52 protein-coding genes (2 of these 52 cut by a window edge) are annotated in these 57,671 nt (G+C 38.4%); 32 read left to right on the top strand and 20 right to left on the bottom strand.

All coding sequences use genetic code 11. The annotated features are described in order from the left end of the window. From OK344_RS09750 to OK344_RS09730, 5 genes are all read left to right on the top strand, one after another. On the top strand, positions 1-579 hold the 3' end of the coding sequence (locus OK344_RS09750; RefSeq protein ID WP_265144614.1) for an aminopeptidase P family protein. The gene continues 1,194 nt to the left of window position 1, outside the view; 579 of the gene's 1,773 nt are visible here — the last part of the coding sequence; the start codon falls outside the window, past its left edge; its stop codon occupies positions 577-579. Between the two features lie 258 nt (positions 580-837). After that, entirely contained in the window at positions 838-2,220 is a 1,383-nt protein-coding gene (gene mnmE, locus OK344_RS09745) for a tRNA uridine-5-carboxymethylaminomethyl(34) synthesis GTPase MnmE (RefSeq protein WP_265144613.1), read from the top strand. Between the two features lie 168 nt (positions 2,221-2,388). Next, positions 2,389-2,799 (top strand): Rrf2 family transcriptional regulator, encoded by a 411-nt coding sequence (locus OK344_RS09740; protein ID WP_265144612.1) that lies wholly within the window; start codon positions 2,389-2,391, stop codon positions 2,797-2,799. A gap of 54 nt (positions 2,800-2,853) precedes the next feature. Continuing rightward, a complete protein-coding gene (locus OK344_RS09735) occupies positions 2,854-3,501 on the top strand; it encodes an NAD(P)-dependent oxidoreductase (RefSeq protein ID WP_265144611.1) in 648 nt (215 codons plus the stop codon). A gap of 18 nt (positions 3,502-3,519) precedes the next feature. Then, positions 3,520-4,467 (top strand): aldo/keto reductase, encoded by a 948-nt coding sequence (locus OK344_RS09730; RefSeq protein WP_265144610.1) that lies wholly within the window; start codon positions 3,520-3,522, stop codon positions 4,465-4,467. A 58-nt stretch (positions 4,468-4,525) separates the two neighbouring features. Here the strand turns inward: OK344_RS09730 and OK344_RS09725 are convergent, their stop codons facing one another. Continuing rightward, positions 4,526-4,744, bottom strand: coding sequence for a hypothetical protein (locus tag OK344_RS09725; RefSeq protein ID WP_265144609.1), 219 nt, complete (start codon positions 4,742-4,744; stop codon positions 4,526-4,528). Between the two features lie 229 nt (positions 4,745-4,973). On the opposite strand from OK344_RS09725, the gene OK344_RS09720 reads away from it, so the two are divergent. The 9 genes from OK344_RS09720 (at position 4,974) to OK344_RS09680 (ending at position 11,032) form a co-directional block, all read left to right on the top strand. Then, positions 4,974-5,318 carry a universal stress protein gene (locus OK344_RS09720; RefSeq protein ID WP_265144608.1) on the top strand — a complete coding sequence of 115 codons (345 nt, stop codon included), beginning with the start codon at positions 4,974-4,976 and terminating at the stop codon, positions 5,316-5,318. A gap of 120 nt (positions 5,319-5,438) precedes the next feature. Further along, positions 5,439-5,879: a universal stress protein gene (locus tag OK344_RS09715; protein ID WP_265144607.1), complete on the top strand. Its 441-nt coding sequence runs from the start codon at positions 5,439-5,441 to the stop codon at positions 5,877-5,879. A 14-nt stretch (positions 5,880-5,893) separates the two neighbouring features. After that, positions 5,894-6,328, top strand: a complete 435-nt coding sequence (locus OK344_RS09710; protein WP_265144606.1) for a GNAT family N-acetyltransferase — start codon at positions 5,894-5,896, stop codon at positions 6,326-6,328. A 5-nt stretch (positions 6,329-6,333) separates the two neighbouring features. Beyond that, complete coding sequence (locus OK344_RS09705) at positions 6,334-7,434, top strand: alanine racemase (RefSeq protein WP_265144605.1); 1,101 nt, start codon at positions 6,334-6,336, stop codon at positions 7,432-7,434. A gap of 131 nt (positions 7,435-7,565) precedes the next feature. Further along, on the top strand, positions 7,566-8,450 hold the full coding sequence (locus OK344_RS09700) for a helix-turn-helix domain-containing protein (RefSeq protein ID WP_265144604.1): 885 nt from the start codon (positions 7,566-7,568) through the stop codon (positions 8,448-8,450). Between the two features lie 11 nt (positions 8,451-8,461). Next, positions 8,462-8,668, top strand: coding sequence for a hypothetical protein (locus OK344_RS09695; protein WP_088469023.1), 207 nt, complete (start codon positions 8,462-8,464; stop codon positions 8,666-8,668). 202 nt (positions 8,669-8,870) lie between these two features. Then, positions 8,871-8,996 carry a mechanosensitive ion channel family protein gene (locus OK344_RS09690; RefSeq protein WP_265144603.1) on the top strand — a complete coding sequence of 42 codons (126 nt, stop codon included), beginning with the start codon at positions 8,871-8,873 and terminating at the stop codon, positions 8,994-8,996. Between the two features lie 45 nt (positions 8,997-9,041). Then, entirely contained in the window at positions 9,042-9,716 is a 675-nt protein-coding gene (locus tag OK344_RS09685; protein WP_265144602.1) for a mechanosensitive ion channel family protein, read from the top strand. Between the two features lie 32 nt (positions 9,717-9,748). Continuing rightward, positions 9,749-11,032 carry a TIGR00341 family protein gene (locus tag OK344_RS09680; RefSeq protein WP_265144601.1) on the top strand — a complete coding sequence of 428 codons (1,284 nt, stop codon included), beginning with the start codon at positions 9,749-9,751 and terminating at the stop codon, positions 11,030-11,032. A 96-nt stretch (positions 11,033-11,128) separates the two neighbouring features. Here the strand turns inward: OK344_RS09680 and OK344_RS13445 are convergent, their stop codons facing one another. The 4 genes from OK344_RS13445 to OK344_RS09665 all read right to left on the bottom strand — a co-directional run bounded on the left by OK344_RS13445 (position 11,129) and on the right by OK344_RS09665 (position 12,990). After that, positions 11,129-11,221 (bottom strand): helix-turn-helix domain-containing protein, encoded by a 93-nt coding sequence (locus tag OK344_RS13445; RefSeq protein WP_407936710.1) that lies wholly within the window; start codon positions 11,219-11,221, stop codon positions 11,129-11,131. A gap of 25 nt (positions 11,222-11,246) precedes the next feature. Further along, on the bottom strand, positions 11,247-11,591 hold the full coding sequence (locus tag OK344_RS09675) for a hypothetical protein (RefSeq protein ID WP_265144600.1): 345 nt from the start codon (positions 11,589-11,591) through the stop codon (positions 11,247-11,249). Between the two features lie 23 nt (positions 11,592-11,614). Then, on the bottom strand, positions 11,615-11,854 hold the full coding sequence (locus OK344_RS09670; RefSeq protein WP_265144599.1) for a hypothetical protein: 240 nt from the start codon (positions 11,852-11,854) through the stop codon (positions 11,615-11,617). An 893-nt stretch (positions 11,855-12,747) separates the two neighbouring features. Then, positions 12,748-12,990 carry a hypothetical protein gene (locus tag OK344_RS09665; protein WP_265144598.1) on the bottom strand — a complete coding sequence of 81 codons (243 nt, stop codon included), beginning with the start codon at positions 12,988-12,990 and terminating at the stop codon, positions 12,748-12,750. 735 nt (positions 12,991-13,725) lie between these two features. Between OK344_RS09665 and OK344_RS09660 the strand changes: the two genes are divergently transcribed. Further along, positions 13,726-14,478, top strand: coding sequence for a hypothetical protein (locus tag OK344_RS09660; protein WP_265144597.1), 753 nt, complete (start codon positions 13,726-13,728; stop codon positions 14,476-14,478). A gap of 819 nt (positions 14,479-15,297) precedes the next feature. Beyond that, entirely contained in the window at positions 15,298-15,720 is a 423-nt protein-coding gene (locus OK344_RS09655) for an META domain-containing protein (RefSeq protein ID WP_265144596.1), read from the top strand. A 1,035-nt stretch (positions 15,721-16,755) separates the two neighbouring features. Here the strand turns inward: OK344_RS09655 and OK344_RS09650 are convergent. From OK344_RS09650 to OK344_RS09635, 4 genes are all read right to left on the bottom strand, one after another. Beyond that, on the bottom strand, positions 16,756-18,054 hold the full coding sequence (locus OK344_RS09650) for a Fic family protein (RefSeq protein WP_265144595.1): 1,299 nt from the start codon (positions 18,052-18,054) through the stop codon (positions 16,756-16,758). A gap of 189 nt (positions 18,055-18,243) precedes the next feature. Then, the gene (locus tag OK344_RS09645; RefSeq protein ID WP_265144594.1) at positions 18,244-18,411 is read right to left on the bottom strand and encodes a hypothetical protein; all 168 of its coding nucleotides are present in this window, start codon (positions 18,409-18,411) and stop codon (positions 18,244-18,246) included. Between the two features lie 37 nt (positions 18,412-18,448). Next, the gene (locus OK344_RS09640) at positions 18,449-19,216 is read right to left on the bottom strand and encodes a nucleotidyl transferase AbiEii/AbiGii toxin family protein (RefSeq protein ID WP_265144593.1); all 768 of its coding nucleotides are present in this window, start codon (positions 19,214-19,216) and stop codon (positions 18,449-18,451) included. Next, positions 19,213-19,503: a DUF6922 domain-containing protein gene (locus OK344_RS09635; RefSeq protein WP_265144592.1), complete on the bottom strand. Its 291-nt coding sequence runs from the start codon at positions 19,501-19,503 to the stop codon at positions 19,213-19,215. The genes OK344_RS09640 and OK344_RS09635 overlap by 4 nt, the downstream gene beginning before the upstream one ends. A gap of 550 nt (positions 19,504-20,053) precedes the next feature. On the opposite strand from OK344_RS09635, the gene OK344_RS09630 reads away from it, so the two are divergent. Then, positions 20,054-20,296, top strand: a complete 243-nt coding sequence (locus OK344_RS09630; protein ID WP_265144591.1) for a hypothetical protein — start codon at positions 20,054-20,056, stop codon at positions 20,294-20,296. A gap of 873 nt (positions 20,297-21,169) precedes the next feature. Beyond that, on the top strand, positions 21,170-21,412 hold the full coding sequence (locus tag OK344_RS09625) for a hypothetical protein (protein WP_265144590.1): 243 nt from the start codon (positions 21,170-21,172) through the stop codon (positions 21,410-21,412). 71 nt (positions 21,413-21,483) lie between these two features. Here the strand turns inward: OK344_RS09625 and OK344_RS09620 are convergent, their stop codons facing one another. Continuing rightward, on the bottom strand, positions 21,484-21,912 hold the full coding sequence (locus tag OK344_RS09620; RefSeq protein ID WP_265144589.1) for a very short patch repair endonuclease: 429 nt from the start codon (positions 21,910-21,912) through the stop codon (positions 21,484-21,486). 201 nt (positions 21,913-22,113) lie between these two features. Between OK344_RS09620 and OK344_RS09615 the strand changes: the two genes are divergently transcribed. From OK344_RS09615 to OK344_RS09595, 5 genes are read left to right on the top strand one after another with little or no spacing between them, the layout of a single operon-like run. Further along, positions 22,114-23,340: a DNA cytosine methyltransferase gene (locus OK344_RS09615; RefSeq protein WP_265144588.1), complete on the top strand. Its 1,227-nt coding sequence runs from the start codon at positions 22,114-22,116 to the stop codon at positions 23,338-23,340. Then, a complete protein-coding gene (locus tag OK344_RS09610) occupies positions 23,340-24,797 on the top strand; it encodes an ATP-binding protein (protein WP_265144587.1) in 1,458 nt (485 codons plus the stop codon). Before OK344_RS09615 ends, OK344_RS09610 begins: the two co-directional genes overlap by 1 nt. Next, complete coding sequence (locus OK344_RS09605; protein ID WP_265144586.1) at positions 24,794-27,667, top strand: Z1 domain-containing protein; 2,874 nt, start codon at positions 24,794-24,796, stop codon at positions 27,665-27,667. Before OK344_RS09610 ends, OK344_RS09605 begins: the two co-directional genes overlap by 4 nt. 2 nt (positions 27,668-27,669) lie before the next feature. Then, positions 27,670-28,638 carry a PD-(D/E)XK motif protein gene (locus OK344_RS09600; protein WP_265144585.1) on the top strand — a complete coding sequence of 323 codons (969 nt, stop codon included), beginning with the start codon at positions 27,670-27,672 and terminating at the stop codon, positions 28,636-28,638. A gap of 3 nt (positions 28,639-28,641) precedes the next feature. Then, positions 28,642-31,026: an AIPR family protein gene (locus OK344_RS09595; protein ID WP_265144584.1), complete on the top strand. Its 2,385-nt coding sequence runs from the start codon at positions 28,642-28,644 to the stop codon at positions 31,024-31,026. A gap of 159 nt (positions 31,027-31,185) precedes the next feature. Here the strand turns inward: OK344_RS09595 and OK344_RS09590 are convergent, their stop codons facing one another. The 5 genes from OK344_RS09590 to OK344_RS09570 all read right to left on the bottom strand — a co-directional run bounded on the left by OK344_RS09590 (position 31,186) and on the right by OK344_RS09570 (position 39,390). Then, a complete protein-coding gene (locus tag OK344_RS09590; protein ID WP_265144583.1) occupies positions 31,186-32,256 on the bottom strand; it encodes an AlbA family DNA-binding domain-containing protein in 1,071 nt (356 codons plus the stop codon). Positions 32,257-32,258: 2 nt separating this feature from the next. Continuing rightward, complete coding sequence (locus OK344_RS09585) at positions 32,259-34,811, bottom strand: sacsin N-terminal ATP-binding-like domain-containing protein (protein ID WP_265144582.1); 2,553 nt, start codon at positions 34,809-34,811, stop codon at positions 32,259-32,261. 6 nt (positions 34,812-34,817) lie between these two features. Further along, positions 34,818-35,858, bottom strand: coding sequence for a nucleoid-associated protein (locus OK344_RS09580; protein ID WP_265144581.1), 1,041 nt, complete (start codon positions 35,856-35,858; stop codon positions 34,818-34,820). Then, positions 35,855-38,542: a PD-(D/E)XK nuclease domain-containing protein gene (locus OK344_RS09575; RefSeq protein WP_265144580.1), complete on the bottom strand. Its 2,688-nt coding sequence runs from the start codon at positions 38,540-38,542 to the stop codon at positions 35,855-35,857. The genes OK344_RS09580 and OK344_RS09575 overlap by 4 nt, the downstream gene beginning before the upstream one ends. 386 nt (positions 38,543-38,928) lie before the next feature. Beyond that, positions 38,929-39,390, bottom strand: a complete 462-nt coding sequence (locus OK344_RS09570; protein WP_265144579.1) for a transcriptional regulator — start codon at positions 39,388-39,390, stop codon at positions 38,929-38,931. A 296-nt stretch (positions 39,391-39,686) separates the two neighbouring features. Here OK344_RS09570 and OK344_RS09565 point away from each other — a divergent pair, with 296 nt between their 5' ends. The 5 genes from OK344_RS09565 to OK344_RS09545 all read left to right on the top strand — a co-directional run bounded on the left by OK344_RS09565 (position 39,687) and on the right by OK344_RS09545 (position 47,606). Continuing rightward, entirely contained in the window at positions 39,687-39,878 is a 192-nt protein-coding gene (locus OK344_RS09565) for a hypothetical protein (RefSeq protein ID WP_265144578.1), read from the top strand. Between the two features lie 1,829 nt (positions 39,879-41,707). Further along, entirely contained in the window at positions 41,708-43,006 is a 1,299-nt protein-coding gene (locus tag OK344_RS09560) for a thioredoxin domain-containing protein (protein ID WP_265144577.1), read from the top strand. A gap of 50 nt (positions 43,007-43,056) precedes the next feature. Then, positions 43,057-44,082, top strand: a complete 1,026-nt coding sequence (locus OK344_RS09555; protein WP_265144576.1) for a TonB-dependent receptor plug domain-containing protein — start codon at positions 43,057-43,059, stop codon at positions 44,080-44,082. A 75-nt stretch (positions 44,083-44,157) separates the two neighbouring features. Further along, positions 44,158-46,245, top strand: a complete 2,088-nt coding sequence (locus OK344_RS09550) for a SusC/RagA family TonB-linked outer membrane protein (RefSeq protein ID WP_265144575.1) — start codon at positions 44,158-44,160, stop codon at positions 46,243-46,245. 20 nt (positions 46,246-46,265) lie between these two features. Next, positions 46,266-47,606: a RagB/SusD family nutrient uptake outer membrane protein gene (locus tag OK344_RS09545; protein ID WP_265144574.1), complete on the top strand. Its 1,341-nt coding sequence runs from the start codon at positions 46,266-46,268 to the stop codon at positions 47,604-47,606. Between the two features lie 61 nt (positions 47,607-47,667). On the opposite strand, the gene OK344_RS09540 is transcribed toward OK344_RS09545, so the two are convergent. Then, on the bottom strand, positions 47,668-47,982 hold the full coding sequence (locus OK344_RS09540) for a hypothetical protein (RefSeq protein WP_265144573.1): 315 nt from the start codon (positions 47,980-47,982) through the stop codon (positions 47,668-47,670). Positions 47,983-48,196: 214 nt separating this feature from the next. Further along, complete coding sequence (locus OK344_RS09535; RefSeq protein WP_265144572.1) at positions 48,197-48,619, bottom strand: MauE/DoxX family redox-associated membrane protein; 423 nt, start codon at positions 48,617-48,619, stop codon at positions 48,197-48,199. Positions 48,620-49,011: 392 nt separating this feature from the next. On the opposite strand from OK344_RS09535, the gene OK344_RS09530 reads away from it, so the two are divergent. The 3 genes from OK344_RS09530 (at position 49,012) to OK344_RS09520 (ending at position 52,685) form a co-directional block, all read left to right on the top strand. Further along, a complete protein-coding gene (locus OK344_RS09530; protein WP_265144571.1) occupies positions 49,012-49,980 on the top strand; it encodes a hypothetical protein in 969 nt (322 codons plus the stop codon). Beyond that, positions 49,980-50,702 (top strand): helix-turn-helix domain-containing protein, encoded by a 723-nt coding sequence (locus OK344_RS09525; RefSeq protein ID WP_265144570.1) that lies wholly within the window; start codon positions 49,980-49,982, stop codon positions 50,700-50,702. Before OK344_RS09530 ends, OK344_RS09525 begins: the two co-directional genes overlap by 1 nt. 189 nt (positions 50,703-50,891) lie before the next feature. Further along, on the top strand, positions 50,892-52,685 hold the full coding sequence (locus OK344_RS09520) for an AAA family ATPase (protein ID WP_265144569.1): 1,794 nt from the start codon (positions 50,892-50,894) through the stop codon (positions 52,683-52,685). Positions 52,686-54,036: 1,351 nt separating this feature from the next. Here OK344_RS09520 and OK344_RS09515 read toward each other — a convergent pair. The 3 genes from OK344_RS09515 to OK344_RS09505 form a co-directional block, all read right to left on the bottom strand. Next, positions 54,037-55,752 (bottom strand): T9SS-dependent choice-of-anchor J family protein, encoded by a 1,716-nt coding sequence (locus tag OK344_RS09515; protein ID WP_265144568.1) that lies wholly within the window; start codon positions 55,750-55,752, stop codon positions 54,037-54,039. 331 nt (positions 55,753-56,083) lie between these two features. Continuing rightward, positions 56,084-56,677, bottom strand: coding sequence for a T9SS type A sorting domain-containing protein (locus OK344_RS09510; protein WP_265144567.1), 594 nt, complete (start codon positions 56,675-56,677; stop codon positions 56,084-56,086). After that, complete coding sequence (locus tag OK344_RS09505) at positions 56,667-57,098, bottom strand: hypothetical protein (RefSeq protein WP_265144566.1); 432 nt, start codon at positions 57,096-57,098, stop codon at positions 56,667-56,669. The genes OK344_RS09510 and OK344_RS09505 overlap by 11 nt, the downstream gene beginning before the upstream one ends. A 430-nt stretch (positions 57,099-57,528) precedes the next feature. On the opposite strand from OK344_RS09505, the gene OK344_RS09500 reads away from it, so the two are divergent. Then, positions 57,529-57,671 carry the 5' end (the start) of a dihydrofolate reductase family protein gene (locus OK344_RS09500; RefSeq protein WP_265144565.1) on the top strand. 424 nt of this gene lie beyond the right edge of the window, so the window shows 143 of its 567 coding nt (coding positions 1-143); its start codon is at positions 57,529-57,531; its stop codon lies beyond the right edge, outside the window.

Below are 57,671 nucleotides of genomic sequence, written 5' to 3'. Positions count from 1 at the left end.
TACCTCGAAGGAACAACCGATATCACAAGAACTTTGGCTTTAGGAGCGGTATCTGATGAATTCAAACACAACTGTACTTTGGCGTTAAAAGGGATGATTCAGCTTTCTATGGTGAAGTTTCCGAAAGGCACGCGCGGCGTTCAGCTGGATGCGTTTGCAAGACTTGCACTCTGGAACGAAGCCAAAGATTACAACCATGGAACCGGCCACGGTGTGGGAAGTTTCATGAACGTACACGAAGGTCCGCAAAACATCCGCAAAGACATGAATTTCCAGGAACTGATTCCGGGAATGGTGCTTTCCAATGAGCCTGGTTTTTACTGGGAAAATCATTACGGAATCCGTCACGAAAATCTTATCGCAGTAAAGGAAAGTAAAACCACTGAATTCGGTACTTTCTATGAATTTGAGACTTTAACGATCTGTCCGTTCGACAGAAATGTGATTGCAACATCCTTGCTTACGCAGCCTGAAAAAGACTGGCTAAACAGCTACCACGAATGGTGCAGGGTAAAACTTGAAAATGATCTGGAAGGTGAGATGAAAGAATGGTTCCTCGAGCAGGTAAAACCGCTTTAAAACCTCTTAATTATAAGATAAAAAGTGCAGTTTTCTGCACTTTTTTTATGCGTTTCAGTCACAAATTATTTGAAAGAAAAACTTCGGAGGTTGTTAAAAAAGATATACTTAGTTATAGCCCCGATAGTAGCGACATCCTTTTTATAGCGCCGGATTTGCTGCTGCATAAAAAGATAAAGCGGATAGCGGGACAGGTCTCCGAATAAAGCCCGAAACCTCTTGCTCCTGAAAACAGGAATTATTCCGTAATTTTGCAGCATGTACAACGACACAATTTGTGCTTTAGCCACAGCCAACGGAATGGGTGCGCTCGGCATCATCCGCCTTTCGGGTGATGATGCAGTGGGCATCGTGAACAAAGTTTTTGAAGGGAAGAACCTTGAAAAAGCCAAATCTCACACGGTTCATTACGGTTTCATCAAAGACAGCGATGAAACGGTGGATGAAGTAATGGTTTCTGTATTTCTGGCACCCAAAACCTTTACCACCGAAAATTCTGTGGAAATTTCATTCCACGGCTCGCCTTATATCGGCAAGAAAATCCTGGAAGTTCTGCTTAAAAACGGCGCAAGGATGGCCAAAGCCGGTGAGTTTACGATGCGTGCTTTTATGAACGGACGTATCGACCTGTCGCAGGCCGAATCCATTGCCGACCTTATCGCTTCAGAAAATGAAGCTTCCAGAAAAGTGGCGCTTAATCAACTGAAAGGAGGAATTACCAATGAAATATCAGTCCTCAGAACCGATCTGCTGAATTTTGTTTCCTTAATTGAACTGGAACTCGATTTCGCCGAAGAAGATGTGGAGTTTGCCGACAGAACGGCTTTAACCCAACTTCTCCATAAAATTGAAGACAAACTGAATGCCCTCATCGAAAGTTTTCAGTACGGAAACGCAGTAAAAAATGGAGTAGCAGTAGCCATCCTCGGGAAACCGAACGCGGGCAAATCTACCCTTCTCAATGCGCTTCTAAAAGAAGAACGGGCGATTGTGAGCGATATTGCCGGAACCACGCGCGATACGATTGAAGAAGTGATACATATCAAAGGGAATTCCTTCCGGCTTATCGATACCGCAGGTTTACGCGAAACTACCGATGAAATCGAAAAAATTGGCGTTGTGAAAGCGAAAGAAAAGTCGGACAAAGCGGATGTCCTTATTTATCTGATCGATGTGGCTTCGCAAGATATTTCTGAAGATGTGGCAATGCTGAAGGAACTCTTGCGGGAAGATCTGGAAACTATCATCTGTTTTACGAAGATAGATGAACATTTGGTTACAAAACATTCACTTTTTGAAGATATCAAGCGTCTTACGGGGAATGAAAACCTCAAAACACTTACTGTTTCAGCCAAAAAAAACCTTAATCTGGATGAACTTAAGAATCTCCTCACGCACTTCGTTGATAATCTGAAGACGGATGAAAATGTTGTTATCACCAACCAGCGCCATTACGAAGCTTTACAGAAATCCCTCAATGCTGTGAAAGCAGTGGAAGAGGCTGTAAATGCGAAAATTACTACTGAACTTCTCGCGTATGAACTCCGAAACGCTCTGGAATATCTCGGCGAAATTTCCGGAGAATTTACAAATGATGAGGTTTTGGGGAATATTTTTTCTAAGTTTTGTATCGGCAAGTAGAGACATTTCAACATTTTTAAAATGGTTTAATGATATTTTTAACTAGGAATTATTGAAAAAATTTTGAAGTCGAAAGCTTCTTCCTTCGATATTTAATTGCCAAAGTTTTTATGAAAATTTAACTGTAACAGTTTTGGCTACAATTAAAAAGAGCTGTATCTTTGCATCATGAACAATACCAGATTTGCAACCGTGATTCATATTCTTACCCTGCTGGCGAAATTTCCCGGCCAGTGGCTGAGCTCTGAGTGGATTGCCGAAAGCATTACCATCAATCCCGTGATTGTCCGGAAAGAGCTTGCTGTTTTGCATCAAATGGGCTGGATTGTGAGTAAAAAAGGCAAGGAAGGCGGAACGATGCTTAACATCTCAAGCACTAAAATTTCAATGGCGGATATTTTTAATGCCGTGAAAAATTCAAATGTGCTCGGAAAGAAAAATACCTGTAACGATACCAAATGTGTTGTAGGGAAAGAAATCAATAAAGAACTGGAAAAACTCTTCGAAGAAACCGACCGAATTGTTATCGAATCCCTCAGTAATAAAACCTTGCAGGAATTTGTAGACCAGTTTCAGTAAAAAAATTTACATAGTAATGTAACAAAAAATGTTACATTTTAAAAATAGTACCATATGAAAATAGCGATTATCGGAGCCACCGGATTTGTGGGTTCCAAATTAGTGAAAGAAGCTGCCGATAGAGGCCTGCAGGTAACTGCCATTGCAAGAAATGCTGAGAAAACTGAACCCGGAAACATAAACAAAGTTTCAGTGGATGTAAACAATGTGGATGAACTTTCGGAAGTACTGAAAGGTCACGATACAGTCATTAGTGCATACAACGCAGGATGGACTAATCCTAATATTTACGATGACTTTCTTGCAGGTTCCAGGGCCATTCAGGAGGCTTCAAAACGAGCCGGAGTAAAAAGGCTGATTGTAATTGGCGGAGCTGGAAGTCTCTATACCGCAGAAAACCAGCAGTTAGTAGATACGGAAGGCTTTCCGGAAGAGATTAAGCCCGGAGCATTGGCTGCAAGAGATTATCTGAATATTCTGAAAGAAGAAAAAGAGCTCGACTGGGCATTTTTCAGTCCGGCAATCGAAATGCATCCTGGCATTACCACAGGAAGAACCGGGAAATACCGCTTGGGTAAAGATCATCCTGTTGTTGATGAAAATAACGTATCAAAACTTTCAGCAGAAGATGTGGCCGTAGTTCTTATTGACGAAGCCCAGCATCCGAAACATCATCACCAGAGATTTACCGCAGCATATTAATTAAAATCGAAAAGGAAAATGAAAAAAATAAGAATTGGCGAAAACATTAGTGGAGTAGCACCTTTCAGTTTAGGCGGTAATGTTTTCGGATGGACCCTCGACGAAGAAAAATCTTTTGAAATACTTGATGCGTATGTAGAAGCCTGCTATAATTTCATCGACACCGCCGATATGTATTCCTACTGGATCAACGGAGGTGGCGGCGGAGAATCAGAAACCATCATCGGCAAATGGATGAAAGCCAGAGGTAACCGCGATCAAATTATTCTTGCCACAAAAGTTGGTGGCGAGACCGGCGAGCATGGAATCGACGCCAGCCGAAATCACATCCTGGAAACCGTGGAAAAATCGCTCAAAAGACTTCAAACGGACTATATCGATCTTTACTATCTACATTTTGATGATGGTACAACACCTGTAGAAGAAACTTTAAGCGCTTTTGACGAACTGGTAAAATCGGGAAAGGTAAAAGAGATTGGGGTTTCCAATATTTCACCGGAACGTCTTAAAGAATCTTTGGAGTTTTCTGATAAAAACAATCTGGCAAAATATCAGGCTTTGCAGCCGCTGTATAATTTGGTGGAAAGAAAAGGTTACGAAACCGATTACGCTCCGATTGTTGCAGAACACGGACTTACGGTTCTTCCGTATTATGCGTTAGCCTCAGGATTTTTAACCGGAAAATATCGGTCAGAGGATGACTTTAGCAAAAGCCCGCGTGGACAGGGCGCTGAAAAATATCTCAACGAACATGGTCTGAATATTTTAAAAGCTTTAGACCAAATCGCAGCAAAACATCACAGCGTTCCGGCTGCTGTTGCCCTGGCATGGTTATCTGCCCAGCCCAATATCGGCGGACCCATTGCCAGCGCCACTTCCAAAGAACAGTTAACTGAAATTCTCTCAAGTTCATCCCTGAATTTAGATTCAGCCGATATGCAACTGCTCGATAAAGTGAGCCAATAATTTCAGAATTTATAATTCTTTAATCCCTGGGAAATATTCCGGGGATTCTTGCATGTGTTTAGCGCAAAGAATCCGTATTTTGTGACTGTTTATTTAGGCAAAACTGGTTCTGATTCTGCTCCGTCTTCTGTTGTGGTGGCATGGCAGTGGAAGCGTTGATGCTGTCGCTCATAAGAGAATCATGCTCACGGTTCTGTATCAACTGGCGTTCGGTTTCCGCGTAGTCTGCCGGCGCGGTTCTCTGTGAATTATCAATTTTGGAACAGGAGGCAAGCATCAGTACTGTGTATACGGAGATTATTTTAACGGTGTTTATGATGATATTTTTTTAATGTTAAAAAATATTATGTATCATACTAAAGGCCTTGGGGATTTGCAGATTGAGGTTCATGATTAAGCTAATCTCTGGAACATGACGTTTTACCCTGAGATATACCACGAGCAAAAGTTTTCTTACCATTCATTCGGCGTGGTATCATTTATCTTTGCAAAGTAAAATAATGAAGATGACGAATGAAATTAAGGATATTGTGATTCCTATAGACTTCACAAAAAATAATGTAAACTTTCTGAAGGCTGCAATGGCTATTGCGAAAAGGCATTCAGCAAATATTTATTTAATCAATGTTATAAAGTACAGTTTGTTGGGTACAGGTACTGCAGGCAGCGGCAAGTTTTATTATCATGGAAATGCGCTGCTGGATAACTCAGAAAATCTACTGGCTCAGGTAAAAAATAAACTGGAAAATGGTGGTTGTAAACATGTCGAAACCTACGCCACAGTGGGTTCGGTTGCGCAAAGTGTCACCGAATATGCCTCGGAAAAGTCTGCAGACCTTATTGTTTTTTGAGTAGATTATCCAAAGAAACGTCCGGGATTTATCAGTTCCAACGCATACGAAATTATTACTAATACTTTTGTTCCTGTAATTTCGGTTCCGTACAGCTGTACGAAACACGAATTCCAGCAAATGCTGTATCCTGTAAGGGATACCGAAGGCGTACTTTCTAAATTACAGTCTGTTTTACCTATTGCAAAGCGTAATAAATCAAAAATCAGTCTTCTAGGCATCGCTACCGGTAAAATAAACAATTCATTACTGTCGGTTAATAATACCATAAAATTTCTGAAAGTAAAACTTGCCCGACAGAACGTAGAATATGTCCTGCAGGACGTATTAATTGATGAAAATGCGGAAGACCGGATTCTTCAGGCCTGTAAAAGCTGCGACGCGGATTTGGTTGCGGTAAATGTTACAACCGAAAAACCACTGACAAAGATCTTTCAAAATAATTTTACCGAAAATGTTATCTATAAATCTCATATACCGGTATTATTTTACCGAAAGAAAAAGCCTGAAGATGCCCTGATACAATATGTTACGATTCCTTATCCTATATTCCCGGTTTAACTTAAAAATACACAATGCAAATTATAAAATTTTCAAACACCCTTATCCCACAGTCCTACAGAAATGAAATCGCTTTGTTTCTGAAGGAGCATCTACAGCAGTACGGCGATTCTTATGAGGATATTTCGCTGGCTCTGGATTATGTTTCAGATACGTCAGGGAGCAAAGGCGGGTATCTTCTGGTGGCACAGCACGATGATGTGGTCACCGGTGCGGTGGTCGTCAACAAAACCGGAATGTCGGGATATATTCCCGAGAATATTCTGGTTTATATTGCTACCCATCATGATTACAGGGGTAAGGGCATTGGCAAAATGCTGATGGAAGAAGTGGTAAACCTTTGCGAAGGAAGTATCGCCCTGCACTGTGAACCGGATAATCCGGCGAGGAAACTTTACGAAAAATTGGGCTTCACTTCAAAATATCTGGAAATGAGACTTGTAAAGTAAGATAAATGTCGATTGTAACATTAAATAGAGATAAACTTATACAAAATTTCAATTTTCTGCAGAAACTTTTTTCAGAAAACAATATCGAGTGGAGTGTTGTCACAAAGGTGCTTTGCGGGAATGAAACCTTCCTGAAAGAAGTGTTGTCGCTGCCTATCGACGAATTCTGTGATTCCAGAATATCCAACCTTGAAAAAATTAAGGTGCTTTCTCCAAATTCACAGACCGTTTATATAAAACCTGTTCCTTTAACTTTTGTTGAGGATATTCTAAGCTATGCTGACGTAAGCTTTAATACGGAAATCAATACGCTCAAGCTAATATCGCAGAAAGCGGTTTCGATTAATACCGTACATAAAACCGTGATTATGATCGAGATGGGCGAGTTGCGCGAAGGTGTGGTGAGGGAGCGTCTGCTGGATTTTTTTGCTAAGGTAAAAGATCTTCCGAGTATTAAAATTGTTGGAATTGGCACAAATTTAACGTGTATGAATGGCGTGCTCCCAGATTACGGGAAAATGAAAGAACTGTACGAATGCCGGAACGAGGTTGAAAAGATGTTCGGGATAGACATTGCTTATATCTCCGGGGGTGCCTCAGTGGCTATCCCGCTTATTATGAGCGGGGAAATGCCGGAGTATATCAACCATTTCCGGGTGGGCGAAACGTTGTTTTTTGGAACCAATGTTTATGATCATTCTGATATTGAAGGAATGTGCCAGGATGTATTTAAACTTCATGCTGAGATTATTGAAATTAAAGAAAAACCCAATATTCCGGAAGGGAAGTTAGGCTATAACCTTACCGGTGAAAAGAAAGACTTCAGCGTTGAACCGAAAAATTCCACCAGCAAACGGGCTATTATTGATGTAGGGCTTCTTGAAATGAATCTTAAGGATTTGAAGCCCATAGATGAATCCCTGAAAATTGTAGGCGGCAGTTCGGATATGCTGGTGCTGGATATTGAAGATGCCCACCGGAATTATAAGGTGGGGGATTTTATAACGTTCAATATCAATTATATGGGTTTGCTGAGTCTGATGAATTCCGACTATGTAGAAAAGAAAACCGGAAAAACCGGTCGTGAGCAATTAAATCCTGCCTAAATCCAATAAAAACATCTCCGATCTTCATATTTTTTCATCATATTAAATAAATCATCACACGGTAGCGGTAAAATATACCATTATTTATTTTATGGTATATTTTATCTTTGCATCCTAAGTGTATGATACCGATGAAAAACACCAGTCCTCCAAGGAAATACTCCATAAAGAACATCAAGAAGACTCCCCAGCATGTGGTAGATTTCAATTTTTACTCCTTTGAACAGTTTCTGAAGGATGCGGAACATCTTACAAAATCACACCGGCACGACTTTTATACCTTTGTGCTCACTGTTGATGGCGTTGGTTCGCATATTATAGATTTTGAAGAGTACGAAATCAAACCCAGGCGGCTGTTCTTCATCAATTATGACCAGATTCATTCCTGGAAGTTAGACGGGCCAATCCACGGGAAAATCATTCTGTTTTCAAAGTCGTTTTATAACCTTATTTATACCGGTAACAGTGACATTAGGAGTGACACGGCGCTGGAAAACCTGCCTACCTACGTTGATATAGAGGAAGAAGATTTCTCTTCCTGGCTCTCCGTCTGCGGGCATATTGAACATGAGTTTAAAAAATCTGAAAAGTTTTCGGAAGAGGTGACCTGTCTTTTGCTGAAGACCTGTGTTTTAAAAATGGAGCGCATAGCGGAAAATTCCAACCCGGCAAGCAGCAGGACCGACCACAAAAGTATGCTGGTTGATGCGTTCAAGAAACTGGTGAATGTGAATTTCCGGGAACTTAAAACAACAAGTGATTACGCCCACGAGCTGTCGATAACGGCAAATTACCTGAATTCCCTTGTAAAGGAGTCACTTGGGAAACCTGCAGGGACTGTCATTCGAAACCGGGTCATACTAGAAGCAAAAAGACTCCTGTCGCATTCGGATCTCTCGGTACGACAGATCTCTCTGGAACTGGGATTTACAGACAATTCGCACTTCGGAAAATATTTTAAGAAAAGTACCGGTCTTACGCCAGATACGTACAGAAAAAATTCGATTAATAATTAATATCAATATTTATGAAAAATAACAGTTCAACACACCATTCAAAAAGCAGAACAGACCTGTTTTACCGACAAAAGCCCGAAAGTCTCAAATTAAGACATACGGGGATTTCAACGAAAGTGGATTCAAATTTTGATTCCTTTGGACTTATTACCCTAACCCATATCGAAGCGGAAAAACCAAAGGAACACAATGTAAGAAACGGGAAGGTACGTCCATAAAAAAGTGACCGGACCGGGGGCTGCCGGAGCTGATGAATTGACTTCAGGTCCAGTGGCCTCCGGATGCCTGCATTCACCATGAAGTATGGCAGGCAGTTTGCGTAGGTTTGGCGCGGGAGTAATCATGTGACAGAAACCATCAGTTCTTCAAGGGCATGGTATCACTGATTAATCCCTTCATTGCGGTACGATAAAAAGAAATATGGAAACCAACAAACTTTTACAATCCTTTCAGGAAAGCTGGAACAGTTTTATAGACCGGGTGCCCGAAATCCTGATGGCCATACTCATCATTGCCATTGGAACTTTCGTAGCCAATAAAATATAAGATCTTGCCCGTAACACGATCAGAGGTAAATCCAGAGACCCACTGATGACCAATTTTCTGGTGAAAGCCATTAAACTTGTTTTTATAACGGTCGTTATTATGTTTGCCCTAAGAATTGCAGGACTGGACGGTATCGCCACCGGACTTTTAACGGCGGCAGGGGCTTCTGCGGTAATTCTGGGTTTCGCCTTTAAAGATGTTGGCGAGAATTTTATATCAGGGATCATCCTTTCCTTTAACAGGCCTTTTAATCTGGATGATACGGTAAGCATCGGTGATATTTTCGGTAAGGTGAAAGCAATGGAATTCCGATACACCAAACTTAAAACTTTCGACGGTAAAGTGGTGTATATCCCGAACAGTGATGTCATCCGAAAGCCCGTATTCAATTTCACCGAAGACGGCTTTTTCCGTATGGAGTTTATGGTGGGTATTGCCTATGAAAATGATATCGACAGCGCTAAAAATATTATTTTAGAGACCATTAAAAAACACCGTCTGGCTTTGCGGGACCCCGACCATGAGCCTTTCGTGCTTACCGACGAGCTTGCCACCAATGCAGTCAACATCAAAGTGTTTTTTTGGGTAGACGCGGAAGATTACCGCCGGGATGCCCTGATGATCCGCAGCGAAATGATCGATCAGGTAAAAATCAATTTGCTCTCCACTGGCATCTCTATGCCTGCAAATATTCAGGAACTCAAATGGTATAAAGAATAATGAATTAAATTTGCGGATATTTCACTGTTGATATGAACAAACTTTTTAACCTCCACAACGGCGAAGAGCGCAAAGAAAAAGTCCTGGAAAATGTACGCAACAGCATTTCTTTTTCGGGTTCCAATTTCTGGATTCTCGCGTGTGCCATCATGGTGGCTTCCATTGGGCTTAATGTAAATTCCACCGCTGTTGTCATTGGTGCGATGTTGATTTCTCCGCTGATGGGACCTATTGTAGGGGCGGGCTTTGCATTGGGCATCTATGACTCCGCGCTCCTGAGGAAATCGCTGAAAAACCTGCTTATTTCTACGCTGGTAGGTCTGCTGGTGTCCTCGCTATATTTTCTGCTGACCCCTTTCAAAGAAGCCCAGTCTGAAATTCTGGCCAGGACCGCGCCGAATATCTACGATGTGCTCATTGCTTTCTTTGGTGGTCTGGTGGGAGTGATCGCCGTAACCAGGGTTGAAAAAGGAAATCCGATTCCCGGAGTCGCCATTGCGACCGCTTTGATGCCGCCACTCTGCACTGCAGGATATGGTCTGGCAACCGGTGAATTGGCTTATTTTGCCGGCGCCATGTTTCTTTATGCCATTAACTGTGTTTTTATCTGTATTGCCACCTTCATCATTGTAAAATATTTAAAATATCCTGCTGCCGAATTTGTAGATAAAAAAAAGGAATCCAGGGTCAGAACCTGGATTACCGTTGTCACGCTATTAATGATTATTCCCAGCGTTTATTTTGCCTACCGTTTCTTAGAGCAGCAAAGATTTTATGAACAGGTCTCCAATTTCATCACCAAAGAGTTTGAGGATAAGGGAAATACCATTGTGTACCGAAAGACTTTCTATAACACCAGTCCCAGGCGTATAGAACTTGCTTTTCTTACCCGTAAATTTACATCGGAGCAGATCAGGGACGAAGAAAGAAAACTGGCTGCATTCGGAATTACAGATACCCGCCTCGTGATCCGGCAGGACAGCGCTTTTCTTGCCCAGGCTTCGAAAATTCAGAATAATGAAGTGGCAAACGATGTTTCCAAGGTGGCAGCAGAACTCAATGCGAAAATGGATAAATACGTATTCCAGACAGATAATCTTTACAGCGAAGCCAAAGCCATCATTCCGCAGCTTCAATCACTTTCAGCATCAAAGCAGGAAATTCTTTCCGACAGCGACAGCGCATCCGTGATTCCCGTCGCCATGTATGAAAGCGGGAATGCGCTTAGTGATGAGCAGACCAAAACGCTGCAGAACTGGTTGAAAGCCAGGCTGAAAGTTGATACGATTGAAATTTACAGGAGGGCAGCGAAATAGGTTGAGGTTATGGTTGAGGTTTAAGGTTAGGGTTGTTGCAGAGCAACGGCATTGATTCACCCTATCCGGAAATCTGAACTGCACGTTTTGATTCCGCTAAAGATATCCCTGCAGAAAAGCCAGTGAAATCAATTCTGAACTGTTCTTGCACTGGGTTTTCTGAAGCATATTTCTCCTATGGGTCTTCACGGTGTGGTTAGAAATGTGCAGTTTTTCAGAAATTGCTCCGGTTTTCAATTATTTCCACCTCCCTTTTGGAGAGGATCAGCGCATCGGGCCCTACTGTTTTACGCCCGTTCCACTGCATCTTATGGAAATTGCGCCGCTCACCAATTCCTGAGACCACCACATGATAATTGTTGCGGGGTGTTATATGATGTATGTTGGTGTGGATGTTTACTGCTTCAAGCAATTCCCCGCTTTCAGATTTGAGCGTGGGGAGCGACTGGTGGTAAAACATCTCGTAACCACCCGATTCCACGCGCATGCGGAAGCAGTAGGCCGCTTTAAGCTGCATCATGTGTTCGAACCCGATTTCGCTCATCTTTTCCAGTGTCATGAGTTCTGCTTCCTGTACAAAGGTCAGGTCATCCGATGAATGAGGTCGAAAATGTCCCCCAAATGCCGGGGAAACTCTGTGAAACTATGCGTTTTCAGAATATTAGGATGATGATTACTCAGTGTACTTGATTTGAGCTGAAGTGTGTAGTAGTAATACGCTCCCACGGAGAAGAGTTCTGCAATAATTTTTTCAATGGAGGGGAGTCTGTACATTTCGGTTTTACTCTGCAGAAAACCGGGATGACGATTCCAGACCGTCAATAGGGGATGTTTTTTCAACAGCATCCTCATTATTGTGCGTCATATTTTAACAGTTATGCGATAAATGTAATAAATTTTCATTTTTATACCTCTAAAGTGGTATTTTATTATTTCCGCAATTTTCAGAGTTTTGTCCCGGTCTGTAAATAATCCTCAGCGGTGTGACCCTCTAGGTATCGTTATCCATCAATAAAAAATTATATAACTATGAAACTCTTAAAACTCCTTCTGGTGATTTTTCTTGTCAATCTCACTGTACTTCCGGCCCAAAAGTATAAATATGCCGGTCAGTGAGTTTACCGCGGTTAACATGATCCTGACAAGAATTTCCTGGTCGCCTGTGACAGGTTTATTCATTTCTTCCAAGACCAAAAATTCCTATGGGCCGTAGCCTGTACAAATTACAGTTTTCATATCTGTATTTTTTCAGGTGTTTTTTCCACAATTCCAAATATGCAGATAAAATATCAGGGGGCCAAACTATTAGATTTTGCGCTTCAGATGACTGATTTCGGGCTGGTAATGATCAATCGATCACATCCCAAAGTTTTTCTTTTTAATACTGTGGTCATCGGAAAGTAACTCTTTCATCTTTACTTTAACAGTGAAGGTTGAGAAGTTTCATTGCCGCGAACTTCGTGTGGGAATTTTTTGTATGGCGGATTGCTACGCGGATCGGTTTTATCCCACACAAAAACCACCCCGTCCTTCCGGCATAGCCGCACGGCCACCGATAGGTTGCTTCGTCATGCTTCTTTGCAATTACAGGGTAATATTGCGATATATTTGGTAGGGAGGGATAACAAAAATTGTATGCTATTTTCGTTCTGGAAAAGCGATTTCACATTTACTGAATGTTCATCCAATGATGCCTGCACCAAACTAAGTGAAGATTACTGGAGCGGCGGTTTCGCGACTAATTTTTTAAATTCGCGACACGCCACGTGGTGCCACTTCGTGCTTTCGCTGGGTAAATCCTGTCCTTTTAAGGCATAGATTTCGTTTTCTTCGGTGTCAGCGTCTCTGATTTGCTTTCTGCTCAGGAATTTCTGTTTAAAAATGAGGTAGCCTTTGTTTTTTAAAGCTTCCAGAACTTCGTCTCGGTGATATTCAAAACCGTTAATATTGATTTCCATAGTGCTGTTGTTTAAAGGTTAGGGGTAAAAAGTGAAACGGCTTTGCAGCCTGTTTAAATCTGCACTAAAAACTGTTCCAAAGTTGTTGAGAAAAACACTTTTCAGGGTAGTTATCACTTTGTCAAAATGGAAGGGTTTCTGCCAAAGTTATATTTGCAGGAGTCAACCGACCGTGGGGTCAGAAATCCACTCCAATTTTTTCCAAACTGTTCTCATGATCTCACGACCAGGGGCAGTGAATAGGTTCATTCTATTGGTTGATAAAGAATTTGCCGGCAGCAGGGCGGCTGGCAAAGTCGGCATAAACTACAACAGGCTATTAATGAGAGTGGGAGGAGACTGCCTTTAAACACTTAATGTCTTCAACATTTATCTTATGATTAATTTTTGTGATTTTGAGGTCTTATTCATGATACTTGTGTGTTTTTAAAAAAGTTGAACAGTATAGCAGCGGCAGTGATTTCTGCTTCCACTCCGATTCCGGAATTTTTTTTCTGTCGTGGGGTCTTATCTTCCGACAGAGATTATCCGGGATGCTTTACGGTGCTCGGGTGGTCAACTGTTTGATCATCTTTTGGTTATGTTTATAAAATGCGTAATTTGGCTTGTCAGATTTTTTTTAACCGCATGAAGTCATCTTCTTTTAAAGGCGTGATGCCTATCCTGTAAGCCATTCCGGAATCTGTGGGGATAAGGGATCTTGAAGAACTGATTTCGTCTAAAAAACATATTCTTATGGCAAAGCAAATTGGTCCCATTGTGGTGACAGGTACGTATGATGGTGTTAACTATTATATCCGGGAGGGTGAGGCTCTGGCACGAACCGCAGGTGGCGGCTTTACCCGTGAGCGCATCCTGAAAGGCCGGAACATGGAGCGGGTGAAAGAAGGTTATACTGAGTTTGCGGGCTGTTCGAAAGTGAACCGGGCTTTTAAAACGGCGGTAAAGCCTTTTCGTTCCGGATACCGGGACGGTACGCTGCACCGCAGACTGATGCAGCTTTTTTTAAAAATTAAAGATGCAGACCTATGTTCTGAGCGGGGAAAACGTTCTGTCCATCAGGGGATTTCCTCACCTGAAGGGCAAGCACTTCTTAAGGATTTTGTTTTTACGCCGCAAAAATCAGCGCTTTTTTACTGTCACTATGTGTTTGACCGGGAAACGCTGACTTTCAGTGTGCATGACTTTAATGTTCATCAAGCCGGCTTTCCGGCGGCTGCATCCCGTATGCAGGTGACCGTTGGTGTGGTGCGGTTCGATTTTGAATCGCTGGCCTATCAACAGGTGATCAGTAATCCCGTTGTTATTGACCGTGAATCTCCTGATGCGTCTTTTGAAATTGCTCTGGGAGCACTGCCTGAAGGCAGCGGAGTGCTGTTTGCGGTGGTCAGGGTATCTTTTGAGGAGACTGTGGCGGGTAAAAGGGTGATGATGACGGGTGGGGAAGGGTTTGGGATTGAAGTGATGGAGGTGTGGACGAATGACTGATTCCTGGGAATTGAGTATAGATTACCTGAAGATTAAAGAAGCTTTACTATCGGCGAATTTTCGATTTCAAATGACTATTTTTTTAAGTGAGTTCATTTGAGTCGTCGAACTTTCGGTTTCAAGACTGGATAGTTATTTTACTTTTTGCTTTATTCTTTTGTATTTTTTCAATGGAAGCAGCGAACCGTTTTCAACGGTTTGTCTTGATACAAAAAGTAAACAAAAAAATGACTCCTTTATTAAGTAAGTACATTTGAATCGTCGAACATTCAGTTTCAAGACTGGATCTTTTTGCCTCATCTCTGTTATTGTTTTACTGGAATCGGCGATCCGCAATGGCGGATTGCTAAAAAATTGCAATTATTTCTAAGAAATTAACTCCCTAGGGTCGTTGAACCCCTCCGTTAGGTTTCCAAAATTAAGTCTCTTCGGTCGTTGAACCGCAAGGGGTTTGACTCTCTTCGGTCGTTGAACCACTTCGTTAGGTTTCGGGCGGAAAGAAGGTGGTTTATGTGTATGAAGATTTTTGCCGCCACTCAAACAGTGGAAATTTTTATTAGTGATTAGTGAGAAGGCAGGTTGGGAAGAAATTCAATTTTTGCCTCATCATTCATATCGTTTTGTCTGAATCGGCGATCCGTCTATGACGGATTCTTTACCTAAATGACTCCTAGGTGGGGGTTTATCACTTCAATTTTCCAGCACATGCCTGAGGTGCTCAAAGGTGGAGGGCTTCGAGAGCCTCAGCCACCGGATTCAGGAGTTTAGCATGGTTATTGCGTGAGGGAGCTTATGAAAATCAATGTACCATTAACTTTTATGAAAAAGCAATTTTTATTACTCCTCGGAATCCTGTCATTCATTGTGATGTCCTGCACTGCTAATACGGTCGTGAAAGATCAGAAATTATATGCCAATGCGTGGGAACTCGAATACATCACCGGACCACGGATTACGTTTGAGGGATTATTTCCGGACATGAAACCTAAAATTCAGTTTACCGCCGGGTCGGATATGATCACCGGTAACAGTGGCTGCAACGGGTATGCTACCCGGTTTGCCCTAAAGGGAGACATGATCTCTTTTGCTGATCCTCAACTTTCAACGATGATGTATTGTGGTGATGGGGAAGCTGTTTTCCGCAAAACCATGAAACAGATCGACCGTTACAGGGTGGCCGACGGAAAACTCGAATTACTGACGGGAGACATCGTGATGATGAGATTTAAACCGGCGCTGTAACCGATTACCGCATTTAAAAAGAGCAGGGAAATTTATTCCTGCTCTTTTTTTTGGAAAGAACTGAATCCCATGTTATCTGAACAGGGCATTAAACCTCTTGGATGTTTTTTGTGCTTAAACCACCCCGTCCTCCGCCAGGGCGGATGACACCCCTGGTTGCTTCCCGCCTGTGACGTGTCGCAATGACAGGGAATATGCGGTTCTTCTTTTGGAGGGAGGTATAAGAAGAAACTTTGGCTTTACACCCGCTAAAAACCACCCCGACCTTACGGCAAGCCGTAAGGCCACCCCTATGTTGCTTCGTCATGCTTCCTGGCAATGACAGGGAATGTGCGGATTTTCTTTTGGGGGAGAGTAATAAGAAAGGACGTACGGTTATTTTTTCTAAAAATTTATATTACCGTTTTCGGGTATTATTCGAAAAGTATCCTGATATTTCTTTGTTCTGTCTTTTATAATAGAACGTGATATTCCCCTCCTATGGAGGGGTGCCGGTTCTCTACGCGAGCCGGTGGGGTGGTTATTCGTTCGCATCAGTACAAGTCTTCGAATATCATGCTTTTTTACGAAAAACAAAAAACTACAATTCCAAAATAAAACACCGAAGTTGTGAGACTTCGGAGAGCGGGGTTCACAAAATTTTCAAGTTAAAAAACAGATTCTTCACTTCATTACATTCCGTTCTGAATGACAGATTTCAGACTCAATATATCGTTCTCATTGACTACGTCTACTTTTTGATTTCTGAATGAAGCATAGCATTATCGAGGAGAAAACGCAGGTTCCACTGATGATTTCGAACAAAGTTCACAAGAATTTCAAGTTAAAAAACAGATTCTTCACTTCATTGCATTCCGTTCTGAATGACAGATTTCAGACTCATTACATCCTGGATCTTTGGGGTATATGCAGACTCCCGTGATCCAGGATTTTATGATTTACGTTTGTTTACTGAAAAAAGTTTTGAAATTCCAATCGATATCTTTCGGTAGGAGGACTGTAGTACCGTGATTTTTTTGAAAGATGTTTCCTGTATTACAATTTATACCTTTTTAAGGTGTTTTCAAAAGCAGCAGCTTTTATAAAGTTTTGTTTCTGCTTGTTTACTTGGATGATTTCTAAAAAACCTAATTCCACTAATGATTTTAAGTCGGTTCTTGCCGTATAATTTGATATATTAAATCTTGCTTCCATTTCTTTAGTGTTCAGAATTCTATCCTGATCATCGTGAATAATTTTTAATATTTGTGCCATTCTGTCATTCACTCCCGGTATTTTCATAAACTTCGCGGCCTGAAACACTTCTTTCTGCTTATGACTGATATACTCTTTTAATGCGACAAATGATTTGTCCATTGTCTTAAGATGATAGGTTATGAAATAAGTCAGATCATTTTCATCAGTTTCTGTGTATAAGTACGCTTTCTCATATTGGGATTTGGTATCTTTGATAATTCTGGAGATCGACAGATATTCCGTTAACCAATACCCTTTTTTAAGCATATACCAATAAAATACAGCCCTCGCAGTGCGACCATTTCCATCTGTAAAAGGATGTATCCAGCCAATCATAAAATGAATAATGCAGCCTTTAATTATGGGATGGATAAACTCTTCACCATCCGTATTAAAAAACAGGCATAAATCATTGATGAGTATTCTAAGATCAGATTGTAAAGGTGGGGTATGTACAATTTCACTGTCAATATGATTTACTACATGTACATCATCATTTTCTCTGAATGCACCCTCATCTTCAGAATCTTCTAAGGTCTTATTTGTAATGAGATGATGAATATATAATAAATTTTCTACTGTTAAATCTTCACTTTTGTGCTGAACAATATATTTCATGGTCATAAAATTGTTCAAAATCATCTGTTCAGATTTGTTTCTCGGCTTTTTCTCCTGCTGAATCATTTCTTTAGCCTTTTTTCTTGTTGTGCTGGCGCCTTCCATTTGGCTGCTGGAAATAGCTTCTTCCATGATAGAGCTGATCATGAACTTAGTCTTGTCAGTTTCTGCAATACCAATGTTGCTTCCCAGTGTTCCACCGATATGCATGTCAAACTGATGTAATGATTTTTGAATATAATCTGTTATAACATAATGAAAGGGATACGAATGAAATTTCACGGTTTTACTTTTTAACAATCTGTCTAACTTTATTGCACTCCAAAGTTCCAAAGGGGTGCAGTCTTTGGCTTTATATTTTATTTTATCCCAGTATAAATAATCATCCTGTATTTTCTGCAGACTTCCATTCATCTGAAACTTAACCATAAGCGGTATTGTCTGGTCCGTTTTTTCTATCTGAGGTGCCGGTTCAATCATTATTTTTGTAATAGCTATAGAATTCAAAGATAAGTAAAAACCTCGAGATTTTTTTAAAATCTCGAGGTTTTTACTCATTGCGGGTTTTTACACCGTAATTCCACTGATGATTACGAACGAATTATACAAAATATTCAAGTTAAAAAACAGATTCTTCACTCCATTGCATTTCGTTCTGAATGACAGATTTCAGACTAAAACATCCCTGTCATTGACTAAGGTGAATCTTCGATTTCTGAATGTAGCATAGCGCAGTGAAGAATCAAAATCGATGACTTCCAGCTGTTCAACGGAATAATCCCTCAGAATTTCATTCAATAAATCTTCTGTCAGATCAGAGCTTCCCAGTAAAACCATTCTGAAAATTTCAGTTCTGGTATATGCGTAATCAGATTCATTGTGTTCTCCCTTGTGGATTAGGAAAATCTTTTCCTAAATCCGAAAATAATCTGCGTACTTTCAATCGCCAGCTCGACCTTGCTTCTATCCAACTTTTCCCGCCTTCAATAATGTCAATCCTGTCGTGGGTATGTGAGGGAAGGTGGGATTTGAATTTTTGAGGTTCATCAAATTCCAAAAGTAAATCAGGATGTTCTAAAACATGTTTTTCAATATCTAAATCAAACAGAGATTGATGCTCAGGCAGGTGGTATCTGTCTCTTTTTTCCGAAAGCTGATGATACAGATCGGTCAATGGTATTTGGGCGGTAATAAAATCCAAATCATAAATGTCTTTCTTCGCAAAACGATTGGTAGCACTCATCAACTTGAAAAGACCAATGTCGTTTTTGTGAATCATTCTAATTCCGTCAACAATTTCGGGCTTATATAAGCACTTCATATTCTGAAGAAATTCGACTTTTATTATTTCTTTTTCTGCGGTAATGAATGTGCGCAAAAATACATACTGCTCTCCCAGTTCTAAATTAATAAGAATAGATTTCATTACGCTACTTCCGAAATGTTTATGTAACTCCGAAATAATTTTTTCGAAACCTTTCTTTCCGATCATATAAGGAGAAATGAAATCAATATCAATGGAAATGCGATGCTGATAGCGCATGGCGAGATTAGTACCTCCACCTAAAGCAAACTTCGATACAGAATAAAAGTTTTGTAACTCAAGAATGGTTTTTCTTAATTCTTCACTTACGGCATTCATCTCTTTTTGACCCGTACAAATGGAGTGGTGTGATATCTTTTAGAAACCAGTTCACAAACTTCATTGCTGATCAACTCCCTGGTATTTTTAAGGTGATTAAGGATTTCCTTTTTGGTGTAAAGGCTTTCCAACCTTTCAATATCCTCTTCAAATGAATCACTGGTGGTAGCATACAACGCTCTTGGAATAATAATATCCTTGTCCCTTTGAGGACTGAGTTTCCTAAAATCCATATCCCAAAAAAGATATTTGGGAAAAATATTCGATATGTCGACCGTTTGTTTCACTATACAAATTTAATTAAAATAATAGGATTAAAACAGATTTTCTGTATTTTGTTGTCCCATTTTTAAAAAACAGGAATGCTAATAACCTGTTAATCAAATTTTAAAGAATGCTGACCATGTAAACTGAGAAACCCTATTTGCGATTTTACTTCAAAAACAGCACCAACCTATTCTATGAAAATCACGAGATGCCGTAGCGGAGTTTCTCGTAGGTGGGTATCATACTTTTCATGACGGTATTACTTTGGCAAAGTGGGAGGCATTCTGCGAAAGTTATAATAATTGCAGTTAGTGCTTCCTACTCACTCAGCTTCAAATGAAACCTCCGCCGGTTTCGTCATAAAAATTATGGAAAACCATAAACAGAGGATGATGAAAATATTGTATTTTTATAAAACAGTTGCAGGATTTCTAAGTGAAGATTCGTTTTCAATTGGTGGAGCATGAATAAGAATGATTTGCGGCTGCCGAAACAACTTCGCCGTTACGTGCGATATGAAGAAAACGAGATATTTTTTGCCCCATTTTTAATTCATTCAACAGTCTTATTATGAAAAGAAAAATCAGCCATAAAGAATTTAAAGAACTTGACTCTGATGCGAAAATGATGATTATCGAACAGGTTCTGAATTCGGAAAATGCTGATGGGTGTAAAGGTATCATTCATAATGTTCCGAAACGGTTTAAAAATGGGATACATGATGATGATGCACAGATCGAAACTTTGGTGAAAACGCTGGAGACCAAAATATTTTCTGAAAACACTGAGTTGGAGTATGATGATGAGGTCTGAAAATTACCGGTTTCTGAACAGCGGAGGACCTGTGGGAACAGCAAGTCACTGCAGGAACGATTTGGTTACGAACGAAGTTCACAAAATTTTCAAGTTAGAAAACAGATTCTTCACTCCATTGCATTCCGTTCTGAATGACAGATTTCAGATTCATTACATCCTGGATCTTTGGGGTATATCCAGATTCCCATGATCCATGGTTTTATTATTTCCGTTTGGTTACTGAAAAAAGTTTGGAAATCCTGAGGGATATTTTTCGGTAGAAGGACGGTAGTACCGTGATTTTTATTTAGTTTAAGAAGGGGGGAAATGTTTTAAGGCCACACGATACAATCGTGCGGCAGCGGGGGGTGAAAACGCAGGTTCCACTGATGATTACGAATGAAGTTCACAAGAATTTCAAGTTAGAATACAGATTCTTCACTCCATTGCATTCCGTTCAGAATGACAGATTTCGGACTCAATACATCGCTCTTATTGGCTACGTGGTAATCTTTGATTTCTGAATGAAGCATAGCGCAGTGAAGAATCAAAATCGATGACTTCCAGCTGTTCAACGGAATAATCCCTTAGAATTTCATTCAGTAAAACTTTGGTCAGATCAGAGCTTCCCAGTAATACCGTTCTGAAAATTTCAGTTCTGTCCTCCGGGGTCAGCTGATTGAGTTGTTCGGTATCGCGGAAAAAGTTCAGGAATTCTTCCCGGATTATATCCTGACAGGTTTCGATGGTATCTGATGATGATTTAGGTGTTCATCATAGTGCAAATCTGGTGAGTATTTCTTATATTTGATATATAAAATATTGATAATCTGAAATCTATCAATATTATTACCAAAATACTGAACTCAATAACCATTAAATAGTTAAGTTATGAATACCTATCTGAGTGAACAGCAAAAACGGAGTCATCCTTACTACAGGATCATGGAACTGAAGGGTGATGAACTGCAAAACCAACTGACTTCATGGTCAAGGTCTGAACTGATCGACTGGCTGTGCTGGAATGACAGAAACGGTGTATACACCGATGATGATTCTTTAAGGGAATTCGGAAATATCCTGAGTAGGGAAAGAGCCGTGGAGATTATTGCTGAGATGCTTAATCAATCTTAATCTAGTGTTAAAAAAGAGTAGGGGAGCCAGTTCCTCTATCTTTGAAATGACACGCCTTCCGGATGTTAAAATTATTCTGCAGAGGCACCTTTGATTTTTGGTATAAGTTGTATGAGTGTTTCTTCAATACGTATTTTTTTCAATTCGCATTCCCATACCGTAATAACATTCCATCCCGCTTCCTTCAATTGGAATATGTTCCTCAGATCTCTTTTCCTGTTTCCGTTAATTTTATCCATCCAGAACTCCGTTCTCGTTTTTGGCATTACAAAATACCTGCAGTCCTGGTGACCGTGCCAGAAACATCCGTTTACAAAAATTACGGTGTTGTATCTCTTCAGTACAATATCAGGTTTCCCCGGTAGTTTTCTGTCATTTATTCTGTATCTGAAACCTTCTTTAAAAAGTAATTTTCTGAGCAGTGTTTCCGGCTTAGTATCCTTACTTTTAATCTGGCTCATGTTGTAGCTGCGCTGCTTCGATGTATGTCTGTCAGGCATAGATATTTTTTTAAATTTAATTAATTATGGAAAACCCTATTTTTCATTCTTGAATCTTATGTAAATTTACCACTTCACATTATCTTCGGTTTATAGAAATTAATCAACGACTTTTTAACATAAAAAGGAGAATTTAGTTATTTTTTTTAAATTTAAATTTTTGAAGATTTTAATGTATATTGATCGTTTTATAAAAATAGGATGCCAGAAATAAAATTTATAGACTTGTTTGCAGGTGCAGGAGGACTCTCAGAAGGATTTATAAGAGCGGGGTTTACTCCTGTTGCACATGTGGAAATGAATAGAGATGCTTGTGATACTTTAAGAACTAGAACCGCTTTCCATTGGTTGAAAGAGAAAAACCGCGTAGGCGAATATTATGATTATTTAAAAGGTGATATCACAAGAGATGTACTTTGGAAAAAGATTCCCGGTCATCTTATAAATTCAGTTATCAATACCGAGATTTCAAACAAAACACTACCTGATATTTTTGATCATATTGATTCGGAACTGGAACAGAAAGAAGTTGACTTAATTATTGGTGGCCCTCCATGTCAGGCGTATTCCGTGGCGGGGAGGGTAAGAAAAGATATGACGGATGATCCACGGAATCATTTGTACAAACATTATGTTGAATTTTTGAAAAAATATAAACCTAAAATGTTTGTGTTTGAAAATGTCCCGGGAATTCTGTCAGCAAACAATGGGCACTATCTACAATTGATTTTTGATGCAGTCCGTGAAGCGGGATATGAACTTGATAAACAGATCTTGAACGCCCGGGATTTTGGCGTGTTACAGGACAGAAAAAGGGTAATTATTATTGGTTGGAGAAATGATTTGAATTTAGAATATCCACACTTTAACAAAGTCGAAATGCAGTTTCAGATAGGGAAACATCTCTTTTCGGATTTACCTAAAATCAAAAGTGGACAGGGAAACTGGGGTGTTTCAAAGTACACAAAAAAGACTAATTCTTATCTTAAAAGTTCGGGTATTAGAAACGGAATTGATTTTACAACACAGCACATTTCACGTTTCAACAATGACAACGATTTGGAGATTTACAGAATTGCTGTTGACAAATGGGTTAATAAAGGTAAACGTTTAAACTATGCAGAATTACCTATACGCCTCATAAAGCATAATAATGTTAAGTCTTTTACAAACCGGTTTCAGGTTGTTAATCATGAAGGTATTTCTCATACGGTTGTAGCGCATATATGCGCCGACGGGCATTATTACATCCATCCCGATATTCATCAAAACCGCTCGATTACAGTTAGAGAAGCAGCAAGAATACAATCTTTTCCCGATGATTATTTTTTTGAATCCAGCAGAACAGCAGCTTTTAAACAAATTGGAAATGCGGTGCCAGTATTGATGGCAGAAGGAATTGCGAAAAAATTGAAAGAGATTATTTAATGGATCAATTCAAAGCCGAAATTGCCAAGCCAAATCCTAAATCCACGATAAATTCTTATAGAAGTTTCGGGTACAATCTATCCACTGCCATCGCCGATATTATTGATAACAGTATTTCAGCGAACGCGGATGAAATTGCTATTCTTTATAAATGGGATGGACAGGATTCTTTTATTTCCATTAAAGATAATGGTGACGGAATGCACAAAGATGAATTGGTTGTTGCGATGACACCAGGCAGCAAAGATCCGGAAGACGAAAGAAGTGAAAAAGATTTAGGTCGGTTTGGAATGGGTTTGAAAACTGCTTCATTTTCTCAATGCAAAAGACTGACTTGTGTTTCGAAACGAGTAAATTTCTCAACCATTAAAAGATGTTGGGATATTGATTTCATTAATCAAAAAAAAGAATGGCAGCTGTTAGATTTTGTTTCTGATTCAAATTTCATCAATGAAATAAATGAGCAAAAGTCCGGAACTTTAGTTCTTTGGGAAAAGCTAGATAGAATTGTTGGAAAAGCAGAATGCAATAATGAAAGTGTGAAAAATGCTTTTTACCAAGAAATGGAAAGTGTGCGTGAGCATTTAAGTTTGGTGTTTCACAAATTCATTGAAAGTAAAAGAATAAAAATCTTTTTTCAGAATGAAGAAATCGAACCATACAACCCATTTTTACTAAACCTTGACCCAAAACCCGAGATGGGATTGCCGGAAAAATTTGATAACGTAGAAGTTACTTATTTCGTTTTACCTCATATGTCTGAAATCGGAAAGGAAGATTACGATAAAACCGGTGGTTCTCTTGGCTGGTTTCAGCAACAGGGGTTTTATGTTTATCGTGGAGACAGATTGCTGGTTTCTGGAGATTGGTTGGGATTGGAAAAGAAAAGAGACTACGCCAAATTAGCAAGAATATCAGTGAATTTTTCCAATTCAAATGATTTTAACTGGAATCTTGATATTAAAAAATCTACAGCAACACCACCAATCGAAATTCGCCGGGAACTTTCAAGGATTGCGAAAATTGCAATTATAAAATCTGCTAAAATTTATAACTGGCGGGGACAAAAAACCGTATCTCAAATTACCGATTCCAATTTTGAACCCTTGTGGAAAGATGAAATTACCCGTGAAGGAATCAAAAAATATAAAATCAACAGAAAACATCCAATAATTAATTCTCTGTTGGCGGACAAAAATAAGTTGATGTCGAAAGCATTCAAACTTCTCGAAGAAAATGTGCCTGTAGAACTTATTTTAAATAACCAAAATGAAGATCCTGCTTTTCACGAATTAGAGAAGCATTCTGAAACTCCGAGTGAGGATTTGCTAAATCTTGCAGTTGAGCTTTACAAAATATATGTTCAACAAGGGATTCCTGAATCCTTAGCCAGACAACAAATTATGTCTTCTACACCTTTTAATTTATTTCCATTAATTAATGATTATTTGAAATGAACGATGTAAACCAAACCGCAAAACTCATTTGCCACGCTTATTTGAACTTAATTCCTCGTGATTCAATTGATGATGACACTATTTCAAAAATTATAAAGGATAAAATATCTTCTGCTATTGAATTTCAGAGCATAGATAAAGAATTATTATTTGAGTTACTTCGTGCCGATTTCAGCATTGGAAGTGGGGCAATCACGGAACTTTATGATGAGAATGTTACACCCTGGCTGAATGATGAAAAGGCAAATATAGACTTTGAATTATGGAACAGGTACAAATTGGATATGCAGAAAAACGACCCGTCTTTTCCTGTAAACGATTTGGACGATTTCACGAATAGGATTCTTGATAAATGCGTGAACCCTAAAAAGAAAGCTTCTTGGGATAGAAGAGGAATGGTAGTTGGTCACGTACAGTCTGGTAAAACTTCTAATTATGTAGGTTTAATTAATAAAGCAACAGATGCGGGGTACAAAGTAATTATTGTGATTGCAGGAACAATCAGTTCGTTGAGAAGACAAACCCAGGAAAGAATTGATTCCGGATATATCGGAAGAAACAGTTCAGCATTCATCAGAGAAAACCAAAACAAAATTATTGGCGTTGGGAAAATTAATGTAGATACAGATATTTATTCTTTAACTTCATCTTATTACAAAAGTGGCGATGAAGGTGATTTTAGCCAATCGGTTGCCAATCGATTAAACATTCCAATCGGAAAAAATCCGGTAGTTTTTGTTATTAAAAAAAATAAAAGCATTCTTGAAAACCTGATTGATTGGTTTTCGAAAGATGTCAATGCGAAAATCGTTGATGGGTCACCGAAACTGTTTGATGTTCCGGTTTTGATAATTGACGATGAAGCCGATGCAGCCTCTGTAAATGCAAGTAAAAGCATTGAAGACATCAAGACGATTAATAAATTAATCCGGACATTATTAAATTTATTTAACCAAAATACTTTCATCGGTTATACTGCGACACCTTATGCCAATCTGTTTATTTCCCAGGAGCACAAGGAGGAATTAACAACAATTGTTAAAAATAAAGAATATAAAATCGGTGAAGATTTATTCCCCCGGGATTTTATTATAAATATAAAAGCGCCCTCAAATTACATTGGCGCAGCAAAAATATTTGGATTTGAGAATCCAGAGGGAGACGAAAAAGAGCCTTTGGATATTTTCAGAGCAATTGACAGATTTAACGGCTTTGACAATAAAAATAATCCGATTTATGAAGGAGATTTTGATCCACCTTTTTTCAGGACTGTAAACAAATTCAACAAAGAAAACTTACCGGAATATCTTCCGAAAAGTTTGGAAAAAGCAATCCAATCCTTCATTCTTACTTGTGCTATCCGCAGATTGAGAGGTCACGAAAACAAGCATAATTCAATGTTGATTCACGTTGCCTTATTGGTAAAATGGATTGACAGAGTTGCTTCTTTGGTTAATAAAAAGACGAAAGAATACGCCAATGCAATCAGAAGTGAAGATGCTGGAATTTTACAGGAACTGAAAGAATTGTATGAAACTGATTTTGTTCCAACGACAGACAATGTTTTAGAAAATTTAGATTATAAAGACATCAGAATCAAACAACATTCCTGGGAAGAAGTAAAAGGCGAGCTGAAAAAGGCGGTTTCAAAAATTGATGTCCGTTCAGTTCACGGAACTCGCTCAACTACCAATTTAGAATATCATAATATTGAAGAAATTGATTATAACAGACACGAAAACGGTTTGTCTGTTATTGCAGTTGGTGGAAGCCGGTTGTCAAGAGGAATTACTTTGGAAGGTTTATCGGTAAGTTATTATTTGCGGACTACTAAAATGTATGATTCACTGATGCAGATGGGTCGTTGGTTTGGTTATCGTCTTGGTTATGTAGATTTATGCAGATTGTACACTACTGAGCAAATCTTTGAATGGTTCAACCATATTACAATGGCAACTGAGGAAATGAGAAATGATTTTGATGAAATGACGGCTTCACATCAACGCCCAAAAGATTTCAGATTAAAAGTTAGAAATCATCACGGTTTGATGACAATAACCAGTTTAGCAAAACTTCATTTCTCGAAAAACATTGAAATTTCTTTTTCAGGAACTAATCCACAGACTTACCAATTGTTGAAAACGAAATCTGCAATTGAAAGTAATTTTAAGAATTTTCAATCATTGTTGGATATTGGAAACAAACCATTTGAAATTATTAAACATAAAGAAACTGATGTAATTCCGAGATATGTCTTGATTAAAGATTTCGACAAAGAAAAAATTGCTGCGTTTTTGGATAATTTCAAAATCGACTTATTACGTATCAAAAATGCAAGATTGGGAGAATACATTTTAACTCAAAATGAAATTAAAGAATGGTCTGTTACGATTGTTTCAAATACTGATGTAAAAACTTTTATTGATTTTAATGGCGGTTCAAAAAAGGGAGAGCGTGCCAACAACGCAGATGTAAAAACATATCAAGTTCAAATTGGAAATGAAACTCTAGAGTTAGGTTGTTCGGTTCGTAATCAACAATTGCTGAGAGAAGGAGAATATTATTTGATTTCTAAAAATCAAATTGATGATACAGTTGACCGACAAGTTGATTTAGTTGTCTCGGGTTTGAAGAAAAACGATGCTATTAAAATTGAAAGGGAAAAAGAGAAAAAAGGTTTGCTTTTAATTTATGCTTTAGACGAAAGAGGAACACCGGATGTAAATAACGGAATCCCAATAATTGGCTACAGTCTTCACTTTCCAAAAATTGAAAACGAAGTAAAAACATCTTACACTACAACTATTTTTGATGGTTTCGATGAAGACCCACAGGAAGATGATGATTCTCCTAATAACGATAACGATTAATTATGGTTAATATAAAATCAATTTGGGAAACGCAGAAACCAACCGGCGATATTATTATAAAAACACGAATTGAAGATATTCCGCATCTCAATTGTTACGCTGCAACCAATCATATTACAGGACAGCATTTATACATAATGTCGGTTTCCAAAAATGTGGAAATTCCGGAACTTAAAAATTACCGTTTCAAAGGCGTGGAGATTTTCATTGTGGATACGGATGATTTATGTGAGTTAAATATTTATTTGTTAGACAATGATTTAAAAGATATTTTTTCTTTGTTTATTCAAAATATTTTGGAAGATATTGCTGAGAGTGTTACAGAAAGTGAAGCAGTTACAAAAACGCTGAACGTAATTTCTAAATGGAAAAAACTCTTTGATAAAATCAATTTCAATGGTTTAAGCATTGAACAACAAAAAGGTTTAATCGGTGAATTGCTTTTTATCAACCATCTTTTAGATTATCCAAAATCTCCATCAACCATTTTAAATGCCTGGACAGGTCCTGATTTTGAGGACAAAGATTTTGTTTTTGGGGGAACAGGAATTGAAATTAAACTAACTTCATCAAAATATCCAAAGATTAAAATTACCAACGAAGGACAGTTAGACGCTCAAAACCTGAATGAATTATTTTTGATTTTGTACACTGTGGAACATGTGAAAGAAAATGGTTTCACACTTTATTCTTTAATTGACCAAACTCAACAAAAACTGTCTGCAAACATTGATGAACTCAAGTTTTTTAATGAAAGATTAATGCTGTTAGGATATTTTGAGGAGGATAAAGAACATTACAATAAAATGTTTTCTTTGAAAAGAACCTATTCGTATTCAGTGTCCGAAGATTTTCCAAAAATTATCAAAAGTCAGTTACCAATTGGCATTTACAATACTTCATATTTCATCGAACTTTCTGCTGTAGAAAATTTTTCAGCAGAAATGAATGAAATTACGCAAAACATTTAAGGAATGAAAAAAGCTTTACAAAATTACATTGAAGAACTAAAATCTGATGTTGCTGCACTGGTTTATTCGGACGGAGAAGGAGCGAGTTTTGAAGATAAATTTACAGAATATTGCATAGAAGTCTTTGAATCTATCGGAAAGTCTGAGGGAGCGAGAGTTTTGTCTTACATCCATCCTAACAGCCAGGGCGGCATTGAATGGAAAATCAACGGTTACTGCTTGAAAGACAGCTTTAAAAATGAAAGCAATAAAATATATTTTGAAACACTAGACCTTTTTATTACATATTTTAGAAATGATGATTTTGAATATAGTTTTAATAATGTCAGTGTTTATGACAGAACGGTTAATCAAATTAAAAAGTTCATCAATGATGCATTTAAGGGATATATCAAATATATAGATCCATCTCATTCAGAGTTGTGTGAGTTAGTCAAAATTATTGAAAAGCAAAGAAAAGATTTTGACAGAATTAATATTTACTTGCTTGTAAACGGATTTTCGGACATTGAAAAAAACAAGATAGAAGTCAAGGGTATTGATATAGATGTATATGTTCACACATGGGACGTTGCCAGATTATTTAAAGTCAATGAATCCAGCAGCGTGCACGAGCCTATAGAAATTGAGTTTGATAAGTTTACAGAAGAAGGAAAAGGGTTACAATGTCTGCAGGTTCCAAGTATTGACGAAATGTATGACTGTTATCTGGCGATTGTTCCGGGGGAAGTTTTAGCAAAACTGTATAAAGAACATTCAAACGAACTGCTGGAAAGTAATGTTCGTGCATTTTTGGGTCAGGCCGGCAAATTCAACAAAGGAATCCGTGACACCATCCGCACAAAGCCACAAATGTTTTTACCCTACAACAACGGAATTACCGCCACAGCAGAAAGCGTAGAAACTTATTCGGTTGGAGGACAAATGGTTATCACAAGACTCAATGATTTTCAAATCGTCAACGGTGGACAGACGACTGCATCACTCTATCACACACAGAAAAAATATAAAGAGGCAGATTTGAGCAAAATTTTTGTGCAGATGAAACTTACGGTTATTAAAGACAGGGAACAGAAAAACATAGAAGTTCCCAATATTTCCCGGTTTGCCAACAGTCAGAACAAAGTATCTGAATTGGATTTGTCTTCCAACAATCCTTATTTTGTACAGATAGAAAATCTATCACGCAGGAAATATGTAGTCAATCCTGAAAATAAAAATCAGTCTTTGCTTTGGTTTTTTGAACGGGCTAACGGACAATACCGGGAAACACTTAATAAACAAACTCCAGCTCAGCAAAAGAAATTTAAAGAACAGAATCCTTCCCAGTTGAAATTTGTAAAATCCGATGTTGCCAAATACATTAATCTGTGGGAGCTGGAACCACATTTTGTGTCACAGGGGTCACAGAAAAACTTCATTCATTTTACCAAGAAAATAAACATTCTTGTCAGTAAAAATAAATTGCCGGGCGAAAATTTCTACAAAAAACTGATAGCGAATGCTATTATATTCAAGACCATTGATAAATTATTCGGTCGTAAAAACGCAGATGCTATTGGAGACACCAACCTGAAATCCTTTACTGTGGCCTATACGGTTTCATATTTCCACTACCTGACAGATAACCGGTTGGATTTGTGGAAAGTCTATGAAGACCAAAATATAGATGCCAATCTAAGCCTTCGCTTCAAAAAACTTCTAGCTTTTGTGTACGGACATTTGATAAACGAAGCCAATAACAGTTTGATTTCGGAATATGCGAAAAAAGAGTCCTCGTGGCAGAAACTGAAAGAGTCAACTTACGGTGAGGATTTACGGAAAACTGTTTCAGAATATTTAATTTCACCTAGTGAGAGAGATGAAAGAGAGAACGAAAAGGAAATTGATACTAATGATGAGGAAGACCGGCTTTTTGTAATCAGTGAAATTCATAAATTTGGTTTAAACTTTTGGGATGGATTAGTTATTTACCTTAATAGTAATTATTTGGAAGGTTTCAACAGAAATTCGGTTGAAGAAGTATTCAAAAACCTTCAAAAAAATAAAAATCTTCTCCCACGAGACATTACTATTGGCAGAAAAACGATTAGGTTATTATCTGAAAATCCAAATTTTTTGGAGGAAATTAAAGCTTTATCCAGGTTGCAGGAAAAAGAACATGTCGAAATAAAATTTATGTTTGACCGATTAAAACTTGTTTCAAAAGACGACTGGAAAAAAATAACCGACCTGGCAGATCAGACAAAAATTTTTACTATTCCGGAATTAGGCAACGTGAAATCAATACAGTCTGCAATTGCCAGGAATGAAAAGATAAAGGAGCAATCCCTGATCAAAACTTATGAGTCGCTTTTAAAATTGAAAAGATTTGGAATTAAAATTTGATTATCTTTTGGCTGAATAAAACATTAAACCACGCGATGCACTCGCGCGGGACCGAGGAACTTCGGGTCAAAATGTGAATGTAGGTATTCTGAGGAATAATTACCGAAATTAATGGGTATTGTTGTTTATAGTGCAGCAGAGAATTAATTAAAAAATTTATTATAATGTAGCTAATTGATATTTAATAACTGCAGCATTATCAATTTTATCAACAATTTCCATTAAATAGGAAAAATGATTTAGCATATCTTCTATAGATAATTGATGTTCTTCATTAAGATTATATTGTCCCGGATAAAACTGTAAAAATTTTTCGTCTACAATTCCATTCCTATGAGCATACAAGTGTCGTATTTGGAGTATTTTTTCAATATTATCTTGCTGTATACCATCAATTACCTGTAATTCTTTTATTTGCGAATTGTCGGCAATAAATCCTTTGACACTACCTCTTTGTAATTTACTAAGTTTCTTTTTTGCCCAGAATAATACAAATTCTTGCATGTCTGCACAATCCAGAACCTCCTTTATAGTAACTTGTTGAGCGGATTTTAATGTTGCCGGATTAGCTAAATAAATTTCGTATAATAAATCTGTTAGGTAAATCTCAAAATTATCTGCACAGGATGACAACAATATCCGCATTAGAATTTTACCTTCCTGATTGTTAGTTGGTGCGGATGCTGAAACGGGATATAATATATTCCCCAAATCATCAATGATATTTAGAACACCGGAATAATGGTCGAGAAACTTTGATTTTGCACCAGTACCATTTACACGAAAAGCAAGTAAATCATTAATTAACTGTATAATTAACGGAAGGCGATTGACCTTGATTTGCTTTATTTCAGGATTATTTAGAACAATCTTGGTACCATTCCTTATGTAGATTTTATTTTCAATAGCAACAACAGTTAAAGATTTCTCAACTTCTATAACGTATAGCCTTTTACCTTCATGAGAAAGATATTCATATTTAATATTTGGCTTAGGTGATAGCAAGTCAATTGCCTTATGTGTTACTCCATTAGCATGAAAATCTTCACTTAATCCCGTTATTTTTATTTCTCCGTTTGCCTCATTAACTCCTAAAATTATCACCCCTCCGTTAGAATTGGCAAAAGCAGCTATCATTTGGGCTAAACTTCTTGCTGGAGGTAAAACAGCCTTATATTCAAGTTGTTCATTTTCCTCGTTACCTAATATTTTGGATATATCTATACTCATAACTAAACAGGGAACTTAACGATTTGAGCTTTCTTTAAAAGATGACCTAACGAGATCATTCTGGGTTTAATACCATCATCTATCCATAATTCAGATGGTTCATAATCTAATATATCGCGTTCCGACCCGTAGTAAATTATTACTTCTCCATTATAAGCTGGCCTAGCAACTATACTGATTGGTTTGCCATCTTTTATAATCCCTGCAAGAATTGTAGGTGCTGTAGTATCATCCAAATCATCGAGATCATAATCATTCAAGGTTTGTAAATATTCAACGATATTTTCTTTTGCTTGTTGAATTAAGCTCTGCACATACACAAACATATCAGTTGTAGGCGTAGATTTATGAGAGAAAATTGAAGCTAAATCTTTATCTTTTATTGCTTCTTGCCATTCTTCCAAAGAAGAAATCCCCATATTTACCAGTATTTCCTGTGTTACTGGTAATAAGGAATTTCGCTCGACTTGTGTACTGCCATGACTGTCTAAAAGCTCCCGTAGCTGTTGTAAATCATTTACATTATATTGTTTTAAAAGGGAATAAATTTCTTTAGCTTGTTCTATGTTTTCAAATAGACGTGGATTTTCCTCAATTGCTTCTGCCACCTTTGAAAGATGTGCTAAGTCTGTCTTACTTCTCATTACTTTATACAGACTATCCTTATCTTCAATTGTATTCATAAATAATTCCGCTCTTTTTCGGTATGTTTCCGTAAATAGCTCTTTACCTTCATCTGGATTGTTATCAAACCACTCTGATAATAAACTGATCGCTTTTATGAAATTCTGATTTTTTGTACTGATGCTCTTGAGTTTCTCATTTATTTTGGTTGCAATCTCACTTTTCTTTTTTACGGGATATCGTCCAAATCCAAGTTTGTGATGGATCAAAATATCATTCCAGTCGTCTCCCAAAAGTTGCAATATCTCGACAAGGTGGGAATCATTTATCTTGTCAATAAAGAGCTCGCTTTTAATCAAAAAATCTCCATTTTCATTTGGTATTACAGCGTTCTTTTCAAACAAAGGAAGATTAACCTCATCTTCCATTATGAAACTCCCCACTTTATTAAACCACTTGAAAGTAAGGTCTTCATTATTTCCGAATGATTCTGATAATTTGCTCATTGATTTAGATTTTGCAATATCACTTACCAACTCAGCAAAGGTAATCTTACTTACATCGTCCCAAATTATGTCTGTCCAATTGTGGATATCATCTTTCTTACAAACTGCTTGAGGAAAGAGGTCAGAGGTATATTGCCAAAGTTTTTCCTTAATTTCTTTTGTATATGATTTTAAAGGAAACCAAAGTTCATTTAACTTGCCATTCTTCCCATTCTCCAGTTCAACAATCGACTTAGTAAGTAAAAATTTTCTTAGAGGAGCTTGAATATATTTAACATACCATTCTGCGTCAAAATATTTCTCATCAGTTGATGGGAGTTTTGTTTTTGCAATATTATATACGTTTTTAAATGATCTGCTCTCTATGTCATTAATCATCTCTTTATACAAAATGAGAGCTTGTTCCAGTAGATCTTTATTTTCTATGACCTCAGAATCATTATCGCCCATTAGCCAAATTCCATCCCTCTCTGTTTGAGGATTAAAGTAAAAGCTATTTACAACAATTGGAAAATGGAAATTTTCTGTGCCAATCAAAGGAAAGTCACAAAACAATTTCGGTACATTATCTAGGTTTAAAAGTTCAAAATCATTACCCTTTTTTATTGCCTTTACGGCAATAGAGACTGTCCCATCTGTCGCGTATAATAGCCTTACAATAGATGTTTTACCATTATGAATTTTCGTGATTTTTTTAAATCCATCAACAACGTCTGAATCATTTGTAAATAGTGTTTTCGTATCTCTAACATTGTCAATTATTTCTACAGAATATATTTCAGGGATAAATGATAAAACGTATGGTATCAATGTAGTAAACTCATCGACTCCAATTTGTGCGGTATCTTTTTGTTCATCTGAATCTAAAGTATAAATAAAAGAAGTGTTAAAAGCATCTTCATCATACTTATCAATTTCACTGTTTTCAGTAGAAGCGTGAAATTCTTTCCAGGCATTTTCAATTTTAGGTATTAACGCAACCGTTGTTTTTCCGTTCCGATCTAGAGGAAAGCTAAACTGGAAGAGGTCACCTCCGATTGTCTTAACTATTCCTTTAATATAGACTTCTTTAGAAAGTAGGTGTGTAGTAAGAAATCCTGTTCCAAATCTACCTGTACGAGTGCTAACTTCGCCTTCCTCAACTTCTTTAGAGGATATTTGGTTTATTAGTCCTCTAATATCTTTTTCTGTAAAATGATTGCCATTATGCGAAAATTCAATTTCTTCAACATCATAAATAATCTGAACGGAAACTTTTCTATCCGCATCAGCCACGCTGTCCTTTGCATTTTGCAATAGTTCCCATGCCCAACGACCATGGTTGTTCTTTACCGTTTTTTCTAAATCGTGTAATCTTTTAATTATTTTATCAGCAATAGACCTGTTGCCATCTTCTTTACGACCTTCCTCAATTGATTTAATCATATTAAACTACTTTTCTTCTTCGTAATAGATTTTATAATATTTTCTTCCATCTTTTTCAGTGCCTTTTTCAATAAGCTCCTTATTTCCGTGGATATAGATATCAAAATTTTTATCAAGCTTTAATACACTTTTAAAAACACGTGATTGTTTTTTTAATGCCTGAGAAGATATTTGAAAATCATCCGAAATTTCGACATTTTTATTTTCTCTGTATTGTTCGTCATAACTTCTGAATGATTTTATCATTTCAGGATTATGAAATACCTCTTCTTCAAAGCTTTCCTTTTCAAATCTATCATGTGTTTTAAAATACTCAACGGAACGGTTTAGCAAGTCTATTTTGTCTGCTTTACTAACTTCAAATTCTTCAGAAAGCTGTTTTGTTACAAAATCTTTCGTTATAGAGAGAAAGTTTTTTGTGAAATGATATTCATCTGCACTTGGTCGGATACTTAAAAAATCATCTTTCCAATATTGTGTAACATTGGACTTATTAGAATCAACGATACAAACGGTAAATCCATCTTCAGTTCTTTGGTCAAATATGATACAACCTTTGTCAAGTTTAGCAACATTTACACCATTATCATACTTAATTGTATAATTATCTTTCGTTGGGTCAAATTTTAGAAATACGTCTTTAACTTCTGTTTTAAATAAACCAATCGCCGTTGTTTCAACTCCATCTAAAAATATACTTTCAAATAAACAAATTGTAAACTCTCCTCCGTTAACTTTAGGATGCGTAGAGCTTTCGTATAAATGTTTTGAGAGTTCAACAGTATTCTCATAAAAAGAGTCAGAATTAGAAAATATCCGATTGATTAATGTGTATACTGCATTTAATGACAGTTCTGTAGGATTAGTGAAATTGAATTTTTCATTATCCTGAAAAGAGGATAGAAAATACTTCAATAAGTATTTTTTTGTATCTTCCTCAACTATGTTTACTTCTCCCGATGAAATCTTTATTCCTTCATCTCTTAATTTGTTTCCAACAAAGTGAGTAGCTATATTTTGTAATTTAACTGCTGTGAAGTCAATCATTTTATAATATTAAATAATTTTAGTTTTTCTAGTTTTAGATTTTCGATCTCTTTTCCGAGTTCCTTTTCCAAATTTTCGATATTTGATATGGCTTTTACCGAATTCGTTTTTATGAGGTAGGGAGCCGACTTAAATACTCCGTCATATTCTGGTTTATTTTTCAAAGCATTAGAAAAGTTGAAAGTAACCTTGTATAATCCATTTTTTATGTTTAAAAAATTGAACTTGTAAAGAACCTTCATTTCTTCTAAAAATATTGACTCTTTTGCGTTTAGTTCACTCAATTCAGTTAATGTTTGCAAACCTTTTCCTTCAAAATTTATAACTAAGTCTTTATCAACTTTATCTCGATAAAGTTCAGGGACTTCTGTGTTTTCATCGAACTTGAATTTAATAGATTGAATATCGGCTTCATGAAACATTATAGAAGAAGCTATATTGCTAAAACTAAGCAGGAAATTTACCCTTTCTGTATTACAGCTAAAATTCTTGAACATTACTTTAATCTTTTCTTCTTCAATAAAATCTATTCGTTTGAATTCCTCTTCAACAAGTTTTACTAGACGATTTACAATATATTTGTCGGCTTTACTAATAGTATTTTCGGTTACAACGACCAACTGATTATCTTTTTTCTTAATTACAACTTCTGCTTTTCCTGGTTTAGTATTAACCAGTAAACTACTTGTCGGATCTTTTGTTTCGGTTATCAATGTTATTTTGAATTCATCCTTAGCGGGATTTGCTTCAAATTTCAAACTATCAGAATTGATAATTTTGACATTTAAACCATCTGTCAAATTATCTGTATTTATTTTTACTTTCTTAAAAACAGATTCTAATGTTTCGTCTTGTTTAATGTTAAAAAAGGCATCTGAACTATTTACAGTTTTCCCTTTCACATCAATGTATGATTTAAAATCTTCAAGTTCTTTTGGACTAAAAAGCAATGAAGTCATTAAGTCTATTAATTTCTTAATGTCTGCATTTTTTGTAAAAATTCCCTTTTTAGCAAGAAAGAATTTAATATCATTTGCTGTAATCGCATCTGTTTTGAGAAATGGCTTTATAATATCTCCGTATGGAAGAATATTTACAAAAGCTTCGTTCAAGTGCTGGGAATTAACTAAAGAAGGTTGGTTGTCTTCCTCGTATATTTCATTTTTATTTGTAATTACCTTTGTATTTGACAAGGAATCCAGCGCTTGTGCATCAATACTGTAGTATTTTAGTACTTTGACCTTTTCGTCTAATAATTCCTCATTAAAAGAACGGATAACTTCGAGAGCTTCGTTTTTATCTTCTATTTCATTGTAATCAGGAAAATAAAGAAGGTATTCATTCCCATAACCACTTGTAAGGCTAATAGTTAACCAAATTAGTTTCTTTAAAGCTTCTGAAGAGAATGGATCAGAACAAAAAAGAAGAAAACTAATTTTAGATTTACTTTCTTTAGTAATTGGAAGGACAGAAGTATTAATGAATTGAGGTGGAAGTTTTAATCCTCTTTCTCCAATACGTTTGGGACTTTGGTTGGCTTCGGTAATAGGATACGCAAATTTAACTGGGACATCCTCTCTGTAATTTTTTGCAGTTGTAATACTGCTTATTAAAAAGTTTGCTTTATTGTTATCAATCAAAAAGTAGTTTATATTTTCATGCAGTAAGTTACGTTTATAGTTATCTTTTGTATAATGAATAAAATCAGTTGAAACTTCACTGTTGTCTGTAGAGAGCCAAAATAAGAGGCTGTAAACATCAGTAGAATCAAATCTTTTTATTGGAATTTTATTTTTTTCCTCCAAGTCTGAACACACAATATCTGTATCATTTAAATATTTTAATATTTCTGTCTTAGAAGAGCTTGGGTATTTAAGCGAGTGAAGGGATGAAACCATCACCAAATCTCCTGATTCTTCTTTTAGTTTACTTTCAAAATCTCCAAGAAAATCAACTGAATGAATTTCATTTTCTTCTGTTTTGTCATTAAAACGTTCTACTACATGATTTTCTCCAAACTGATGCCAACCGATAAGTTCTAATATTTTCTTAACGATTCTATGATTGATAGGGATGTTTTGATTTTCCGTTGGAGGAGCTAAAGATGCAAATGGATTTGTTTCAATTTGATTCTCAACTGCACTGATCCATTCCAAAAGTTTTTTATCAAAATCCGCTCTTGAAATCTCTTTTCCAATAATAGAACTTGTTCCAAATTCCAATGTTAGTGCTTTTACAATAAGTTCTCTAACTTGTGATGAAATCTTAGGTTTGTTTTTGTCTTCATAATACTTGTCAATTTTGGTTGATGCTTGGTCAATTAAAACTTGAGTATTTAAAGGTTTAATTTCTCCAATTTTTACATTACCAATATCTTCCGCTTTTGAAAGCTTTTCATCAATATTTCCAATCACAATTAATTCATAATGAGACGCATTCGGCGAATGAGTTTCGAGTTCTTCACACCATTTTTTTGCAGAAGAATGCTTAATTATATTCTGTGAAGATTTTACTTGACACAATTTTACAGTATCATCGGAATATTTCCATCTAATATCTACTTTTTCCGATTCGTCTAATGGCTCAAGAGTTACTGATTTCCACAGATTATCACTTTCAAGCGTATCTAATACACAAATAATTGTCTGTATTAAGTATCCTCTAATTCCTGCATTTCCGCCCATATTTTTTAAATTTATTTACCTCTTTTTAACCTGCGTTCGACAGTTTTCCAATACTATAAGTCAAATCAAGCTTCTTTTCAAGCCATACTTTTGCTTTAAAATTACTTGGTTTGTGATTTCTTAATACTTACGTACATGTCAAGTTTATATAGAATCAAATTATATAATTTTCGTCCTAATGAATTAAATTTGTTATATCAATAATAAATCTGTTAAAGCATAATAGAGGCTTTTTCGTTATACATGAACTTTTTTATAATTGTTTAAGTATTTCTGCAGGCGGAATAAAAATAGACTGCTTTTCGAAGTTGTACTAATTTTTATTGATCATTATTGAAATAGCAATTAGTTGCTATCCAAATATAAGTTCATCATAGATTATCACCTTACGGTTTCCCGTAAAGTTCTTCAAAAAGTTCACCAGGCTTTTTACCGATTGCCTTTTCAATAAGAAGCAGCTCATGGGCTTGTAAACCTCCGTTTCGGAAGTATAGTTCAAACAGTCTAACTTCTTGTATACCTGTTTTAGCAGCAATCTCTTCAATTGTATTATTAGAGGCTTCATATTGTCTCATTAATAAACCAAATGTATTTCTGTCTTTGGGTTTATACGATTTTAATTTGTTGTTTCTCAGATGGGGATATACAATAGTTTGGGCTGTTGTGAACTCATCTCCAAATGCTTTCACTAACAAATAAAAAGTCTCAGCAGATAGTTTTTCGATTGAGCCGTTTTTTAATTTGCTGATCTGTCCTTTGGATATTGTAGATTTCTCAACTAATTCTTTATCCTGCCAATTGAGGCCTTCTAATCTTTTGATTATATATTTATCTATTTGATGGGTCATATAAATAATATTAATTTCATTGTTTAAATATTTTGTAATTAGGAAACTAATTTGTATATTTGCTTTAGTGATTTTATAATTAAGGTGTATGCACCATAATTAACGATGTTTTCTCGTACTGCGAAGTCCTACCTTGCCAACGAGAGAGTCGTGAAATCGCTCCATGTCAAAAAGTTTCCTACTTTTGCATACGGCATGAGAGCGGTTCTCACGTAAACTTTCAATGGCACCTATATGGTTCTCACCGTATGGAAGGGTAGTAGGACACCCGCAGTTTGAAAGTGTGAAACCGCTCCTTGCTTTTTCAGGGATCTTCCGCTTACCCGAAACCATCGTTCCATAACCCCAAAACACATCAGTATGAGAACGACATTTACCTACTTTCCTCCTTAAAATCAGAAGAACCTGAAGGTTCTCACCACCACCAGTCTCCCGTACCATCAGGAGATAAAAGAACGCCAACGCTCCTCACTGCTGTGAGAGGGTAAGGTTTTGTGCAGCCCAATGCCACACAGAATCTCTACAATACGATCGCCCTTAAGCACACCAAAGCCCTTTGCAAAGAGCAGGAGAGTGGGAGTAAAGACATTTTAAAACTGGTACGTTAAAAATAGGTTGTTTATTCCAATTGTACAAATGAAGTTGAGAGGGGTGTAAGTGGTGGGAGTGTTGGTTTTTTGAGATGCGGGGTGATGGGTGATGGAAGCTGGATATTTGGCTTTCGCTTTGCGAAAGAGAATCCTCTCCGCCTCTGGCGGATCGGAATGACAGGGGTCTTCACCGGAATGACAGCGATGCTGTTAAGAATGACACTTACAATGGTTACGCGCCATTGCGGCCCCAAGGCTTACTTAGAGAACTTTCTGTTTTTTCTTCATCATTATTTTAAAAGTTATGAATTATTTATTCGCCTTTAGTGACACCTCATAAGAGCTCCTCACATTCATATCAATGCTCTTTTAAAGGATTGGTTCTTAGTGGGAGAGCGCCCCTCTTCATAGGTTTCTACACCGCTTTCCCCTAAGGCAATCCGGATGATAAGAACCAGGTAAAAAGTAAAAAGTAAAAAGTAAGTAGTACAAAGTACAATGTAAAGGAGGGTGATGATATCAGAAATCAGCAACCAGAATTCAGAACTCAAAATTTAAAATCCGATGGCTGAGCGGGGCCGAAGCCAGAGACAGCGAAAAAGCCAAACGTAAAAAAGAGCCAAGAGTAAAAAGCTTTATCTGCAGAAAATAGGGATGCCCGCGGATGCTTCACGAATAAAGCGTGGATAATTCATTAGGAGTTCATGAAAAAATATTTGAGAATCTCTACGACAAAAGAGGAGTGAAGATGAAGGGTAGATTTTCATTCTTTTCCCTTGATGAAAAAAGAAACAAAAAAATCAAGACTTGAATTTATTTGCCTCATCTCTGTTATTGTTTTAATGGAATCGGCGATCCGCTATGGCGGATTGCTAAAAAATTAAGATTTCTTCTAATAAAATCCCTCAAACTCGGGCGGAAAGAAAACGGGTTTATATGTATAAAGTTTATTGCCGCCACTCAAACAGAGGGATTTTTATTCGGTTATCATGAAGAAGATTTGTTCCCGAAGAAATCTCAATTTTTCTTTACGCAAATAACTCCTAGGTCAGAAGTCTTTAAGAATTGAGAGATCAATAGAAATTAAAATCATGGAAACGGAAAATATACCATATGAGAACTCTTCGTAATAAAACAAAGGATCTGTCTTTAGTGGGAAAGTGTTTTATTTTTTTTCATCATTTGTGTTTGGCTTTCCCCTAAGGCAATCCGGATGATAAGAACCAGGTAAAAAGTAAAAAGTAAAAAGTAAGTAGTACAAAGTACAATGTAAAGGAGGGTGATGATATCAGACATCAGCAACCAGAATTCAGAACTCAAAATTTAAAATCCGATGGCTGAGTGGAGTCGAAGCCTCATTGAAGGTGATTTCGGTTCTGCTCAATCACCCAGGATATTATAAAAGGATTTGTCTTTAGCGGGAAAGTAATTTTTTTTTGATGTACACCGCTTTCCCCTAAGGCAATCCGGATGATAAGAGCCAGGTAAAAAGTAAAAAGTAAAAAGTAAAAAGTAAAAAGTAAAAAGAAAAAAGGTAAAGTACAATGTACGGGGAGGGTGATTATATCAGACATCTAAAATCTATAATTTAAAATTTAGAATTTAAAATCCAGCATCCAGCATCTGACACCCCTCATCCAGCAACAAAAAAGCCCTTTCCCTAAAGTTGCAGCCGCAGGAAAGAGCGTGGAATTAATTAATGTATAAGTAAAAACCAAAACAAAACTATGAAAAAAATGTTTTGCAGGGAAATCCTTTCCCTGGCATTTGTGGCTTTGCTGTTCCTGCAGGTTCCTGCGCAGCAAAAAGCCTTAAAGATCGGGGACCCCGTTCCCGAAAAAGTTTGGACGACGCCATTGCCGATGGTCAACAGTCCCTATACAACAACCACCCTGGCCAAAGACCGGGACAAACTCATCCTGCTGGATTTCTGGGCAACCTGGTGCAGTGCGTGTCTCATTAATTTTCCAAGAATGGAATCGTTGCAGGAAAAGTTTGGTGACCGCATTAAGATGCTGCCTGTTACAGATCAGAACCGAGTGACCATCGAAAAGTTTTTAGCGACAAAGAACGGTCAGCGGTTTAAACATCTCAGTTCGGTTGTAGGAGATCAAATGTTTGCGGATTATTTTCCGCACAAAGGCGTTCCGTTTTTTGTGTGGATTAAAGACGGTAAACTTATTAATACCACCGATGCAGAACAGGTAAATGAAGAGAACATCTCAAAAGTTCTTAAGGGAGAAAATACCGCACTGCAGACCGTTGTTCAGATGGACAGAACACGGCCGCTGATGCTGGCCGAAAGTTTCGACCGGCAGAGAAATGTGTCCTTACTGAATTATTCCATTTTTATAAAAGGCCCAATACCCGATATCGGTTCCGGCGGTACGTTCCGATATACTGCAGATAAAAGGGTGAAAGGGAGGCAGTTTACCAATCTGCCTTTGATGGACCTGTATTACGCGGTGGGATCCAATCTCTTTAAGTCGATGAAAGTCCGGGAAAACTTCAGTAAGAAGAGAATGATTGTAGAAGTGAACAACAGAGCGGATCTGGATGGGGTTCTGCTCGCGGACGGAACCTTCGATACCCGGTATATCTACAGCTATGAACTTAATGTTCCGGAAGACAGAGCAGACTCCCTGTACCGCGATATGTTAAACGACCTTAACCGTTACGGCCCTTTCACCGCAGCGATTGAAAGGAGAGCTGTAAAATGCCTTGTCCTTAAAAGAACTTCGGGCAGGGATAAGCTTGCGACCAAAGGAGGGGAGGCGTTATCAACTTTTCCCCGCACCCCTTCCGTCCTCAGAAATCTGCCGCTCCGGGTGATGGTGAATATGCTGAACGGCAACAGCGGTATTGATCTGCCTGTGATTGATGAAACAGGATATACCGGAAATGTAGATGTGAAAGTCTCCGGAGTCAGAAGCCCTGATCAGTTGAGAAAAGAGCTTGCGGATTATGATCTGGAACTTGTCGAGGCAGTTAAAGAACTCGACATGATGGTCATCAGAGACCGCTGAACCTCACCAATAATACAACCGGTGCCCAGTGCATCTTAAAAACAATAAAAATGAATAAAATTTTACTTTCGGGGGCATTATGCTGCGGCATAGGCGCAGCTGCTCAATATACCGTGACGGGCCGCATTACCGATGAACTTACATCGTCCCCACTGCAGCATGTGGTCGTGGGTATACAGAACACGGGTACCGTGACGACGACAGATATTAACGGCACTTTTGAACTTACCTCTGCAGAAAAGAACGCCACGCTGGTATTTTCACGCTCCGATTTCGAACAGAAAATCATTGCTGTAAAACTTCCGCTTACCCAATCGTTAGAGCTTACGCTTACAGGAAAAATTGCTGAAGTGGAAGGGGTCGTATTAACAACCGGCTATCAGAAACTTCCCAAAGAGAGAGCAACGGGTTCTTTCTCTACGGTTAGCAATCAGATGCTGGGCAAACAGGTTTCAGTAAATATTCTGGAGAGGCTGCCGACGGCTGCCAACGGGATTGTACTGAATAAAGGGCTGAAAGAGGGTCCCGGACAAATCATGGTCCGCGGGCTGAGTACTATTAAAGGTCCTACTTCACCATTGATTGTGCTGGATAATTTTCCTTACGAAGGGGATTTCAATACTATTAATCCGAATATTGTAGAAAGCATTACGGTCCTGAAAGATGCTGCCGCATCGAGTATCTGGGGTGCCAGAGCGGCCAATGGCGTTATTGTTATCACCACCAAAACCGGAAAATTCAATCAGCCTCTTTCTCTTGATTTTAATACGTCGCTGACCCTTAGTGATAAGCCGGATCTCTCGAAGCTGCCTGTAATGAATACTTCGGATTTTATTGATGTAGAGACAGTATTATTCGGTAAAGGGTATTACAACAGTGCAATCAATTCAACCCAGCGGCCGGTAATATCCCCGGTGGTGAATCTGCTGAATAAGGCAAAAATCGGAACGATTACCCAGGAAGAGGCTACAGCACAGATCAATACGCTGAGAACAGTGGATGTGCGTGACCAATATCTGAAATATATGTACCGGCCAATGGAAAACCGGCAGTACGCTTTAAACATTTCCGGCTGATACCCTACCTTTTCATGGGCCTCTTCGCTGGGTTATGATGACAACTCAGGCAATCTGGAAGAAAAGTACCGACGGATGAACCTGAAATTTCAGAATACGTGGAAACCCATCTCCCGTTTAACATTGGGAACAGGAGTTTCCTTTAACCAAAGCAAAAACCAAAGCGGGCGCAGTGCATACGGAACCGTAACCGTAAAGAACGCAGGTCTCCCTTATTTAAAATTCGCTGATGAATCAGGCAATGCCCTCGCGGTTCCGAAGCAGTATAATCAGGATTATATCAATGCTCTGGGAGGTGGAAAACTGCTGGACTGGAATTATTATCCTTTAACGGATTGGCAGCATTCCAGATCCACGGGCGAAAATACAGAGTTCATTCTCAACGCCTCCCTCAACTACCGGATCATCAAAGGTCTGGAGGCCGAGGTGAGATACCAGCATCACCGGCAGAACGGCATGTCGGAAAGTCTGTCGGACATGGAGAGCTATTACACGCGGAATTACATCAACCTTTTCACGGTAATAAGTCCGACAGGGTCGGTAACGTATAATGTTCCCAAGGGTGATATTTTCGGAAGATCTACTTCGCTCATAAAAGTCGACAATTTCAGGGGGCAGATGAATTATAACCGAAACTGGAACAGACATCAGTTTTCCGCCCTTCTGGGTGGAGAAAGCCGGTCTGCCAACACACAGTATATCAGCAATCTGTATTATGGATACAATCCTGAGAGCCTGTCTTTCGGTACCGTAAATTTCAGTCAGGCTTTTCCGGTGATGACCGGCGGAACCCGTTTTATCGATAAGGGAACTTCCCTCAATGAACTCAATAATAATTTTGTTTCCACTTTTGCCAATGCGTCCTACACTTTCGACAGCCGCTATACGGTATCTGCGAGTGCAAGAAGGGATGCCAGTAATCTGTTTGGCCTTTCGACCAATGACCTGTGGAACCCATTCTGGTCTGCCGGTCTGGGTTGGGAAGTGTCTAAAGAACCGTTTTACAGCCTTAAGTGGCTCCCTTATCTGAAACTCAGAGGCTCTCTGGGATATAACGGCAATATTGATCCATCCATGGTCGCGGTGACCACGATTAAATATTCGGCCAACAACTCTCAGTTTACCAACAGTCCTATGGCGCAGTTCAATAATTATTACAATCCGAGACTCCGCTGGGAATCTTTGCGGATGCTGAATATCGCCGCAGATTTTGAAACGGCCAATAAACGAATAGGAGGATATGTTGAATTTTTCAGTAAGAAAGGGGAAAACCTTTTCGGAACCGCTCCTATGGATTACACCACCGGCATCACCTCGCTGACGTGGAATGTAGCAGGGATGCAGGGACAGGGAGTAGATGTACAGTTAAGGTCTGTGAACATTGACAGGGCTTTCCGCTGGAACACGCTGATCAACTTCAGTACGTATCATGATCAAGTAACAAAATATTATCTGGCCAATACGTTCGGAAGACAGTTTCTGTTGCCTACGGTGCCCATTTCGGGAGTGGAGGGATTACCTGTTTATTCGGTGTTTGCCTATAAATGGGCAGGGCTGGATCCGGTTACCGGTGATCCGCAGGGATATCTGAACGGTGAACTGAGTAAAGACTACGCAAAGATAACGGGTACAGGGACCGACGTGAAAGACCTGGAATATTTCGGTTCGGCAATTCCAACCGTATACGGAAATTTCACTAACACCTTTTCGTACAGGCAATTCAGTCTGGATATCGGACTTACCTATAAGCTGGGCTACTGGTTCAGAAGGCCGTCCATTAATTACACCAATCTTTTCACGGAATGGATCGGTCACAGCGACTATTCCCAGAGATGGCAGAAACCCGGAGATGAAGCATTCACCATTGTACCCTCCAATCTTTACCAAACCAACACCAACAGGGACGCTTTTTATGCCGGATCAAGTGTACTGGTAGAAAAGGGTGACCATCTCCGGTTACAGTATATTAATGTAACCTACCGTATTGACCGGAATTTATGGAGAAACGCCCCCTTCAAAGCCATAGAACTCTACGCGAATGCCGGTAATCTCGGGATGATTTGGCAGGCCTCTAAAAGCGGCGTTGATCCGGATTATAATTTGGGTAACAACACTGTAATTCCGGGAGCATCTTATACCCTGGGTCTTAAAGCTAATTTTTAAAAACAATTATTATGAAAAAAATGTCACTATTCACACTTGCCGTAGTCCTGCTGCTGCTCGCTGTCTCCTGCAGGGAATTACTGAGCGAAAAATCGGACCTGAAACTTGCTACCCCTGCAACAGTGGAAGACAATCAGGCACTTATTGACCAGTTCGGATTTATGAATGTGGACTTTGCGAGCGTTGGCGAAACCAGTTCAGACGATTTCTATATGACGGATGCAGATTATGACGGATTATATTATGAGCAGGATAAACGGCTCTATACGTGGATGCCTGATCATGTCACAAGGCCTTCATCTGCCGGAAATGCCTGGTCGAGATGTTACCGGGCTATCTACATCAGTAATTCCGTTCTGCACAACCTTGAGACCTACCATCTCACCGGCGCAAAAGCGGATCAGGTAAAAGGGCAGGCTTTGGCTTTAAGAGCAGCGCGGTATCTGGATGCCTCCCAAATCTGGTGCCCCGCCTACCGCCAAAGTTCTGCATCAGGTGAGTTAGGCTTGCCTTTAAGACTGGACCCTGATATGAATACGCCTTCGGTGAGGTCGACAGTGCAGCAGACTTATGACCAGATCCTGAGTGATCTGCACGCTGCACTTCCGCTGCTTCCTGATCAGCAGCTATCGAAAACCAGAATGTCGAAGACGGCGGTGCATGGTCTGCTGGCCCGTACTTATCTTTTTATGGGGAATTACGATAAGGCACTGTTTCATTCCAAACAGGCTTTACTGTTACAGCCGGGACTTATGGATTTTAATACGGTTAACCCAAACGCCGAGTATCCGATTGCTAATCTCAACAAAGAAATCACTTTCTGGTCGGGAATGAGTTATGAATATCATCTTATCCCTGCAAAAATTCCTCAGAATATTTACAGTTCGTATGCTGTAAATGATTTGCGCAGGACGGTATATTTTACCTCCGACGCAAGTAATCAGATTCTGTTCAAAGGATATTATAATAATGAAAACGGTTCGTCCACAGGTGTTGCGGTAGATGAACTTTACCTGATGGCAGCAGAGTGCTATGCGAGGCTTAATCAGGTTTCGGAAGCGATGAGCCATCTGAATCAACTGCTCGTTACCCGCTGGAAAACGGGGACCTATATCCCTTTTACCGCTGCGAATAAAGAAGAGGCACTGGCCATTGTTCTTGCGGAAAGAAGAAAGGAACTGCTCATCCGGGGCCTGCGATGGGCTGACCTGAAAAGGTACAACCGTGACGGTGCAAATATTACCCTGACGAGAACGGTAAACGGAAAGCAATTTGTGCTGCCACCCAATGATCAGAGGTATGCTATTGCCCTTCCGGAGGAGATTGTAGAAATTGCAGGGATTCCTCAGAATCCAAGATAATCCCATATCCTACAACAAAAGAAGCTGACCAATCCGGTCAGCTTCCTCTTTAGGTTTCTCATTACGGACGTCTCTCATCCGGATGAATATCCAAAACCTCGTCATTGGTTTTACCTCCAATCTGATCACTTAAGGAAGTGCCGTCAGGAACCACCATTTTACATGGTCTGTTACCTGAGGTGAGACATGAAGGGCTGATAGAACTGCTCCAATTGCCTACGGTAGCGAATGCTCCTTCAGAAACATCATTACTGTTGTAGTAATAAACAGTTTCTGCTGCTTTTTCCTCTGCCACTTTGTACGACATGATAACCCCTGCGGTCAGCAGGGCTGCTGCCAACATCATGTTGGTTTTTATAAATGTTATATTTTTCATTTTGTGGTCTTTTTACTGAAAAAGATTACCTTAAAAACTTTAAGTTTAAAATTAAGTCGGGTAGTCTGCCTTCTAAGCAGACGGTCGTCTTCGACGCATTGCGGTTCGTCAACCGTTCTGCGTTTCGTGATGCAGACAGGAATTCACTGTTTGCAAAGTTCACTGAATGCCCAGGACATTCTACTCTGAAATGCGTGCACGCTTTTCATTTTTTTTATTTTGATCTTCCTGCCTTCATTGTCATAATGCCAGTGAGGGCAGTGATCATTAATCCTATATTTAAAACTAAATTATCTTTCCACGTCATCTTTTCTAACAGCCCGATGCAGGTGCAGGGAGGGTTTTTACTGTAGAGGAGGATTCCCCCGATATATCCTGCAAAGACGGCCAGCGTCCCGAAAGTTATCCATAAGCCCCAAAACCGGAGCGGGCGGTAACAGAGCAGGATGACGGAGACCGTCTGCAATGCGATAACTCCGTAAGCCAGAGGTTCTCCGTATCCCTGGAGTCCCGGTGACTGTTCGAGCTGGTCCCGGAAGTTCTTGAAACCGGTGGCTTTACTCATTGCTGCATAGGAAAAGAGGACCGCGAAGAAGAGGCTTATACCAAGGGGCCATATTTTTATCAGATTTTTCATTATGCGGGTCTTTTTTACTCATTCTTAGATTGATGATATCAGTGGAACTGAATAGCTGTTCTTTAATTCCAAAGCTAGATTAGAAGGGTATTTTGAAAGAAAAAAGAGAAAGGAGTGCTGATTTATAAACCGTTACATTTCGACTATGCTCAGTGACCTGCGTCACCGTCCGGTGAGCAGTTTGTACATTTTAAGAAAAAAAAGAATCACTGAAGATCAAAAAAATGAAGTGATTTATAAATCGGCACCACAAAAAATACAGCACCATTCCTTTATTCATGACAGATACGGAAGATCTGAGAGATGGTGTTGTTCAATGACTTCAATTTCAGTGTTTCGTGTCTGAAAAAGTGTTAATTTTGAGAGAATAAGAATTGATAAAATGACGGATCATGCAGACGCTCAGACTGTTGATATTGGTATTGCTGTTTTTTGCGGAACTCCTGGCAGCGCAAAAGGGCAGTCAGGCTCCTTATGAGCGGATCATCAGAACGTATGCGCATATTCAGATTAACGATTCGGCTGCGTTGCCTCAGATCAGAGTTCTTATTGCCCTTGCTAAAAAGGAAAATAATGCTGCCCAACTGACTAAGGCCTACCATGATGCGCTCCATTATACCCCGTCGGAAGATCTTAAACTCCGGTACGCAGACAGCGCCATAACGGCGGCACATCTTAGCTGCAAGAATGATCTGATTTCGACCGCCTATCTGGGGAAAGGAATTGTGTATTATTTTAATTATAAAAGATACCGTCCCGCGCTGCAGGAATACTTAAAAGCAATGAGTTACGCCGAAAAGACGGACGATCTTTATCTGATTCATAAGACCGGGTACCATCTTGGGGTGGTAAAAAGTTATTTGGGAGATCACGCTGATGCCATCCGTCATTTTGAATTTGGTGCGGCGTATTTTATGCGGGAAATGGAGAAAAAATCTCATCCCAATTTGCTGCATAATATGAGGAAGGGCTATTATAACAGTATAAGACAGATGGTCTTTTGCCACCAGCGTCTGAATAATGATGCAAAGGCCGACAGCCTCATCAGTATTGGAGAAAGAGGAGTGCCAGACCATCGGGATTTTAAACTGGTAAGAAGTTACTTCCATCAGTTCCGGGGCATCTCAGAATTCGGAAAGGGAATTATACGCAAAGCATGGAAGAACTCGGTAAGGCACTTCCTGAAATTGAAAGAAACAGGGATTTTGCCTGGGCTTGTGTTATTTATTTTTATCTGGGTAAAAACCGGCTTCAGCTGGGGCTGCATCAAACGGCCATGGATCTTTTTAGAAAAGTGGATTCGGTGTACGAACGCCAACAGTTTATATTTCCGGAACTCTGTGAAAATTACAAGCTCCTGATGCACGATGCCCAACACCGAAATCACATGAATGATGCCGTGTACTATTCCGAGGTCCACCGCAAAATAGAGAACCAAATTTCGGCGGATGCGATATACCTTTCTTCCGTACTGAATGCTGAAGGTTTTAAATACGAAAAGGGGAGGTTAACCGAGAGCAAAAGAATGATGACCATTGGGCTGATACTGAGCCTGATTTTGCTGGCCCTCTTCTTTTACCATTACTATCTGGAAAAGGAAACAGAAAAAAGATTTCAGCTGATGCTTGCACCATCCGCGCTTTCCGGTGGAACTTTGTCCGCAGTGATAGAACGGAGAACCGGAAAGTTTACGCTGCCACAAGAAATTTACGACAGGATGCACGAAAAAATGCAGCAATTTGAAGACCGACAACAGTACCTGGAGGCAGGACTGACTGAAAAAATACTGGCTGACCGGTTACGGACCAACACACAATATCTTTCTGCCTTTATCAATATCAGCAAAGGGGTGAATTTCCGGACCTACCTCAATGACCTGCGCATCCGTTATATTGCGAAGCAACTTTCTGAAAATCCGGAATACCTGAAGTACAACAATGATGGCCTGGCAAGCAAGTGCGGTATGGGTTCACGTTCTACCTTTTCCAGGCATTTTTCCAAGATCTACGACATGCCGCCTCAGGAATATATAAAGAAATGCATTAAGGCGGACACGGAAAGAGAGGAGGAGGAGGAGAAGTGATTCAATTTGTCAAAGTTGATCGACGCAGTTCAGCAGAATCTAAGATGGAGAAAAGCACCGAGGACAAGTATTTACAAACAAATAAATATTTCATGGACAATACTTTATAATAAATCAAGTGTTTGTTGTCGGTTTAAAAACTTTCGTATATTTGAGAGTTAGCTACAATTTTATAAAGACAGTTATAATATGAAATTTACATATTTTCAATTCAAGAATTTTAAAGGTATTGAAGATGAAAAGTTAGACTTATCAAAAATACCAGATAGCAACATTTTTACTTTAGTGGGATTAAATGAAAGTGGTAAAACTACAATCTTAGAAGCAATAAATTTTTTCAAACATAAACCTGAAAAATTAGAAGTTCTTGATTTAAAGGAGTTTAAAGTTGAAGATATTCATAGTTTAATTCCTATTAATAAGCGAGACAACTTTAATGACATAATTTCCATTAAAGCAGGAGTTGAAGTTGATGAAACACATATTAAAGAAATAAAAAAAGAGTTTGAAAAAAATGGTTTTAAAATATCCAAAATAGATAGTGTGTTTTCTTACACGCAGAATTACTATTTTGAAAATTCTAAACACATAAAATCCAAAGATGAAAGTTTGTGGTCGTACACAATTCACGGAAGAAAAAAAAATGCAAAGAAAGATAGACCTTTAGATAATGAAAGCGCATTAATTGCAAGCAGATATATTAAGAAACACTTACCAAGTATATTGTATTTTCCAAATTTTTTATTTGAATTTCCTGAAAAAATTTATCTCGATGAAGATGTTTTGGACGAAAAACATCTTTTTTATCAGAAAATTATTCAAGATACTTTAGATTCTCTAGAAAATGATTTGAACATAGCAGACCATTTAATTGCCAGAATCAAATCAGATGACGCAAATGATAAAAGAAATTTAAATAGTTTATTAGGAAAATTACAGAAAAAATTGACTGATGTAATATTTAAAAAATGGAATCAAATTTTTAATAAAGAACTTTCAAAAAATGAAGTTGTCCTTTTTACGGGCTTAGATGATGAAGGCACATTTATTGAGTTTAATATTAAAGATGATGTTGATACATATAGAATTTCTGAAAGATCTTTAGGATTTAGATGGTTTTTTGTTTACATTTTATTTACACAATTTCGTTCTTATCGTAAAGAAAACAAAAATGCATTTTTTCTTTTTGACGAGCCCGCATCTAATCTACATCCTTCTGCACAATCAGAATTATTAAAAAGTTTTGAAAAACTTCCTAAGGTAATCTATACAACTCATAGTCAATATCTAATTAATCCAAAATGGTTAGAAAGTACATTTGTAATAAAAAATGAAGCAATAGATTACGAAAATGAGGAGCAGTATAATTCAAAAAATACAAATATTAAGATAAGTCGGTATCGAGATTTTGCAGTTAAACATCCAAATCAAAGTAGTTATTTCCAACCTATTTTAGAGGTATTAGATTATAAACCATCCAATTTGGAATTAGTTCCAAAAGTTGTTTTTACAGAAGGGAAAAATGATTTTTACACTCTAAATTACTTCAAGAATATTTTAAATATTAAAGAGAAAGTATCTATTATTCCGGGTACTAGTGCTAGTAATTTAGAAACTTTAATAAGTTTATATTTAGGTTGGGGTTCAAAATTCATCATTTTACTAGATGATGACGCAGAAGGAAATAAGCAAAAAAATCGATATATTGAAACCTTCGGTGATATTGTAAAAGATTTAATTTTCACTTTAAAAGATGTGAATAAATATTGGGAAAAATTTGAAATGGAAAAATTAATTGAAGTTACAGATCAACAAAAAATTATAACAGAAATTTATGGCGAATCTAAACTAAACAAGACTCTTTTAAATAGAGGTATACAAGAATTGTTTATAAAAGAGAAAAATCTTGAAATTGAAAATAAAACAAAGGATAATTTTAGAGAAATTTTTGATTTTATGAAAGGGACATTAAAAAAACTGTAGCTAACAGTGTATTGGCAAAAGACGGGGTGAATATTGTCTTTGAGGATTCAGTTAACAATATCCGCAAAAATGCTTTTTCATATTTCTATTTTCCGTAATTTAGAAATCTGAAAAAGCATTTTGCTCAGGTTCGGTCTTCCTTTGAAATTGTCAGCAAAGTAGCCCGTCCTTCGCCAATACTTTTTCCGTTAGCTGTAATGCTTCACCAACTCAACGCTTCAATGAAAATAATTAATTTATTATCAATTTTGACTTTAATTTTCAATGCATTAATTTTAATTGGAACGGGGCACGGATTTGGACCAATAATACTTTTTGAATATATAGTTTTTTTTCAGAATTCATAAAAGGTACTGATACAAATTTAATAGGAAACTATGACGAAAAATTAATTCCTTTTGCAATTCTAAATTTAATATTTCAGATTATTCTTTTGTGTTTAATATTTATTAATCAAAAACTAAAAACGAGAATTATCACAATAATTGTAATTTGCTTAATTCTAAATCTTTTATATTTTACTTATGATTTCGTTCATTCAAATTTATCTCGTTTGACAATAATTAGTGGAATTCCATTTAAAATAAGCGGCTGTTTTTTAATACTGAAAAATAATTCTATAAATATACAATTGAAAAATGAATGATTATTTATATTCATTAGCATTACTTATTCTAATTATTCCATTTTATCTAAACTTAAAAAGAAAAAAGAAGAGGGCAAAATTAGAATACAATCCTATGGAAAATTTAAGAATTTTTCAAAGTTATATTATCATTATAGGATTGATAATTGGAAGTATATACTTTTTAATCCGTTAAAAGTAGCACTACAGCTAACATATTATTAGCGGGGTTGAAGTTTACATCATGAAGATTTTTGCTAAATGTTCTTTCCTTATACTTACAAAGACCAATTATCATAATCCCCGCCAACAGAAATACCCAACTGTTAGCGGCAAGCGTAAACGACAGCCACAGTAAAAACATAACGACAAAAGTAAATGACCAAAATTTCAAATATTGACCTTATTACTTGTGCTGGCAAGTAAACTAACATTTGCACAGACAGATAGTACACGGACACTTGATTACTATTTTAAAATTGTTGACAGTTTGGAATTAGTAGAAATGAAAAAGGTAGGTATTATAACTGACGGAGGCAGTGCCAAATGCATTGGTCAATGCTGAATTTTGAGGAATCTCCCGGCCAAATACAGATTCTTCAATCCATTCTATTCCGCTCGGAAACTGAAGATTTGACGCGGTCAATCACCGCGGTAAAGAAAACCGAACACCCGTAAAAAAGGTCACCTTCCGGCGACCTTTGCTTATTTAAAAAAGAGCAGCTGTTATTTCTTAATAAACTTCACCTGCTGTTTACCTTTTACGGTGATAATTTTAAGCACATACATGCCTGTCGGAAGCTGGGATACTTCCAGCTGATCGAGTGATCGGTTGTGTTTTAAGCTCATCAGTTTACCGTCTGCAGCATATACCTGAAGATTCAGGACTTTTTCTTTTGAGGCAATTTTCAGCACATCGGTTACCGGATTAGGATAGACGCTGATGAGCTGGGTGAGGTCCGCCGCGGTAGTTCCCAACGTAGGGTCCTGCTGTACTTCGAGTCTTAGGGCGTACGATTTGGCGAAATTGCTTCCAAAATCCTCATTGTGTGCCCAGACGCCTAAAGGATTACCCGGCCAGTTCACGAAAGTAGTTCCCGGCGTGAAGATATCGTTGGTCATGCCAACGGTAAGTATGGCATCAAGTTCTACCGCGGTAAGCACATAGGTGCCCGGCGCTAGAACTACCGGTGCGCCTGCAAAAGAAAGGGTAGTGGTGAAAGCTGCGGTACCTTTGGTCTGGGTCGCCGTTTCTGCGATAATGGTCAGTGGTTTGCCCGTGGCAGGATCCACATTCCATAAAGCCAGACGGTAGGTGGCAGCTTCTGCACTTTCACCGAAACTCACCGTGGCTCCTGTAGCCACAGACGTTACTTTGGTTGTGAAGGCCTGCCCCAGATACCCCTGCGTATTGGCACCAATTCCCAAAGTGCCTGCAGGAACACCGCTGTCGCGAGCCATGGTAGATTCTGTAATTTGGAATTCCAGGGATTGCTTCATGTTGTTCGTAGGGTTTTGGTCCTGAGAAGTCAGAGCCACTTCGTAACGGATCCGGTATTTTCCCTTCGCCAGCATCGGCATCGCCGGAAAATCCGGTGAAGATTCCTGTTGCGGATTCAGCGTCATGGCCACTGACAGCACTGTAGCGATAACCTGGTCCGTTTCGTTAATCAGACTGGCTCTGATGCGGGCACCGGTAAGCGTTGTCGATCCCATGTTTTTAATCGTGGCATTTAAAGGGAGGCCTGCGGCAGAATGAGAAAGTGGGTATTGGGTATATTCGTAATTCTTTACCGCAGTAATGGCAGCGTCAGTATTGTTCAGAGCAGACACTTCAACATCATCAATGACAAGAATAAATTTATCGGTGGAATTATTGCGGAAGGCAATTCTGAAGGTTTTGTTTCTGTAACTGTTCAGGCTCACACTTCTTTCAGTCCAGCTGCTGTTTTCTGCCGCAATGTTAAAGAGCTGTACCGATGAGGTGAGTTGATTGCCCATCACTCCAGGTCCGCCGGTAGGCTCTGTAGGATCCACCATAATTCTCACCTCATATCCATCCGCATATGCTGGATCATAGGCTTTGGCATTCCACTTTAAGACTACATCGGCACCGGTATCGGGTACCGTGATTTTTGGGGTCCACATCCAGTCGTCGGCCTGCCCGGAAGGACTGTACCATGAGGTGCTGAATGCTACGGAATCGATGACATTGGTCTGAAAATCTTCTCGTCTTTCCCATGCCTCATTCACATACGCCACAGATCCGGAAGGAGTTTTATTATCGACGTTCCTGAGCAGCCAGCCCGGAGGGAATTTATAGGTGCCCGCACCGCCGGTGGTAGATCCGTTGATCCCGTCGAAAGTTTCTTTGAAAATTACCTGTGAATAACTGAAAATTCCCAGCATAATCAACAGGAAAACTGATAATCGTTTCTTCATAATAATGGTTTAAAAAATTTGTCGCTAAAAGTAACATCATTGATCGAATACACCAAAAACGAGAGGGGGACAAATGAGGGACAAAATGTTGTGCAAATCAGTGATATTGGTAATCAGCTGTTTAGCTGTTATTCGCTCCTGGTAAATGATGAACTTTATGCACTTGCAGACTGAAACACGATAGGAGAAAGGGCAATCTCTGGAAATACGCTTAGTCCATCCCCAAAGGAACGTGATGGACTGTACAGAACAAACCTCCTTTAAATGGTTTTGAAGAAGGTTTTGCAATGTTAAGATTTCGGATGAGCTTTATCCTTTTCGTGGCATCAGTTTACAGCTTCATCAGTTTTGTAATCTTCGGACTTTCGCTGCTATTAATTTTTAACAGATAGTTGCCCTTCGGAAGGTCAGAAATCTGATATTCATCGGCACTTCTCAGCACTTTTACCGTTCTTCCGCCGGCATCTAATACTTCTACTGAGCTGATCGCCCGTTTTCCCGGATTGCTGATTCTGAAATGGTCTTTTACCGGATTAGGGTAAACTTTAATTCTGTTATCATACTGCATCACGGCATCGGTCCCCAGATTACCCGTGGTGAAGGTGATGACAAATGGCATATCCAGAGGATAATCCGGTGCCGTGGAAGGATTTCCTAAGTCAATAATTGAAGTCCATATTCCATCGATGGCATCGTATTGCTTGGCATTGAAGTCGGATAACCCTCTTGTTCCTTCAATGGTTACCGGAGGTAAAAAGCCGGCATTAGCGGTAACAGCATTCTGTAACTGATACTTAATCCAATAGGTTCCGGATGGTAAACTAACTGGAGTATAGGCTGTAACCTTCCATATTTTTCGGTTCGTTGGGGGAGTTGAAGCAACCGGAATTGTACTGTGACCGGTTCTGTACATATTAGCATCCACTCGAAATAAACCGATTCGTCGTATCGTCTCCAAAAACACTTACTGCACCTGTGACAGAAGGGTCTGAACTGAATATATTAACTCTTACGGTATTGAAAGGAGAAGCAGTTCCGGTATAATAAGTCTGGTACGCAAAAAAATCGATACGGGTAATATTCCATTGGGTATTTGCTGGAACGGTAAAATCGTCTGCAAGAAAATAGCTTGTGGTAGCAGAACTGTACATACCACCCAACCCAAAGGTGGTGTTAGCTTCTGTAGTGTTTCCTGTATTGTTTTCAAGTTCAGACAAGGTATAGCCTGCAGGAGCGGCAACACCACTTTTTGAGGTAGCTCCTGTGCTCAAACCTCCATTGGTATAGGTTTGGGCAAAAGTGAAGGATGCTGCTAAAACGGCAGCACTAAGTAAACACTTTATCATAATATCTATTTAGGTTATTATCTTTTCAATCCGGTAATGAATGAGAGCATTCTTAGTAGGGGTCTCAGTTGGATTGCTCATACTAAGTAATCAGTTTAAATGAATTTTCAGAATTAAGACCACCGCAAAATAAAGGGATTTATCTCCTGCAGCGTATAGGCTATAGGGTGACAAATGGGGGACAAATGCTGCTGGGTGCTATAATCATCAGTTAATCAGTGGTTTGGTTTCTAAATCTTAGGATGCTTTTTTGACCTTCCGGCGGCATGCTGATCTGGAAATCAACGTTTTTGACGGATTGGATCCAGAGGTTTTTGTAACTTAGCGTAAACATTGGTGGGTAGAAGTGACCTTAGAAAAGATGAAATTTGAGTCACCGCGGGGTGAGCGCACCTGTAATAACGGAACTGATCCATTTAAAAAATAACCTGTGAGAAAACTGATTGCGGCGGTGAATATAACGATAGACGGGGTGGTGGACCATACCGCGGGTCTGCCTGATGAAGAACTTCATCAGCATTACATCGATCTTCTTTACAGCGCAGACGTGATGCTCTACGGAAGAAAAACGTA

Source organism: Kaistella yananensis (assembly GCF_026107505.2).
GTDB lineage: Bacteria > Bacteroidota > Bacteroidia > Flavobacteriales > Weeksellaceae > Kaistella > Kaistella yananensis.
This window is presented reverse-complemented; position numbering and strand designations above follow the sequence as displayed.

What these genes read in the sequence shown, in the direction of transcription:
- mnmE (WP_265144613.1), top strand. Translation starts at nt 838, where the DNA reads ATGTACAACGACACAATTTGTGCTTTAGCCACAGCCAACGGAATGGGT.
- OK344_RS09740 (WP_265144612.1), top strand. Translation starts at nt 2,389, where the DNA reads ATGAACAATACCAGATTTGCAACCGTGATTCATATTCTTACCCTGCTG.
- OK344_RS09735 (WP_265144611.1), top strand. Translation starts at nt 2,854, where the DNA reads ATGAAAATAGCGATTATCGGAGCCACCGGATTTGTGGGTTCCAAATTA.
- OK344_RS09730 (WP_265144610.1), top strand. Translation starts at nt 3,520, where the DNA reads ATGAAAAAAATAAGAATTGGCGAAAACATTAGTGGAGTAGCACCTTTC.
- OK344_RS09725 (WP_265144609.1), bottom strand. Translation starts at nt 4,744, where the DNA reads ATGCTTGCCTCCTGTTCCAAAATTGATAATTCACAGAGAACCGCGCCG.
- OK344_RS09720 (WP_265144608.1), top strand. Translation starts at nt 4,974, where the DNA reads ATGACGAATGAAATTAAGGATATTGTGATTCCTATAGACTTCACAAAA.
- OK344_RS09715 (WP_265144607.1), top strand. Translation starts at nt 5,439, where the DNA reads ATGCTGTATCCTGTAAGGGATACCGAAGGCGTACTTTCTAAATTACAG.
- OK344_RS09710 (WP_265144606.1), top strand. Translation starts at nt 5,894, where the DNA reads ATGCAAATTATAAAATTTTCAAACACCCTTATCCCACAGTCCTACAGA.
- OK344_RS09705 (WP_265144605.1), top strand. Translation starts at nt 6,334, where the DNA reads ATGTCGATTGTAACATTAAATAGAGATAAACTTATACAAAATTTCAAT.
- OK344_RS09700 (WP_265144604.1), top strand. Translation starts at nt 7,566, where the DNA reads ATGAAAAACACCAGTCCTCCAAGGAAATACTCCATAAAGAACATCAAG.
- OK344_RS09695 (WP_088469023.1), top strand. Translation starts at nt 8,462, where the DNA reads ATGAAAAATAACAGTTCAACACACCATTCAAAAAGCAGAACAGACCTG.
- OK344_RS09690 (WP_265144603.1), top strand. Translation starts at nt 8,871, where the DNA reads ATGGAAACCAACAAACTTTTACAATCCTTTCAGGAAAGCTGGAACAGT.
- OK344_RS09685 (WP_265144602.1), top strand. Translation starts at nt 9,042, where the DNA reads ATGACCAATTTTCTGGTGAAAGCCATTAAACTTGTTTTTATAACGGTC.
- OK344_RS09680 (WP_265144601.1), top strand. Translation starts at nt 9,749, where the DNA reads ATGAACAAACTTTTTAACCTCCACAACGGCGAAGAGCGCAAAGAAAAA.
- OK344_RS09675 (WP_265144600.1), bottom strand. Translation starts at nt 11,591, where the DNA reads ATGACACTGGAAAAGATGAGCGAAATCGGGTTCGAACACATGATGCAG.
- OK344_RS09665 (WP_265144598.1), bottom strand. Translation starts at nt 12,990, where the DNA reads ATGGAAATCAATATTAACGGTTTTGAATATCACCGAGACGAAGTTCTG.
- OK344_RS09660 (WP_265144597.1), top strand. Translation starts at nt 13,726, where the DNA reads ATGGCAAAGCAAATTGGTCCCATTGTGGTGACAGGTACGTATGATGGT.
- OK344_RS09655 (WP_265144596.1), top strand. Translation starts at nt 15,298, where the DNA reads ATGAAAAAGCAATTTTTATTACTCCTCGGAATCCTGTCATTCATTGTG.
- OK344_RS09650 (WP_265144595.1), bottom strand. Translation starts at nt 18,054, where the DNA reads ATGATTGAACCGGCACCTCAGATAGAAAAAACGGACCAGACAATACCG.
- OK344_RS09645 (WP_265144594.1), bottom strand. Translation starts at nt 18,411, where the DNA reads ATGGTTTTACTGGGAAGCTCTGATCTGACAGAAGATTTATTGAATGAA.
- OK344_RS09640 (WP_265144593.1), bottom strand. Translation starts at nt 19,216, where the DNA reads ATGAATGCCGTAAGTGAAGAATTAAGAAAAACCATTCTTGAGTTACAA.
- OK344_RS09630 (WP_265144591.1), top strand. Translation starts at nt 20,054, where the DNA reads ATGAAAAGAAAAATCAGCCATAAAGAATTTAAAGAACTTGACTCTGAT.
- OK344_RS09625 (WP_265144590.1), top strand. Translation starts at nt 21,170, where the DNA reads ATGAATACCTATCTGAGTGAACAGCAAAAACGGAGTCATCCTTACTAC.
- OK344_RS09620 (WP_265144589.1), bottom strand. Translation starts at nt 21,912, where the DNA reads ATGCCTGACAGACATACATCGAAGCAGCGCAGCTACAACATGAGCCAG.
- OK344_RS09615 (WP_265144588.1), top strand. Translation starts at nt 22,114, where the DNA reads ATGCCAGAAATAAAATTTATAGACTTGTTTGCAGGTGCAGGAGGACTC.
- OK344_RS09610 (WP_265144587.1), top strand. Translation starts at nt 23,340, where the DNA reads ATGGATCAATTCAAAGCCGAAATTGCCAAGCCAAATCCTAAATCCACG.
- OK344_RS09605 (WP_265144586.1), top strand. Translation starts at nt 24,794, where the DNA reads ATGAACGATGTAAACCAAACCGCAAAACTCATTTGCCACGCTTATTTG.
- OK344_RS09600 (WP_265144585.1), top strand. Translation starts at nt 27,670, where the DNA reads ATGGTTAATATAAAATCAATTTGGGAAACGCAGAAACCAACCGGCGAT.
- OK344_RS09595 (WP_265144584.1), top strand. Translation starts at nt 28,642, where the DNA reads ATGAAAAAAGCTTTACAAAATTACATTGAAGAACTAAAATCTGATGTT.
- OK344_RS09590 (WP_265144583.1), bottom strand. Translation starts at nt 32,256, where the DNA reads ATGAGTATAGATATATCCAAAATATTAGGTAACGAGGAAAATGAACAA.
- OK344_RS09585 (WP_265144582.1), bottom strand. Translation starts at nt 34,811, where the DNA reads ATGATTAAATCAATTGAGGAAGGTCGTAAAGAAGATGGCAACAGGTCT.
- OK344_RS09580 (WP_265144581.1), bottom strand. Translation starts at nt 35,858, where the DNA reads ATGATTGACTTCACAGCAGTTAAATTACAAAATATAGCTACTCACTTT.
- OK344_RS09575 (WP_265144580.1), bottom strand. Translation starts at nt 38,542, where the DNA reads ATGGGCGGAAATGCAGGAATTAGAGGATACTTAATACAGACAATTATT.
- OK344_RS09570 (WP_265144579.1), bottom strand. Translation starts at nt 39,390, where the DNA reads ATGACCCATCAAATAGATAAATATATAATCAAAAGATTAGAAGGCCTC.
- OK344_RS09560 (WP_265144577.1), top strand. Translation starts at nt 41,708, where the DNA reads ATGAAAAAAATGTTTTGCAGGGAAATCCTTTCCCTGGCATTTGTGGCT.
- OK344_RS09555 (WP_265144576.1), top strand. Translation starts at nt 43,057, where the DNA reads ATGAATAAAATTTTACTTTCGGGGGCATTATGCTGCGGCATAGGCGCA.
- OK344_RS09550 (WP_265144575.1), top strand. Translation starts at nt 44,158, where the DNA reads ATGAACCTGAAATTTCAGAATACGTGGAAACCCATCTCCCGTTTAACA.
- OK344_RS09545 (WP_265144574.1), top strand. Translation starts at nt 46,266, where the DNA reads ATGTCACTATTCACACTTGCCGTAGTCCTGCTGCTGCTCGCTGTCTCC.
- OK344_RS09540 (WP_265144573.1), bottom strand. Translation starts at nt 47,982, where the DNA reads ATGAAAAATATAACATTTATAAAAACCAACATGATGTTGGCAGCAGCC.
- OK344_RS09535 (WP_265144572.1), bottom strand. Translation starts at nt 48,619, where the DNA reads ATGAAAAATCTGATAAAAATATGGCCCCTTGGTATAAGCCTCTTCTTC.
- OK344_RS09530 (WP_265144571.1), top strand. Translation starts at nt 49,012, where the DNA reads ATGCAGACGCTCAGACTGTTGATATTGGTATTGCTGTTTTTTGCGGAA.
- OK344_RS09525 (WP_265144570.1), top strand. Translation starts at nt 49,980, where the DNA reads ATGCACGATGCCCAACACCGAAATCACATGAATGATGCCGTGTACTAT.
- OK344_RS09520 (WP_265144569.1), top strand. Translation starts at nt 50,892, where the DNA reads ATGAAATTTACATATTTTCAATTCAAGAATTTTAAAGGTATTGAAGAT.
- OK344_RS09515 (WP_265144568.1), bottom strand. Translation starts at nt 55,752, where the DNA reads ATGAAGAAACGATTATCAGTTTTCCTGTTGATTATGCTGGGAATTTTC.
- OK344_RS09505 (WP_265144566.1), bottom strand. Translation starts at nt 57,098, where the DNA reads ATGATAAAGTGTTTACTTAGTGCTGCCGTTTTAGCAGCATCCTTCACT.